We start from the raw sequence: 57,671 nt of genomic DNA, 5'->3' as shown, positions 1-57,671 counted from the left end.
TTAATTTTCTCAATTCATTGATTCGGGCACACCCTTTGCAGTAATCCGGATTAGTGCATTCTCCTTTGACCACGCTCTTTTTCTGGTACCTTATCTCCTTGTCCCGCTCTCCTCTTCGTCCTGGAATCAAAACACAGGTATGTCCGGAACCGGACATGAAAATAAAATCACTTCAGGAACGGTAAAAGAATCTCCTGACAGCTTTTCCGGATAAAACCCAATGGGATCTTGAAAAGAAATCCCGGCGGGTGAAGATCTCCCTGGAACCGGTAAAATCAAAGATCAAAACCAGGGGATCGGAGCAAGAGGATTACAAAACAGATCACTCCTGCCAATCACGGCAGGGGATAAGCATAAGGAGAAAAAGGTATGAAAGGTATCAGGTTGCGCATCCGTCTCACCCTTGTTTGTTTTTCAGTCCTCTTGTCCCTGAGTCTTTATCCGGGGGCGGCCCTGGCCGGGAAACCCATTGTCTTAGGTGCCCCTTTGTCCACGGCCTATCTATACGGATGGGATGCCGAACGGGGAATCCGTCTGGCCGTGGATGAAATCAATGCCGCCGGCGGGGTGACCGTGGGCCGGGAAAAACGCCCCTTTGCCGTGGAGGTCATCGACACCCGGGATCTGGAACCCGGGGTGCCGGTCAGCGAAGCCCTCATGGCCGTGGAGAGGCTGATTTTAAATAAGGATGCGGATTTCATCCTGGGCGGTCCCAACCGGTCCGAAGCCGCCCTGGCTGCCATGTCCCTTCTGTCCAAGCATAAAAAAATCTCCATCGTGACCTCGGGGGTGCTCACCCCCAAGTACCATAAGATGGTGGAGGCCAAGTATGACAAGTTCAAGTACTGCTTCAGGATCCACGGGGAGGCCGTGAACCTGATCGGGGAGATCATTGCCAATTTTGCAGATCTCAAGGAAAAATACGGTCTTTCCAAGGTCTTTATCATTGCCCAGGATGTCTCCCACGCCAGGGGAGCGGCCAAGGTCATGGGCAAGGTGGCCGGAAAAAAGGGTTTTGAAGTCACGGGAACGGAGATCTTTCCCACCGGCGCCACAGACTTTTCCATGGCCCTGCTCAAGGCCAAATCCTCCGGGTCCCAGATCATCAACATCTGGATGGACATGCCGGAAAGCGCCATTCTGCTTAAGCAATGGTATGATCTGAAGATTCCGGCTCTGCCCTTCGGCTCCACCCTGGCCGCGGCAGAACAGCCCGGATTCTGGAAGGCCACGGACGGCAAGGGCCAGTATACCCTGTGCAATGTGGTCAATGCCGGAAATGCCCCGTCCGATGCAACCGAGTGGACCATGAAGTTTTACAATGCCTATGCCCGGAAATGGGGAGTCGCGCCCGAAGGCCTGGGCTCTTCCTCTTCCTATATGGCGGTTTATACCCTGAAAGACGCCATAGAACGGGCCGGAACCCTGGATCCGGACCCGGTGGTAACCGCCCTGGAACAGACCGATATCATGGGGGTATACGGCAGGCTCAGGTTTGATCCCAAAACCCACCAGGTCATTCCGGCCAAAGATCCCAAGGACGGGGCCGTGGGCTCCATTCTCCAGTGGCAGAAAGGGAAAAGGGTGGTGGTCTATCCCCAAAGCATTGCCAAGGGGGAAATCCAGCTCCCGCCCTGGATGGAGAAATAGCCCATGGAGATCCTGGTTTACGGCACCATCAATTCCATATCCCTTGCCTTGATGGGGCTGGGGTTTGCCATGGTCTACGGGATTTCCAGGGTGCCCAATTTCGCCCACGGCGCCCTGTATATCATCTGCGGATTTGTTACCTGGATCCTGCTCCGGAAGGCAGGCCTGCCCTATATTCCGGCGGTTTTCCTCTCCCTCGGGATCAACGGCATCCTGGGCATGCTCATGTACCGGTTCATCCTCATCCGGGTCCGGGGCATGAATATCTCTGAAATCATCTCCTCCTACGCCATGGGCCTTGCCATCCTGGAAGGCCTGCGGTACGGGGGATTCAGGGGCATGACCTATACCCTGCCCGTATTCATGGAGGGGAGTATCTCCTTAGGGGGAGTGCCCGTGGATTTTCACCGGATTCTCATGATGGTCATCGGCCTCCTCCTCATTGCCGGGCTCTGGTTCTTCACCCACTATACCCGGCTGGGCCTGGCCCTCCAGGGCATGGCCCAGGATGAACGGGCCGCCCTGATGCTGGGCATTGATTCGGATTTCATGGCCATGCTGTCCATGGGATTCGGGGCGGTCCTGGCCGGGGTGGCGGCCGTGACCATCCTGCCCCTGGGCAATATCGTGGTGGAATCCGGGTACCATGTTCTGATCATGTCCATTGCCGTCTGCATTGTCGGCGGCCTGGGATCCTGGATGGGGGCCTTTGTCGCGGCCTTTATCATCGGGTATGCCCAGATCCTCACCGTGGTCTTTATCGGGTCCCATTTTCAGATGGTGGTGGCCATTTTGGCCATTATCCTGACCCTGATCCTGAAACCGTCCGGCCTCTTCGGCCAGCAAAAAGAACTGGAAGAAAGAGTATGAACACAGAAACATTAAGAAAAGAACGGATCGACCGGGGGATCAAGGTCCGGTCAGAGGGGCTCTATGCCCTGATGTCCTGGCGGGAGACCGCCTATCTAATCCTGCCCAGGTTTGTCCTCATCGCCGGGTTTCTGGCCCTGCCGATCCTCATGCCGGGAATGTACTGGCAGCGGGTCATTTCCATTGTCTGTATCTATGCGATTCTGGCCCTGAGTTTTGATTTTCTGGCCCATTACGCGGGACTGGTCTGCCTGGGGGGCGCCTTTTTTATTGGAACGGGGGGCTATATTGCCGGGGTACTCAATGCCCAGTTCGGGGTGGACCCGTTGTTCACCATCCCCCTGGCCGCCCTGGGAGGAGGGGTGGTCTGCACCCTGATGATCCTGCCCTGCCTGCCCCTGAAAGGGGTCTACTTTGCCATTGTCACCCTCATGTATCCCCTGTTTATGGCAAGGATCATCGAGGCCTTTGATCTTTTCGGGGGCACCGACGGGATCCTGGGAATCGACAGTTTCCCCTCGGCCTTTGTGGAGCAGTACGGGGTGGTCTGCCTGCTTCTGGTCTTTTTATTCGGCCTGCGGCGCCTGGTCACCACAGACACGGGCCTGATCTTCACGGCCATCATGGACAACGACCAGGCCGTAAGGGCATCGGGCATCAACATCACCTTTTACAAGGCCATGGCCGTGTTCATTGCATCGGCCATGGGATGCATGGCCGGGGCCTGTCTCACCCATATCTACATGTGGTCGGGCATTTCCCAGTTTGCCCTGGACTTTTCCATCCTTCCCATTGCCGCCACGGTCATCGGCGGGGCCGGCACCCTGGCGGGACCGGTCCTGGGATGTCTGATCCTGGTGCCGGTCTCGGAGCTGCTCCGGGATTTCGGCACCCTCCGCATCGTGTTCTATGCCACCCTCCTGGTGGCTTTTATCCTTTTTAAAAGCGAAGGCCTCATGGTGTTTGGCCAGCGCAAATACGAACAGATTGAAAGGTGGACCCAGATATGACGGAAGAAAAAAAACAGGCCCTGCCCATACTGGAGATGAAAGGGGTTTCCAAGGCCTTCGGCGGGGTGCAGGCCCTGGATGATGTTTCCCTCCAGGTGTTTGAAGGGGATGTCCTGGGCATTATCGGCCCCAACGGGTCGGGAAAGACCACCATTGTCAACTCCATCACCGGGTTTATCCGGCCCAGTTCCGGACAAATTTTTTTCAGGGGCCGGGAGATCACCGGAAAAAAGCCCCACAGGATCGCCGACATGGGAGTCACCCGGACCTTTCAGGTCATGCGTCCCTATTACAGCCTGCCGGCATTTAAAAACCTGGTAATCTCCCTGTGCTCCCCCAGGGCCCGGCGCACCGGCGGGTGGCGGGGGGGCGGCCGCCTGGGAGACCGGAAGACCGTTGCCATTGATATCCTGGAGGAGATCGGGTTTGAACGGGACTCCCATATCCCCTTTAAAATTACCTCCACCCTACCCACGGGATATTTAAAGCGTTTGGAACTGGCCCGGTGCCTTTCCCTGAAACCCGAGATCATCATCTGCGACGAGGTCTTTTCCGGACTCTCCATGAGCGAGATCGCCTCCATGGTTCCCCTGATCCAGCGGCTCCAGGACGACGGGATCACCATCGTCATGATTGAGCACCGGCTGCGGGAACTCTTCCAGGTGGCCAACCGGGTCATGGTCCTCAATTTCGGCAGCAAGCTCATCGAGGGGACCCCGGACCAGGTCATGGCCGACGAACGGGTAAAGGAAGCCTATTTTGGATCGGAAAAAGTAGAGGAGGTCATGACCTATGCTTAAAGCCGTTGACCTCATGGTATTTTACGAAAACATGCTGGCCTTGAACAATATTGAGATTCACTGCGGACAGAATAGCATCACAGGGGTGTTCGGGGCCAATTCCGCCGGGAAATCCACCCTCATGTACTCCCTTTCCGGGATCATGCTCGATATCCGGAAAAAGGAAAAAATGGCCGGAGGAGAACGGATCACCCTGACCGGGAAGCTCAGTTTCCAGGGCAAAGACATCATGGACTTAAAGCCGAGCCTCAGGGCCCGGGCCGGTATCATCCTCTGTCCGGAGCGGAGGCGGTTGTTCAAGGAGAGCACGGTCATGGAAAATCTGCGCATCGGCGGATACCTGGCCACCAAAACCCAGGCCCGGCAGACCCTGGAGTTTGTCATGGAGCTGTTTCCGGCCCTGAAACGTCTTAAAAACCGGCTGGGAGGTTTCTTAAGCGGGGGAGAGCAGCAGATGGTGGCCATTGGCCGGGCCCTCATGGCCCAGCCCGAGATCCTGCTCCTGGACGAACCCCTTCTGGGCCTGAGCCCCCTGATGCAGGCCACCCTGGTCAAGGCCGTCAAGGCCATCCAGAAGGAAAGCAAGATCTCCATTCTCGTGTCCGAACAATATGCCCGGCCGGTTTTCCCCATTGTGGATTACGCCTATATCCTGGAAAACGGAGCCGCCGTCATGGAAGGCACCCGGGATGAACTCATGGACAACCCGGACGTGAAGTCCGCCTATTTCGGAGTCTAAAAGGAGAATATATGCCCGATTCCATCCCCCTTGAAAAAGAATTGTCCTATTCCAGATTCGATCTGATGAGTGAGAAGTATCCCAAAAGGACCGCCGTGGTATACCTGGGAGAACATTTTTCCTATGAAAGGCTGCGGAACTTGAGTGAACGCTTTGCCGGAGGCCTGGCCGGCCTGGGAGTCCAAAAGGGGGACAAGGTCCTGCTCTACATCCCCAACTGCATCCAGTGGGTGATCGCCTATTTGGGCATCCAAAAGGCCGGGGCCGTCCTGGTGCCGGTCTCCCCCATCTACACCTCCCATGAAATTCAATATATGCTCAATGATTCCGGGGCCAAAACCATTATCTGCATGGATACCAATTTCGGATATGTGAGGGAAACCTTTGAATCCACCCCGCTTGAACGGGCCATTGTCACCAATCTCACGGACCTGCTGCCCCTATGGAAACGGACCCTGGGTCTTCTCCTGGATAAGGTGCCCTCGGGCCGGGTCACCCGGGATGAACGGGTGATTCCCTTTAAAACCCTTTTAATAAACAGACCCCTGACCCAAAAACCCGCGCTCGATCCGCTGGCTGACCTGTCCTATATCCTCTACACCGGGGGAACCACGGGATTTCCCAAGGGGGTGCCCGGCAACCATATCGGCTCCACCTCCTATATCAACAACGTCACCTTTGACGTGGCCGGGGAGCATCTCAGGGAAGGAGAGGATGTCTATATCGCCATCAATCCCCTTTTCCATATCATGGCCCTGGGCTTTTTCATGGCCATCGGCCTGAACCGGGGCAATAGGGTGGTACTCATGCCCCAGCCCCAGGTGGACGCCATCCTGGAATCCATCCAAAGATACCGGCCCCGGTGGTTCCTGGGGGTGCCGGCCCTCTACCGGATGATCCTGGAAAACGACCGGCTGGACCAGTATGACCTGTCCTCGCTCCGCTATTGCTTCTGCGGGGGAGATGTGCTGCCCGGCAAGGTCATGAACCGGTTCAGGGAAAAATACGACCTGCCCATCTACCAGGTATACGGATCCACCGAGGCCGGCCACGTCACCTACAGCCGGATCGGAACAGAGCCTTCATCGGGATCCATCGGGTATCCCCTGAAAAGCCGGGAATGCATCGTGGTGGACCCCGTCACCCTGGAATGTGTGGAAGACGGTGAAAACGGGGAGCTCTTTGTCTCCTCTCCCTATGCCCTGAAAGAGTACCACGGCAAGCCCGATGAAACCCGGAGAACCTATGTGAAGGTCAATGACAAGCTCTACTGCCGCATGGGGGATTATGTCTCCTGCAGGCCCGACGGCGAACTGGTCTATATGGAACGGTCCGCCGATGTGATCAAGCACAAGGGATACCGGGTATCGGCCTCGGAGATCGAGGCGGTTCTCCAGGATCATCCCACGGTCATCAATGCCTGCGTCATCGGCATTCCCGATGAAAGGACAGGGGAGCGGATCAAGGCCATTGTGGTGCTCAAGGAAAATGCCCGGGGTGTGGGGGGAGTGGAATTGATCCGATGGTGCCGGGAACGCCTGGCCCCCTATAAGGTGCCCGGATATGTGGAGTTCAGGGATATGCTGCCCAAATCCAAAGTGGGCAAGCTCCTCAGACGCGAGGTTAGGGACAGCGAACGGAGAAAACTCATGAAAAAAACAGGGAGTTGAACCATGGAATTCAAAATATTGGTCGAAACCAGACGGAGCTGCCGGGCATTCACAGATACCCCGGTATCCCAGGAAGAGATAGAGGCCATTGTCCGGGCCGGGCAATGGGCCCCGAGCCCCCTGAATCAGCAGCCCTTCCAGTTCATTGCAGTGACGGCCCCGGAGGTAAAAGCCGGTATCAGGCAGGCCGGCATTTCCGCAAGGCAGGCGGTTGCGGATCAGGACGGTCCGGGCTGGGCCCAAAAGTACGGCATGGATTTTCTGGAATCCTGCCCCCTGATTCTGGTGGTGGTATCCGACCCGGCCCAGGGCGGGCTGGGAGCCTATTTTAACCAGCCCCACGGCGCCCTCCAGGCCGCATCTGCCTGTATCCAGAATATGATGCTCATGGCCGAGGACCTGGGCCTTGGTTCCCTCTGGTTTACTTTTTTTGATCCCGAAGAGATTAAGATCCTCCTGGATATCCCCGGGGATCTGGAGGTGGCCGGAGCCGTGCTCATGGGCACCCCTGCCGGGCCGGCCAAGGCCCCGCCCCGGAGAACACCCAAGGTCCATGAGAACCGGTTCACCCCATGACGCCCTTTTCCTGGCAGGTCTTTCTGGATCAATACCGGGACAGGATCGTGGAGGAGTGGCAGACCCGGCTGGCCACCGAGGTTTCCGAACTCTATGCAAGAAGACCTGCCCGGGAACTGACCATGACCACGGGCAAGGCCTGTGATGCATTCTGCCAGGTGCTGACCCATGGGGATTACACAAGGATAAACCGGTTCATCAGCGAGATTACCCGGATCCGCCTGGAAGCCGGTTTCCCCCTGGCCGACGTCCAGAAGGCCTTTGAGCTCTACCGGCAGATCCTCATCCCCATCCTGGTAAAGGACTCCCCCCCGGACCGGCTCTGCCGGAATATTGAAGCCCTCAATACAGGGCTTGCCTATACCATCCACAGGTTCTCCGGCCATTTTCAGAAGATGCATGAAACCTATCTTAAGGAACACGCCCGGAGCCTGGAACAGGACGTGGCCGCCAGGACCGTGGAATTAAAAGAGTCTGAGCAGCGCTACCGCCGCCTGGTGGAGGAAATCCGGGACGGATACCTGATCCTCCGTAAAGAGCGGATTGAATTTGTCAATCCTGCCTTCTGTACCCTCCACGGGGTCAGTTCCAGGGAGGCCCTGGGCCGCTCCTTTCTCTGCTTTGTGGCGGAGGATGACCGGGAAAAGGTCAGGCAGATCATCACCGGAGATATGATCCGGGGCACAGAGCCCGAAGCCTTTGAATTCCTGAGAAAGACAAGACAGGGGGCCTGTCTTCCCACGGAAATCAATTTCAGGCCTTCCCGGTTCAGGGGCCAGGAATATCACCTTTGCATTGTCAGGGATATCACCAAACGGGTGGAAATGGAGAAAAAGAGCCGGAAAATGGAGCAGATGGCCTATATCGGACATCTTACCGCCTCCTTGTCCCACGAGATCAGGAATCCCCTGTCATCGGTTAAAATGAACCTTCAGATCCTGTCAAAAAACAGGAGATTCACAGGCAATGATGAAAGGCGCCTGGCCATTTGTGAACGGGAGATCCGGCGTCTGGAGGGGATTCTCCAGCAGCTCCTCGATTTTGCCAAGCCGGTTTCCCTGAATCCTGAAAAAGTCGACATCAGCCGCCTGCTCCACGGCTGTGTTGAACTTTTGGAAGTGAAAATCTCCAAACAGGATATCCATTGCAGCATCCGGGAAGATCCCCATCTGCCTTCCCTGACAGCGGACCGGGCCAAGCTGGAGCAACTGGTCATCAACCTTTTGCTCAACGCCATTGATTCAGTGAAAGAGCAGGGCCAAATCCGGATCACCACCCGCTCCCGGGATCTGGATAAGATCTCCCATGCCGTTATCCGGGTGGAGGATGACGGCATGGGCATCTCCAAGGAAGCCCTTCCCCGGATTTTTGAGCCTTTTTATACCACCAAGACCGTGGGAACCGGCCTGGGCCTTGCCAACGTCAAACATATTGTCCAGGCCCACGGGGGCCGGGTAAGGGTCGAATCCCCAGAGGGCCGCGGCACGGCATTTGAAGTCTGTCTTCCCTTTTCCCACTGCCCGGCCGCCACCAGGGAAACCCGGCCGGATGCATTTCCCTCTCTGGTTTTCCCGGGAAAGAATAATTGACAAACCCACAGAAAAATAAAGGGCCTGGATCTCCCAAGGTTTTATATAGCTGTTCTCAAAACAACCTTCCGATTCGTGCCGGGAGGAGCAAAGATTTTGCGCTCATTCTCGAAAATCATCCATGATTTTCTCCGGGGAGGGATCCCTTCTCCAGCGGCTTCCTGCCGCCCGAAGGAATCCAATCCGCGAAAACCTCTGCTCCTCCCTGAGTCTGGGCTCAGTCCAAATCTAAGGTAAAAATAAAGGCACCTGCTTTTGAGAACCGCCATAGAAGATCCGGGCCATCTGATCCCTGACTTAAAAGCCGGTTTTTACTTTGGCTTGGCTTTCTTTTTTGTGTAAAACCTTATACATGTCTATACAAGTTCCCTGGTTTATGTTAAAAGAAATCAAAACCATAAACCCGACATAAAGGAAACAGATATGAGAAAAATAGTCGAATGTGTTCCCAATTTTTCCGAAGGGAGAAACGCAGAAACCATTGAGGCCATTTCAGAGGCCATCAGAAAGACCCCGGGATGCAGCCTTCTGGATGTGGATCCGGGGAAATCTACCAACCGGACCGTGTACACCTTTGTGGGATCTCCCGAAGCCGTGGTGGAAGGGGCGTTGAATTCAGCCCGGGTGGCCCGGGAAAGAATCGATATGACCACCCACACCGGGGAGCACCACCGCATGGGCGCCATGGATGTCTGCCCCTTTATCCCGGTGGCCAACGTGACCATGGAAGAATGTGTGGAAATTTCCAAGGAGTTCGGCCGGCGGGCCGGTGAAGAGATCGGCATCCCCATCTACCTCTATGAAGAATCCTCCACCCGGGAGTACCGGAAAAAACTGCCCCAGATCCGGGAGGGCCAGTATGAGGCGGTAAAAGACCGCATTGTCATGCCTGAATGGAAGCCGGATTATGGACCTGCCAGGTTCATCCCGGAATGGGGGGCCACGGTCACGGGGGCCCGGTTTTTTCTCATTGCCTATAACGTGAATCTTCTGTCCACCCCCAACCAGGCCCACCGCATCGCCCTTAACCTGAGGGAAGCGGGCAGGGGACCGGATAAGCCCGGAAAGTTCAAAGAGGTCAAGGGCATGGGCTGGTACGTGGAAGATTACAATCTGTCCCAGGTCACGGTGAATCTGAACAATTACCTGGTCACCCCGCCCCACGTGCTCTTTGAGGAGGTGAAAAAAGAAGCCGCCCTCCTGAACGTGGCGGTCACGGGTTCCGAGATCGTGGGGGTCATCCCCCTGGAGGCGGTTCTCCAGGCGGCGGATTACTATATTGAAAAGGAAAACCTCTTTGTCCTGGATGAGGACCAGAAGGTGAGACTGGCCGTTGAACGGCTCGGTCTCAACTCCGTGGCCCCCTTTGATCCCAGGGAAAAGATCATCGAGTACATCATCGAAGAGGAAAAAAACGAACCCCTGGCAGGGCTGTCGGTGAGGGGGTTCATTGAAGAGGTGGCAAGGAGGAGTTCAGCCCCGGGCGGGGGATCTGCCTCTGCCGCCATTGCCGCCATGGGCGCAGGACTGGGCTCCATGGTGGCCAAGCTGACCCTGGGGGTGAGGAAGTTCGAGGATGTGGACGCCAAGATGAGAGAGCTTGTGCCCCCCCTTCACCATGCGGCCAACAGTCTGATCCCCATGATCGATGCAGACACCGATGCATTCAACGATTACGTGTCTGCTTTGGGGCTTCCCAAAAACACGGATGAGGAAAAGGCCTTCCGCAATGAACAGCTTCAGCTGGGGCTGAAAAAGGCCATTGAAATTCCGCTGACCACCATGAAGACCGGGGACCAGGCCTGGGAGGCCATGGCTCAGGTGGCCAAATACGGCAATTTCGCCTCAAGGTCTGATGTGGAAGTGGGGGCCCGGGCCCTGGAAATGGGAATCTGGGGAGCCTATAAAAACGTGGTCATCAACATGAAGGACGTCACCGACGAGACCTATAAAAAAGAGACCATGGCCCTGGCCGAATCCATAAAAGACCGGGCCGCAGATATGTGCGAAAAAGTCTTGAAGACATTGGAAGACAGAGCCTGATCCTGCCTGACAGAGCCGTCCCGGTTTCCAATGGGATCCCGGGACGGCTCCAGGGCCAACTCATAAAAAAAACGGCCCGTCTCTGACTGCCTTTGTCGCGGGCCATTAGCTGTTTGGCACGCAAACTCTTCTGTGACCTCTTCGTTCCTGCCTAAAAGCGACTACTGGTAAATCTAAGCAACGCCCAAGAAGGTCCTTGAAAAAGAGAGCCTTGATAGACATAGTCAACGGGCTCATGAATGTGGGTATTTCTTTTACTTTCCTGTACTTGGGCAAGTCATGTCCGGGACTATTTAAAATAAATATTTTTTATACAATTAATAATTTTCTTATTGGTATTTTCAAAATCATTCTCTAATTCTATTACTGGGATATTGTCTTTAAGGTTAAGGGGCAAATTGACATGACCTAATTTTAAAAAAATCATATTCGATTTGCCAGAGTAGTATCTTTCAAATGCTAAGTTTATTTCATTAATTATCCAATTGGATTTTAGAGAATCTTTCGAAAAAAGTATCATCAATATATCAGAATTTTTTAACCCAGAATTAATTTTATCAGATATACAATCTCCTGGCTTGATTTGGTCTTCAAAATGCCAAACATCATAACCATATTTTTCGAGATTGTTTGAAATTTTTTTTACATAGCCAAAATCATCCTTTGAAGATGATATGAAAATTCTTATTTTATCATATTCGTCAATAGAAAGTATTTTCTTGACTGCTGTATTAAGAATATTTAGCGAGTTGTCATCTTTAAAATATTTATATAACCGATGAACAAAATCAGATTTGGACTCATTCAAAGAATTGTATGATTTAATTGAAGGCTCTAAATAATCACACAAATCCTCTATCTCATACAAAGAAAGATTTTTTAAAACATTAAAAATATGATCTTTTTTGTCGCTTTTTATTTTTCCAGGCGCCCATGATTTTGGGAAAAGTTTTGGTCTAAATTTATTATCTTTTTCTATTGTTAAAGAAATTTTGGAACCGTGGCCTTTAGTCCATTCACCCGATTGCGAATCGTATTGACGAGTCAAAATTTGTATTACACTATTTTCTTTTATTTCTATTATCTGGTATTCACGATTTTGAAATGATGATCTCCAACGTTCTGGAGATATTGTGCCCGCAGCGACATTAATATGTTTCCCGTATGAAGTTTGGTATAGACTCCAATTAAACCCTGGGATATGACCTCCGGCATGCAAAAGTAAATTGACAGACCATTCATTCATAAAATCTTGAAAGGCATTACTGTTTCTAAGGTAATGATCACCAACTAAAGTTGTATCCAATCCATGATGCGAAACTGCAATCAAAATATAATTATCTAGATTGTATTTAGATAATTGTCGTGAAAAAAAAGAAATTTGCTTTTTATCGATATAGCCGTAACTCGATTTTTTATTTGTATTAGAAGTAGAATTGAAGCCCATAAATACGACTTTATTAGTTTTATCAATATTGAAGTACGGTATAGAAGCAGAATTTGATAGCGTGTTCGAAAGAAAATCTTTGAACTGACTTAACGTTTTATTATGGATGCAATTAGAATCAAAATCTAACCAACTATTGTCATGATTTCCAGGAACTATGATAGTGTTATTTGATTTGATATTAGTTGAAGTCCTAATAGTATTTATTATTTTAGATGCCATATAATATTCATTTGGCTTTGCTGAAAAACTTATGTCTCCTGAAATAACAAGAAATTTATTCGCTTCTTGTACATCGTTAGAACAAATCCGAATATCTTGACACAATGACTTATACCATTCGTTAAAATTGGTATGGTAATTAAGATTATCACTCTCTCCAAAATGCAAGTTTGATATATGGATGATTATATATTCATTCATAGCACTATCTCATAATCTTTGATCTTATTAAGTGTTTGTATTGCATCCTCAAAAGTGCCAGTGTCAGTCGCTTCTGAAATGAATGTTAGAATTTCAACGATAGTGATGGCCAAAATCTTAGATGATTGAATTAGCTCTTCTCTGCTTTTTGTAATATGGCTGAATTGCCGTTTTCCTATCCAAGTTGTATAATCAGGTTCAAACTCCGCTATTGAACTCAAAAAGTTTTCATCATGCAGTCTTTTTAATAATGAGTTGAACTTATGCACAACTGATAAGGATATGGCTCTAAGATAGGATATCTCTTTTGGGTCATCATGGGAAGATTTGAATACCATTCGCCCTGGGAGAGGTATTTGATCAATTTTAGGCTCGAGTATCTTTATTATCTCATCAAAAACTTCTGGGATTTGATTCCTTATCAATGCATGTATTGGATTATTTGGATCACCAAAGGATGATATTTTTAAAGTTGATGGTGATGACATTTTACGTATTGATTGACTAATTGTAAAATTATTTGCAGAAACACCAATTGCAATTTCAGAAATGGAAAAAAGTGTTGCGATATAAAAGAATTCTCGTAATGCAAAAAGTTTTAATATTTTTTTATTATTTAATTTTCGACCAGAATTAGCCAAACGACCTATAATTTCTGTACAAAACGCGTTTTTTAAATTTTCTAAAGAATTTGTTAAATTTCTAAAATCTAATTCGTTGATGTTTTGCGTGTAACCATATTTCGTTATTAAATCTTTTTTTAGTTGATCGACAACTTCATGTTGACACAAAGCCCTTCCTTCGGTTAGGAGTTGTAACGCCCTAATTTCATAATCTTCATTAAAAAGTTCGTTGGTTGATAATACTGGATAAGCGGGGGATATATCAAAGTCAAAAGTATCATTTTCAATTTCTTCTCTATGGTCAAATAGAAGAGCTTTATTCCCGATTACTATTTCTTTTATAAATTTCCGAATTATATTTACAACATCGTTGTCTTTATTTCCTTCATAGAGATAAAGAATATCATAATCTGAAAATTTTGAAGCTCCATCAAGACGTCCATAGGACCCAATAGCCACGATTAAAATATTTGGTAAGTCTAAAGACGTTGAAACCTTGGCTGAAATCAATGCATTACCGAAAAGATTGAGCATAACCTCAGATTCTTGACTCGCTTTAAGAGCATTTTCAGTAAGCATACGAAAACGATATGGTATGCTAGATAAGAAACACTGCTCGAAATTATTGCAATCGCGCATAATTCTCCTGATTTTTGTCCATCTTTTTTGGTACTCTATCTTTCACTCAATACGACAGGCACAAGTAGCTGAACTATCCCGTTACCTTCAGCGATTCGATATTGAAACGCATATCATGTCGAAACTATAGGCAATCGAAGCGGCTATCATCTGATATTTATCAAATTGCATATCAGTATGGATAGACCCTGTAAAGTAAATTCTCAGGAATTTAGATTTGCTTAATACCCCATCTTCCACTTGTGAGCAATTATGGTATCATTGTTGACCGCCACCGATTTTTGAAATGGCAGGACTGGAAGAAGCAATGTTGGATCCACGGAGTTTTGTATGATTTTCCTCACTGTGAAAATGAGTGCGATGGGGTAGGGGACTTGCTGCCTCTTCCGCGAAAGCAATACAAATGAAGTGAAGGAATGCCTTTTACCGTCTACCCATTCAGAAATTTTTCCAGGGACAGGGATTTTAGAACCCGTGCATCCAGGGAGACGGTCAAAAGCTGCAGGATCTCCAGCAGCCGGCGGACTTCTTCCCGGGTAACGGATTTTACAGAGGTTATTTTGAGGATTTCAGCAGACCCCATTTTCAGGATTTCATAGAGGTTATGATCATCCAGGGGGGATGGCGGAAAGAACGGGGATTCACAGCCCAGAAGCCTGGCCTTTCCCTGGATCTCCCAGAGCCTGATGGAGGCCCTTTCCCGGGCAAGGTCCGTAAGATCTTCCGGGGAAAGTTCTGCCAGACCGGCAATGGTTTTAATCCCGTGTTCCGCGAAAAAATCGGCCCAGTCCCGGTCGACCCCCTTGATGTCCGATACCGGGCCTGGGCCGAAAAGTTCCAGAAGGGGCCGCCCGGGTTCCACAGGCTCAATGGGGTCACCCAAAAGGCGGGCCTGGAGGGTCGGTCCCAGGTCCATCTCCACCTCCCATCCGTCGGCCAGGAAGGGGTAGCGCTCGGAAATGACCGAATCCGCTCCCTCTTCCTGGCCGAAACGGACCCTTACCCGGTCCACCCGGACCAGGGAGGCCTCATGCCGGGCCAGGGCCAGGGACTGGGAAATTTCCCGGACCAGGAGGGTGACAAAATCCCCCATGGACTGGGTTATGGGTTCCGGTTCATTCATGTGACGGTTTTAAATGTGATCTCCACTTCTCCGTATACATTGGCCTTGACCTGGGTACTCTGGGGAGAGGTGTCATCGGCCTGTTTCACCATGAGCTTGACATTGGGCAGGATCCTGGCCTTGGGCAGGGTGAATACGCTCTTGATGCCCGTTGTCCCAAGGGAGGCCCTGGACAGGGAACTCAGGTCTCGGGCCGGGGCGGCGCTCAGATCCCCGGGGGTTTGGGAGTCGGTTTCCTGGGTGGTTTCGGTCAGGTGAAAGGTCAGCTTTCCGTTGATCCTTCCCGAGTCCACCAGGACCCGGGGAAGGCCCCTGGCCATGATCTGCCGGACGATTCCCAGATGTCTGGATGCCAGGTTCAGCCGGATCCGGTCCAGGATCCGGTCGGCCCCGGTCTGGGTGAGGATCGGGCCCTTCTCCCCTTTTTCCAAATCGGCTTTTTCCAGGCTCATTCCCAGAACAGAGAGAAACGGCGGATTCTCTTCCTGATCTCCCTTGGCCGGGAAATAGGGGGACCCTGCATAAAGGCACGTCTCCTGCTCCTTGTCGATCCCGGACCGGGGAGGAAAGAGCAGGGCGGTTTCCTCGGCTGCCTCATCATCCCCGATATGGAGGTCTGCGTACTCCTCCTCGGTCAGGGCCGCAGAGGTCACCATCCGGGCATACCTCTCCTCCTGGTCAACCTGGGTGGTGATGACCGAATCAAAAACCTCGGACATCAGCCTGGCAATGAACTCGGCAAATCCGACTTGAACAGGTGTTTCCAGATCAGCCATACCTTACCCCCTATTGGTTAAGCGGCAGATAATCGGTTTTGATGTTCAGGGTGACGCCTCCGAAGATCTGGACCCGGGAGCCGGAAATGTCCCTCTGGGTTTCCTTGGTGGTCCGGATATTGATGCTGGAGTAGGCAGTGGAGGCCGAGGCCTTTGCCCATAATGAAACCAGCCCCCCGGTCCTTGCCTTTGCCTTGAACCGGAAGGAATCCCGGTGATAGTTGCTGGAGTTTTTCTGGTAGAAGCTGGATCCGTAGGTGGTGAACGTCAGCCGGGTTTCAATGCAGCCGCTTTCCACCACGATGCGGAGGATCCCCTGCTTGACCATCTCCTTGAGCAGGTCGTACTTGTTGGCGGCCAGCCGGATGGCCACGGCATCCATGATGGCGGTGACCCCGTTCTGGTCCAGGGCCCCGTCACCGGCCACTTCGTTGTTGCCGGTGACCCCTGCCTCGGCCGGAACGGACAGGGCCTCGTTCAGGGCATCGGCATCGTCACTGGTGAGATTGGTTCCCGTGACCACCTTGGTGGGGGTGTCTGCGGTTCCGGGATTTTCCGGGGGAAGAACCTGGGCCAGGAATTGCAGGATCTGCCCGCCGTCGATATCGTCCTTTGTATTGTTGATGTAATCGCTCAGGGACTCGGACACGGCCTTGAGAAGTTCCACATAGGCCTCTGTCTGCCGGATATTGGCCGACACCAGGGCGTCGAATACATCCGTGACCAGTTTGCAGGTGAATTCGGGAAATCCGATTTCATCCAGTCTTGCCGCTTCGGTGACCGCGGCGCCTGTTCCGTTTGCCATGTTTGCCTCCTTTGTTTTTTTCTCCATTTAGGCAGGATTCCCCATGGAACTGAACGGGAAAAAAGAGAGAACAAAGAATCTGGCAGAAGATCTGAACCGCTTATCGTAAGATAGATTGTAAAATGGAGTAGATTAAAATACCTGACTACCATAAAGCAGGATTCCGGGGTTTGTCAATAAAAATCCTGAAAAGACCGGGGTCGGGTACGAACACCTTCCCAGGGAAGATCGGTTAAAGATTGACAGGGGGGTGGATTTATATTACGGCTATATAAAAGCTATTTACAAGCCATAAACGGATCAGGAGGGCCCATGAGAGAGGTTGTGATCGCAAGTGCGTGCAGAACGGCCATCGGACGGTTCGGGGGGACCCTTTCCCCTTTAAGCGATATTGACTTTGGACCGGTTCCCATCCGGGAGGCGGTTCAGAGGGCCGGACTGGCCGGGGGCCAGGTCGACGAGGTGATCTATGCCTCGGGCTACCGGACCGGGGATTTGCCCATCAATTCCGCCCGGGTGGTGGCGGTCAGGGCCGGGATCCCGGAAGAAAAACCCCAGTTCACCATCAGCAAGGCCTGTGCCGGAAGCATGAAAGCCGTTGTTTTGGCCGCCCAGGTGATCCGTTCCGGGGATGGGGAGATCATGGTTGCCGGGGGCATGGAGAGCATGAGCAATGCCGCATTTATGCTGAAAAAGGCCCGGTGGGGCTACCGCCTGGGCCACGGGCAGCTTCTGGATCAGCTCATCTTGTTCGATCCCTTGAGCGGCAATACCATGGGCGAAACCGCCGAGAATGTGGCTGAACGCTACAATATTTCCAGGGAGGACCAGGACCGTTTCGGCCTGAGGAGCCAGACCCTGGCTGAAAAGGCCATCCAAAGCGGCCGGTTCAGAGAGCAGATCGTACCTGTTGAGATTCCCCAGCGAAAAGGCGATCCCAAGATTTTTGATACGGACGAGCATCCCCGGGCCAACACCACCATGGAGACCCTTGAAAAGCTAAAACCTCCCTTTAAGAAAGGGGGCAGCGTTACAGCGGGCAATTCCAGCGGCATGAACGACGGAGCCTCTGCCCTGGTGGTCATGTCCGGGGAAAAGGCCCGGGAACTGGGCATAGAACCCATGGCCGGGGTCGTCTCCTATTCCTCCGTGGGGGTGGACCCCGCCCACATGGGAATCGGACCCATCCCGGCCACCCGCATGGCCCTGGAAAAGGCCGGCCTGAGAATGGAGGATATGGGTCTTATCGAATTGAATGAGGCCTTTGCCTCCCAGTCCCTGGCCTGCATCCGGGAGCTTGAAATGGACATGGAGCGGGTCAATGTCAACGGCGGAGCCATTGCCCTGGGTCATCCGGTCTCTGCCTCGGGCGGGGTGATCCTGACCAAGCTTCTTTACGAAATGAAGGCCCGGGAGGTGAGATACGGCCTGGCCACCCTCTGCATCGGCGGGGGCCAGGGCATGGCCCTGATTCTGGAAAGAAATTGATCCGGGCCTGGAACCGGTAATCCCATTTTCTTTCTTGTTCCGTCCATGGGAATTCTGTATGGTTCCGGTCATGAAAAAATCATCCAAGAACCGGCTTACCCCGGGCCAGCAGTCCCTGTTTCCCGGGGAGAGCCTCTTTGACCGAATTGCCCGGGCCGTGTGCCGGGCCGGGACACTTCCCAGAAAAGAGCTTTACGAGACCTGGGAAATGGCCAGGAGGGTGAGAAGACAGTTCAGGGGCGGCCGGATCCTGGACCTGGCCTGCGGTCACGGGCTTCTGGCCCATGTCATGCTGCTCCTGGACAGAAGTTCAGAAACCGCCCTTGCCGTGGATCCCCATATCCCGCCCAGCGCAGAGAAATTATCCAAAAGCCTTACAGAGACCTGGCCCGGGCTGGAAAACAGGATCACCTATCTTAGGATGTCCATCCAGGAGGTGGAGATCCTGCCCGGAGACCTTGTGGTCTCGGCCCATGCCTGCGGCCCTCTAACCGACCTTGTCCTGTCCAGGGCCGTTGAAAGCCGGGCCCGGGTAGCGGTCATGCCCTGCTGCCACGACCTGAACCTTTCTTCCACGGGGGCTTTGGACGGGTGGATGGAAAAGACCCTTGCCGTGGATGTTGTCCGGGCCGTCAGACTGCGGTCAAGGGGATATCGGATCATGACAAAAAAGATTCCGGAAACGATCACCCCCAAAAACAGATTGCTCATGGGAGAATATGAAGCAGATGAAGAATAGTCCATGCCTTGGATCAAGACTCCTGAAACTTTTACCGCCGGGAATTCTGGTATGGCTGTTTTTATGGACAGGCGTTTCAGGTCCCGGCCTTTGGGCGATTGAAAATCCAATTGTCCCGGTGGCTGTATTTTCCATGGAAGAACTGGGCGGGCTGCCCCGGGGCTGGGATGAACTGGTTTTTTCGGGCATCCCGGAGCATACCCGATACAGGGTCGTTTCCCAGGATAACAGGCAGGTTCTCAAGGCAGAGAGCCGGGGAAGCGCTTCCGGGCTGATCCGGCACATCCGTATCGATCCAAGAACCCATCCTGTCGTACACTGGCGGTGGCGGGTGGACAATATCTATGCAAAGGGAGATCTTACCCAAAAAAAAGGGGATGATTATCCGGCCAGGATCTATATCAACTTTGCCTTTGACAAAGAAAACGCCTCCTTTTTTGACAGGTTTGCCTACGGCCTCGTGAAACAGAAATACGGGGAAGATGCTCCTTTTACCAGCATCAATTATATCTGGGCCAGCAAGGCGCCCAAGGGCAAAATCGCACCCAATCCCTATACCTCCCAGACCATGATGATCCCGGTGGCCTCGGGCCGGGAAAACCTGGGGCAATGGGTGGAGGAAAAACGAAATGTATTCAGGGACTACCAGGCGGCTTTCGGCCGGGAACCCACCATGATCAACAGCATTGCCGTCATGACCGACTCGGACAATACCAAAGAGTCTGCAACCGCCTTTTACGGGGAGATCTGGTTTTCAAGTGAGGAATAACCTTTTTCTTCCTGAAAGAATGATCCTAGGGGGTGTTCCCACGGATATGGCCGAACGCCGGGTCATGTTTCCTTCTCTCATCTTCGGTCCAGTCGATGCGGCTCATGAGACCCCGGATAATCCTTACGTCCCTTGATGTGAGGCCGGCCGTACCAAAGATCCGCCTGAAGGCCCGCAGCAAATGATCCGGGTTCTGGGGATCCAGATAATCAATGTCCAGCAGGGTCTTTCTCATGTGGGCGAACATGGATTCCATCTCCTGCCCGGTGGCGATTTTTTTCGGGGACGGATCTGAAAAATTTCGCACAGCATCGGTTTTCAGGGAGATTTCGTAGAGCAGCACGGACAGGGCATGGCTCAGGTTCATGGAGGAATAATCGTCATGGGTGGGAATGGTGATGAAATGCTGGCAAAGATCCAGATCTTTGGTTTCCAGACCCGTGTCTTCCGGGCCCATGACCAGGGCGCAGCGGGTCTGATCCTCTGTTTCGGCAATACGGGCGGCAGCCGTGGCCGGGGTGAAAAAATTTTTCCGGTATTTGCCGAATCTCCGGGTGGTGCCGAAGGCCGAGTTCACATCGTGGAGGGCCGATGCCAGGTCCGGGAAAATCCCGGCGGTTTCCAGGATGGGAAAGGCGCCCAGGGCCATTTTTTTGGCCTGGAGTCCTTTAAAGGATTTGCAGGGGGCCACAAGACGCAGCTCTTTGAATCCGAAGTTCATCATGGCCCGGCAACAACTTCCGATATTGATGGGCCCCTGGGGTCTCACCAGAATAACAATTAAATTTTCAGGTTTCATTTTTCTCCAGTATGATATGGATGATTACACCGCATTCCAGCCCAAAGGGCAGGTACCCGGCATATCCCAGCAAGGGCATTTCAAATAGATGAAAGGCCTGGACAAAGGGCACGCTATACTCCCACCGGGCCAGGCTGTACATGTTGAACATCTCCCAGAATCCGCCGCAGACAAGGGCGGCCAGACCATAGGCCACCACAGGAGTGAAATCGCCAGATCTCACCGGAGTCAGCACATGGGTTCGGCCCCCGAGAATCAAAAATCCCAGGATCATGCCCAGGGGGCTGATCCAGACAAAGGGAAACAGGAGATCCGGGAAAATGCCCAGAAAGATAAGGACACTGCCGGACAGAACCAGGAGACAGAGACCAATGGCCGGGGAATCCAGGCTTTTCAGGGGGAGGCCCTTCCTGAATCCCCTCTTGAACAGGTCAAAGCTCAACAGATATGCCCTGACGCTCTCCACGGCCGGCAGCACCGTTGAAAAACTCAGGGTGGCCAGCAGAAAGTATTGGAAAGCCGCGTATTGGCTGCCCGTATAAGACCAATTGCCCACAAAGCGGTTTAAATATTCAAAGGTCCACCAGAAGAGCGCGGAAACCGGAAAGAGGACAAAGAATTTTAAATTTTCCAGGGGGCAGGTCCCCTGTCTTTTGTAAACCATTCCGTTAATGACCAGGATCAGGCAGAACCACAGGGGGAAAAAGGTATGGGCCTGGAAAGGGGAAAACCAGTCCCTTCGGGTCCAGGCCAGTATCCAGAACAGAACCAGGCCGGCGGATGCCCCGGTTCCCCATCCGGGAAAGGGATAGTTCAAACGTTTTCGGCCCGGGGATTCAAAGTCCAGGGCCTTTTTAACAAAGGGATATAGAACAGACAGGATGAACAGGGCCGTGATGGTGAAAACCAAAGGGGAAAAAGGGGCATGAGAGATTACCACCGGTTTGGGCGGAAAGGCCAGATACCCGGCCCAGGAGTTCCCGGCCAGGATCATTCCGGCCAGGGGTAAGGCCAGAATCAGCATGCCGGGCAGGCAGATATGGATCAGAAACAGCTTCATGGAAATCCCCAAAAACCGTATCCAGCAATCTTACTTCTAAAATCTAAATTCAAAAATTATCTGTCCCTTGTGTCGAGGATCAAGGTAACCGGGCCGTGGTTGACCAGGGAAACCCTCATCAGGGCCTGGAATTTTCCCGGGGATGTCGGTATGCCGGTTTTTTGGGTCTGCTCCATGAAGTACTCATATAGATCTTTTGCCCGGTCCGGGGCTTCCGCCTGGGTAAAGGAGGGGCGCCGGCCTTTTCTGCAGTCGCCGAGAAGGGTGAACTGGGACACCACCAGCAGTTCACCGCCCACATCCTTGAGGGAGAGATTCATCTTTCCCCGGTCATCCTCAAAGATCCTCAGGTTGACGATCTTATCTGCCAGGAAATCGGCATCCTTTTGGGTATCTCCTTTCTGGGCGCCCAGGAGGACAAGGAGACCGTTGCCGATTTCCGAGATCTTTTCCCCGTCCACATCAACCCCGGCCCGGGTTACCCTCTGTACCACCGCCTTCACTGATCTGCTCCTCTTGTGTCATCCTTCATCCATCCACCTTCATCCTTTCAAGGGGCCAGTCCGTATCAAATCCCATGGATTCCAGCAGATCAACGGCCCTTTTCACATTTCCTCCGGCCTGGTCTGCAGAATGGGCGTCGTCCCCCGGCACCATGGGAATGCCGGCCGCCCGGATCTGCTCCATTATGGACCGGGTGGGGTAGGGTTCGTCTTCCCCCCGGGAAAGGGGCCGCAGATTCAGGTCCATGACCAGTCCCAGGCTTTTGATCAAATTCAGGTTCCGGTTGATTTTTTCCTGGATGGAGGGATCAAGGATTCTTTTTTTATAATCGGGATCAAAGATCCGGATCAGATCAAAATGGCCGACGACAAAGGGCTTCAGGGTCTGGATCATCTCAAACTGGCAGTCAAAGTAATCCCTGTACATGGCCTCGATCCCGCCGTATTCCTCTGCAAGACCATTGTAGATCTCCCGGGAAAAGTCAATGCATCGGCCCTTGAGATGGTGGACCGATCCCACAATATAATCGGGCCGGAACCTCTGGATCAGGTCCCTGACCTGGTCTGGATATCCGTGCCAGACCTCGGTTTCCATTCCTCTGAAGATCCGGATTTCAGATCCGTACTTTTCCTTTAGGCGGTCCAGGGTTTCAAAATACCGGAGAAAGCGCTGCCGGATATCCCGGGCCGTGAGACCGGCTTTGATTTCTTCGGGAAAGAGAAAATGATCTTCCAGGGGGGGGATATGCTCGCTGATCCCCACCTGCTTGAAGCCTTTTTTTATGTACGCCTGGACAATCTCTTCCAGGCGGTCCCGGGCATGGTTGCAGAACTCTCCGGAGTGCCCGCCGTGGAGGGATATGAGCTTTGTATTTTCCATGGATCGTTTTTATCATCAAACCCCGGCTGAAATCAAATGAAAGAAGTCAGAGTCTCTGGATAATGTAGAGGAACATGGGAAGCCGGCTGGCCGCCTTTATCCGGTAAAAATCGTAGAGCATCTCCCTGGAGGGGCTGCCGAATTTCAGGGGGGATAGATAGATGCTTCCCTTGGGTGTGGTCCGGGGCAGGCTTTCCCTGACCAGGTCGAGCATGGCCCGGGTATGGGATTGGGGCAGGCCGGGATCCGTGACAAAATTGCCGGTGATTTCCAGATCCGGATACTTCCGGTTGATGTCCCGGGCCCGGTGAAAAGCTTCTTTTACCTGGCGAACCAAGATCGGTTTGCCCAGCCGGTCCAGGGTTTTCTGGTCTGCGGATTCAAACCCGAGGTTGATACAGGTTTCAAAGGGCAGGCCGTTGAGTTTCTCAAAGAGGTCAGGGGAGGCGTTGAGCAGTCCGTCCACACTGCCGAACATATAGAGCCGGGGCCGGCTCATATAGGCATTCTTGAAATCAAACTCTTTGTAGGCCTTTTGGGCGGCAAAGAGGATAAGGTCTGCCGGGGCGCTCAAGGCGTCGTGCTCCCCCAGGAACAGACTGTTGAAGTTAAGAATATCCCGGCTGTAGAGGTTTCTTAGATCCCGGATCTGGTCCAGGATATCCTGTGGGGTTCGAGGGGAGAAGCTTTTCTTGTTTTTGATCCGGCAGAACCGGCACTTATACAGGCATCCGTCGGCAATGGTCAGGGGGATGACGTCATAATCGGAATGCCGGGCATCGGGCGGAAGCACACTGACCCGGGCCCCCGGGATCCGGAACAGGCTGTCGGCCTTGGCCTCCAAAGCTTCCGGGGTGACTTTTTTTATTGCGGCCATCCATTCCCGGGCCCAGCCGGGCATTCCCGGCAGCCCATGGGGAAGCCTTTCCAGAATGTCCGGCCATTCCGAGCATATCCGGTCCACTTCAGGTTCGGCAAAGGGTTTTCCCCCCAGCAGGGAATTGGTCGGGTAGCTTAGGTTGGGCAGGTAGTACTCCCCGATGGCTTCAAACACACCGGCATACCCCCCGGAGGAATAGTAGATCCAGTCGTTTCCCATGGTGCGTTTGAGCCATTCAGAGGGGTGGAGCCAGGTGTCCCGCCTGGACCGACCATGGGTGATCTCGTGGTTCAGGTTGAACTCGAACTCAACCTCCGGGGTTTGAAGCCTTGAAAACAGGCCGTATTTTACCGGATAGCTGAGTTTGGCGTACTCCCGGGTTCCCCGGCAGTAAAGCTCAATGGATAGATCATTGCTTTTAAATTTTTGGCGGGGGTATTGGGGCAGTTTGTCTGGGGTCATGGGCGGGCAGGGACTCAATCATAATATCCTTCAATGGTGATTTCATATTCATCTGTTGACGGATCTTTGATTTCCCTCAGCTTAACACCGAATATGGACTGCCTGATGATCATGGAGGCCTTTTTCCCTTTAATCACCGTATTTTTCTCGACCATGTTTTTTACTTTAATCACCGGCTCAATAAAAGGGGCTTTTTTCCTCTCATTGAGTGAAAAATAATCTTTCCGGATCAAGAGCGCCTCTAATTTTTTTCTGGCTTCGTCAATTTCAGGCTGTTTCTTCTTTATCTTTCTCAGGAGGAATTTTGATCTGGCCCTGTGTTCACTGGAAAATCTTTCTGTTGAATGGATGGCGGCCCTGTACATCTTGGAAATGTCCTTCAATTCTCCGGCCAGGTATGCCTTTGAATCTTCAGGTCCCAGGTCCCGGATCCGGTTCAATATCATTTTCATATATTCCAGGTCATCATGGGTAGGGAAAGAGACCTTATCCTCTGTTTTGGTTTGGGCCTGCAGGGCCAGGGCCTTGATTTTTTCTTCAACCTGTTCAGGCCCCTGGTCATCCCAGAGTTTGAGGAGATGGTTGATTGCCTCCTGCTGATTTAGATATTCATCCTGGATCTGGATTTTTTCCTGGAGTTTGGCTTTCAGCCCGTCCAGTTCCTCTTCACATTGGAGTTTTTTCAACAAAGCCTTTTGTTCATCGATCCGATTCTCCAGGGCCTCATTCCGGATATCCGGGATGACCCCGATCTGCAGGACGGACGGATTTCCGGGATGGGAATAGACGTTCTTAATGACAATGTCCTGGAGTGCAAAGACCTCGCATGAGGTCAGGTCTGATTTGGGTGCTGTAACCCCTTTGGCGGTGGCTATTTTAGCGTTGGTGATGTGTTTGCTTACAAGGACATTGCCCCCGCTTTGGACCTGGGTCCGGTATCCTGAGGCGCCCCTGCCTTTGCTTTCCATGCCGATGCATCCCTTGACTTCCACATGTCCCGTGGTGGTGACTTTGCCGAGAACATTCCCGGAAACAAATAGGTCATGGCAGGTAATGGTTCCGGTGTTTTCAATGTTTCCCTCAACGTTCAGATTGGCATTGTCATAGGTGTCCTTGGTATCTGATGTGATATGCCCTGAAACGGTTCTGACGGGACGGGTTTGCCCCACAGAGGTGACAAAAAGACTTCTGTTCTTAAACAGGGTCGGTCTGCCGTCCTTGTCGGCCAGAAATTCCAGGTCCTTGCGCACCACTCCTTCCCCACAGCCCAGGGAAAGAAATTTGGGCTCCACAGGGACAATGGGGTGTCCCAGGACATCCTTGCCCGGCTTTCCGAATTCATGGGGGGTGATTCTGGCCAGAACCTCGCCTTTTTTAACAGTGGGAATGCTTTCATCCCCGGTATCAAAGAAAAATTCAACAACCTCATCCCTGGACGGGCTGGGAAGGATTCCCCGGGCCAGCGTAAGACTTGCCCCGGGCTCTGAATCGTTTAAAAAGCCCTCTATCAGTTTGTCATCACACAGGCCGAATTGGATTCCGTTCAATTTCAACCAATTATGAAACAGGGTGAGATCGATTTTTTCAAATGAGACTTTTGTCCGGTGTAAAACAGCCTCCATTTTATTTTCAGACACGTTGAGCCGGAACAGTTCGTTGAGCCGTTTATTTGTTTTTACCTCGGAGGTGTACTGGGAAATGGCCTTCTCAAGGGAGAGTCTTTTGGTTTCAAGTTCTCTTTGTATTTTTAAGATGCCCAGAACTTCATCCCTGGGAATTTTAAAAAGGTCCTGAAAAATTTCACCAAGATACCTTTTTTTCTGTCCGGATCTTTCATCCTGGTTCTGGACGTTCAGGGCCTGGTTCAACTGGTCCACGGAGATCAGTCCTTTTTTTACGGCAATGGCACCAAACCTCATCTTGATGGTCATCTTCTCCATTTCCGAAGTCGCAATATCATTCATGGCCTGTTCCAGAAGGTGATCCTGGACCCGGTCCTGGGTCAGCAGTATCGCTGTTTTGTCGGCCAGGCTGATCTCTTCATTCTCCAGCAGGATATCCCCGATTTTTTTGCTTTCCCGGGTTTTTTGGAAATAGTTGTTTTGAATATCAAGGGCTTTTTCAACGGCTTCGGAATTTACAAATCGGTTGTTTACGCCGATCTCCCCGAATCGTTTATCCAGCATTTTAATCCTGAGATGATCCTTGATGGTAAACAGGAAGTCGATCTCTTCCAAAGAAAGGATCTTTTCTTCCGTGAAGATGTTGGTAACCGGGTAATCGGGGTTTTCCTGGTACTTCTCGATAAGACGGGATAAAATTTCCTGTTCCTGGTCAACAGTGATCAGCCGGCATTTAACAGCCAGTCCAATGAGGTTTTGATTCTCTTTTTTAATGTCAATCCTGGCGGTCATACTTTAGAAACTACCTTAATTATTGTTTAATCGGTTTAAGACAGATGGAATATCCCCTGCTTTCTACCGTTTAATCACAACCCCCCTGCATGCCGGATGAGTTTCACATCCAGATAAATTACGTAAAAATACATGAAAAAAATAGATAATGCAAAGAAACATTGGATGGGAAGCCGGGAACCCTCCCTGAAGTTGACAAAAAACAGGGAGAAACATATTCTTTCCCAGGAAGGATAAAGAATGTTTTTGTCGGGAAAGGCCAAAAGGGGGGAGCGATGAAGGATAAAAATCTTGACCGGATCGGGGTCCATAAGGGAGACATCACCCTGATGGAGGTGGACGCCATTGTCAATGCAGCCAATTCAAGTCTTGTGGGGGGCGGGGGCGTGGACGGGGCCATTCACCGGGCCGCCGGTCCCGGGCTCCTGGAAGAGTGCAGGGGCCTGGGGGAATGCCCCGCCGGGGAAGCCCGGATCACCAGCGGCCACAATCTCAAGGCCAGGTATGTGATCCACACGGTGGGCCCGATTTACAGCAACTCCGCCCAAGATCCTGTTCTGCTGGCCGGCTGCTATGAAAACAGCTTCAGGCTGGCCCTGGAAAAAGAGATCCAGACAATTGCGTTTCCAGCCATCTCCTGCGGGGTCTACGGATATCCCATCGGGGATGCCTGTAAAATTGCCCTGGAGACCACCAGGGATTTTCTGGAAAAGAATGAAGCCCTTGAACAGGTTATTTTTGTGCTCTTTTCCGACCCCTATCTAAAGGTATATGAAAAAGAACTACATGAACTTTATGCCAAGCAATCCTAAGGATAGGGCTGCCGTAAAACAATATGCTGAAATCGTTGAACGAAGCAAAGGATGGAACCTGTTTTGAAAATTTTGTTCCTTGAGCCGTTTTTCGGAGGGTCCCACAAAGATTTCGCCCTGGGGTTCAAGGAATCTTCCGTTCATGAAGTCGATCTTTTGACCCTGCCTCCCCGGTTCTGGAAATGGCGGATGCGGGGGGCCGCCCTCGCCCTTTTAGATCAGATCGGCAACCCTGGCGACTACGATCTGATCTTTGCCACAGATATGCTGGATCTGGCCGACTTTAAGGCCCTGGGCGGGAAAAATCTACCCCCTGTGGTGCTCTATTTCCATGAGAATCAGCTCTCCTACCCCTTGGGCCCCCATGAAAAACGGGACTTTCATCTCGGGTTTACCAATATCATTTCCGCCCATGCCGCAGACGGCCTGCTTTTTAACTCCCAATTTCACCTCAATGATTTTATGAAGGCCGCCCGGCAACTGGTCAAGCAGATGCCGGACTTCAGGCCGGTCCGGGTTCTGGATAAAATTGAGCAAAAGGCCCGGATCCTTTATCCCGGATGCCGGTTTCCGGCGCACATCGGCGGGGCTGCCTCCCTTCCTTCTGAACCGCCTTTGATCGTCTGGAACCATAGGTGGGAGTACGATAAGGATCCCGAGACATTTTTTGCAGCCATTGGAAAACTCAAGCAGGCAGAGATCCCCTTTTCCCTGGCCGTGCTGGGGGAGCAGTACGAAATTGTCCCAAAGGTCTTTGAACAGGCCCGCCAGGAATTCAAAGATGAGATCCTGGCCTGGGGATATGTTGACTCCAGGAAGGAGTATGAATCCTGGCTGGGAAAGGGACGGGTGGTGGTCAGCACGGCCATCCAGGAAAATTTCGGCATATCGGTTATGGAGGCCGTGAGGTTCGGCTGTTTTCCCCTGCTTCCCAAACGCCTCTCCTATCCGGAACTTATCCCGGAGAAATTTCATGGGAAAGTCTTTTACAGATCCGGCGACGATTTTTTTAAAAAATTAAAAGAGTTACTCTTACATCCGGAAGGGCTTGCCCGGGAAGGCCGGGAGTTATCCGATTCTGCCGGCCGGTTCTCCTGGGAAATTATGGGCAGAGAATATGATAAGGCCCTGATTCAATATGCCAATTTAACTTGACACAGCCAATTTAAATCTTTAAAGTCATTCTTTTGCCAAGGAAGTAACGGATTTTATCAGTGCCCACGTTTTGAGCTTTGCAATTCCTAGACATTCCGGACAAAAAACCAAAACCCGTAAAAATAGATCCGCAAAACCCCCAAGGGTGGATTTGCGGGGAGTTATTTTTACAAATTAGATTTTATTTGGAACGATACAATTTGGAAGTATACAATGCAGCTTTCACAACAGCAGATTGATTATTGTATGGAGTGCGGGGTCTGTACGGGGTCCTGTCCCGTGGCCATGGATCTTCCGGGGTTCTCCCCCAGGCAGATGATTAAGCGGAGCATGAAGGATCCGGAAGGAGACATCCTGGACAGCCCGGACATATGGGCCTGTCTCAGCTGCTCCCGCTGTTCGGACCGGTGTCCCGTTGAAATCGATTTTCCCGGATTTATCCGGAGCCTAAGGGCCAGGGCCCAAAAAAGAGGCAACCGCCCGGTCTTGAGTCACCACGGCATGTTCCAGACCCTTACCCGGCTCCAGACCGCCACCACCCGGCAGAACCGGATTCAATGGGCTGAAGAGGCCGGAAAGACAGGCCAGACCGGGGAGTACTTTTATTTTGCGGGCTGTATTGCCTACTATGACGTTGCCTTTCAATACCTTGATCTGAACATGATCGAGACGGCAAAGAACAATTTGAGGCTGCTCAACGCCCTGGGCATTGAACCGGTGGTCAGCAACGACGAATGCTGCTGCGGTCACGATGCCTATTGGAACGGAGACGAAAAGACCCTGGAAACCCTGGCCCGGAAAAACCTTGAAGTCATCCGGGCTTCCGGGGCCAAAACCGTTATATTCGGATGTCCCGAGGGGTATGCCATGTTCAGGGAGGTTTACCCTGACTTCCTGGGTCCCCTCGATTTTGACATCGTCCATATCACCCAATTTTTAGCGGACCGGCTGCCTGACTCCGGCCTGGAGTTCCAAGCCGGAGCCCTGGACCGGGTCACCTTCCAGGATCCCTGCCGTCTGGGCAGGAGATCCGGGATTTATGAAGCCCCGAGACAGGCGATCCAGCAGGTGAGCGGAGTGGAACTTGCCGAGATGGAACACAATAGAGAAAATGCCGTCTGCTGCGGCACCACCGGCTGGATGCAATGTTCTTCCTGTTCCAAGGCCATGCAGATCCAGCGTCTTAAAGAGGCGGAAACCGTTGGGGCCCAGGCCATAATCACGGCCTGTCCCAAATGCCAGATCCATCTGACCTGTGCCCGGAAAAACACAGACCATGACATAAAAATTATCGATCTTGCCTCCTTTTTAACGGACCACCTGGTCCAGGGGCAGGGAGTGAAGACCCATCAGGAGGTTATGAATGGGAAATAAAAAAACAATTCAGGGTTCGGTACTGGTGGTCGGCTCGGGAATTGCCGGAATGCAGGCAGCCCTGGACCTGGCGGATTCGGGATTCCAGGTCCATCTGGTGGAAAAAAAGGCTTCCATCGGCGGGGTCATGGCCCAGCTGGACAAGACCTTTCCCACCAACGACTGTGCCATGTGAGTGATCTCACCCAAACTGGTCGAGGTCGGCCGGCACCTGAACATTCATTTGCACACCCTTTCCCAGGTTGAATCCATAGAGGGTGACCCGGGAAATTTTACCGTTGTTGTCAAACAATCCCCCAGATATGTGGATATGGACAAGTGCATTGCCTGCGGGGAATGCACCAAAAAGTGTCCGGGCAAGGCAGAGGATACCTTTAACGAGGGCCTGGTCAAGCGCAAAGCCATCTATGTGGACTATCCCCAGGCCGTTCCCTTAAAGTACGCCATTGATCCGGAACGCTGCCTGAAGCTGCTCAAGGACAAATGCGGCACCTGTGCCCGGGTCTGTCCCACCGGAGCCATCAATTACGAAGACCGGGAAGAAACAGTCACCCTGAATGTAGGGTCCGTGATCATGGCTGCCGGGTTCCAGCCCTATGACCCCTCCGGCCTGGACAACTACCAGTACAAAGCCTTTCCCAATGTGGTCACCAGCATCGAGTACGAGCGGATCCTCTCGGCCGGCGGTCCCACGGGCGGCCATATCGAGTGTGCTCCGGATAAAAGAGCCCCCAAAAAAATCGCCTGGCTCCAGTGTGTGGGATCCAGGGACCAGAACAAATGCGGAAACGGATACTGCTCATCGGTCTGCTGCATGTATGCGGTCAAGGAAGCCATGATGACCCGGGACCATGTGGAAGGGGAATTCCAGGCATCTGTCTTTCTCATGGACATGAGAACCTATGGCAAGGACTTTGAGAAGTACTATGAGCGGGCCAAGAGCGAAGGGGTCAGGTTTGTGCGATCCCGGATCCATACCATCACGGAAAACGAGGACAAGAGCCTCAACTGTATCTATGTGACCGAAGACGGTCAGAACATCGAAGAGGTCTTTGACATGGTGGTCCTGTCCGTGGGCATGGAAACACCAAAGGATCTGGCCAAGGCCGTGGCAGACATGGGCATCACCCTGGATTCCAACCGGTTTGTGGAGACCAGCAGTTTCTCGCCTGTGGCCTCCAGCAGAAAAGGCATCTACGTATGCGGAGCCCTCCAGGAGCCCAAGGATATCCCCCTCTCGGTCATGGAAGCCTCTGCCGCAGCCTGTGATGCCGGCGCAAGTCTTTCCCCGGCCCGGGGAAGTCTGACCCGGACCAAGACCTATCCCGATGAAAAGGCCGTGGGGGAGGAGCTTCCCCGCATCGGGGTCTTTGTCTGCAATTGCGGCACCAATATCGGCGGGGTCGTGGACGTACCGGCCGTGGCCGAATATGCAAAGGGTCTGCCCCATGTGGCCTACGTGGAAGAGAACATGTTTACCTGTTCCCAGGATACCCAGGACAAGCTCAAGCAGGTGATCGCCGACAACAACCTCAACCGGATCGTCATTGCCGCCTGTACCCCGAGGACCCATGAACCCCTGTTCCAGGAGACCCTGAAGGATGCGGGCCTGAACAAGTATCTGGTTGAGATGGCCAATATCCGGAACCAATGTTCCTGGGTTCACTCCAAGGAGCCTGAGCTGGCCACCCAAAAGTCCAAGGACCTGGTCAGAATTGCCGCGGCCAAGGCCTCCCTCATGAGCCCCCTGGCCCAGCCCGAGGTGGGGATCACCCAGAAGGGCCTGGTCATCGGCGGGGGCGTGGCCGGAATGACCGCAGCCCTGAGCCTGGCAGATCAGGGATTTCACACCTATCTGGTGGAACAGGGGCAGGACCTGGGAGGCCATGCCCTGAACCTGGATCATACCTGGAAGGGTGAGCCCATAGCCGAAAACGTAAAACAAATGGCAGACCAGATAGAGGCCCATGACTCCATTGAGGTGCTGACCCGGTCAATGATCACCCAGACCAGCGGATTCGTGGGCAACTTCAAAACCACAGTCCAGACAGAGGATCCCGGCGGTTCCAGAGAAAAAGTCCTGGACCACGGTGCCGTGATCATTGCCACCGGCGCCAGGGCCAGCCGGCCCGATGAGTACCTCTACGGAACAGACCCCCGGGTCTATACCCACACAGACCTGGACCGGGCCCTGGCCGGCAGGGAGGTTCTTCCGGAAAAGACGGGATCCGCCGTGTTCATCCAGTGCGTGGGATCCAGGGAACCTTCCCGCCCCTATTGCTCCAAGGTCTGCTGCACCCATTCCATAAAGACGGCCATCAAATTAAAAGATGCCAACCCGGATATGGACATCTATATCCTCTACCGGGACATCCGGACATATGGCCAGCGGGAGACCCTGTACCGGGAAGCCCGGGACAAAGGGATTCTGTTCATCCGGTTTGACTTGGCAGAAAAACCCGTGGTCACGGCCGGGGAAGAGGGACTTTCCATCCGGGTCAGGGAGCCGATCCTGGGAATGGATCTGAATATTGAGGCGGATTTCCTGGTTCTGGCCTCGGCCATAGAGGCCCCGGGCAATGAGGATCTGGCCCGGCTGTTCAAGCTGACCCTCAACGATGAGGGATTTTTCATGGAAGCCCATGCCAAGCTTCGGCCCGTGGATTTTTCCACGGACGGGATCTTCCTCTGCGGCATGGCCCACTATCCCAAACCCGTGGAAGAGAGCGTGGCCCAGGCCAAGGCGGCCGCTTCCCGGGCCACCGTGGTTCTGTCCAAGCAGAGCGTCACCGTGGACGGGGTGGTCTCCAGGGTCAATGAGGCCATGTGCCGGGGATGCGGCGCCTGTGAAGAGGCCTGTCCCTTTGGTGCCGTTGAGGTGTTTGAAGATGAAAGGGGCGTGAAGCTGGCCCGGGTTCAGCAGGCCCTGTGCAAGGGATGTGCGGCCTGTTCCTCAGCCTGTCCCACCGGAGCGGCCGGTGTGTACCACTATAACAGCGAAGTCATGGCCATGATAGATGCGGCACTGCCCAATTAATAATGAATAAGTAAGGAAGTTCTGATGAGCGATAATTTTGAACCCCGGATCATCACCTTTGCCTGCAATTGGTGCTCCTACTCGGCAGCAGATCTGGCCGGAGTGAGCCGGTTTCAGTACCCGCCCAATATGAGGATCATACGGGTCATGTGCTCGGGCGGCATCACCCCCAACTATATTCTCAGTGCCTTTGAGAAGGGAGCGGACGGGATCCTGGTCTCGGGCTGACATATCGGAGACTGCCATTACCTGGACGGTAATGTGAAAGCCACCAAGACCTTTGAGATGACCCGGAAATTGATAGAGCTTCTGGGCATTGACACCCAGAGGGTGAGGCTGGAATGGATCTCATCGGCAGAGGGCAATAAATTTGCCGATGTGGCCAATGAGTTTACTCAAAAAATTAAAGAACTGGGCCCGGCAAATATCAAGGCAAGCCCTCAAGTTGCTTAAATAATAGTATAAAGAGAGAATCTGAGCTTGAACGAGAACTTACTCAACAAGGCGCAAGAAAATGTGAACCCGGAGCGTACTCTTGTGCGTGGGGCCCGATCATACGATTGGGTAAATTTTTAAAGCGATCCAGTAGATGGGTGAGTTGTCGTCCAAGCATAGTATAGGAGGTAGATTGTGACTGAAAATATCCTTGTTCTCGGCGGCGGTATTGCCGGGATCCAGTCCTCTTTGGATCTGGCGGAAATGGGATTCAAGGTTCACCTGGTGGAGCGGCTCCCCTCCATTGGCGGGAAAATGGCCCAGTTGGACAAGACCTTTCCCACCAATGACTGTGCCATCTGAATCCTGTCGCCCAAGATGCTGGATGTCGGTCGACATCCCAATATAGAGTTGATGGCTTACAGCGAGCTTGTTGAGCTCAGCGGTAAGGCCGGGGATTTTACGGCAAAGGTTCTGAAGAAGGCCAGATATGTGGATGCGGACAAGTGCACGGGCTGTGGTGCCTGCACCGAGGTCTGCCCCACCCCTGTGCCGGACCTCTACAATGAAGGCCATGCAGAAAGAAAGGCCATCTATTCCTGGTTTGCCCAGGGCATCCCCTCCACCCATGCCATTGACCCGGACCACTGCCGGATCCTGACAGGCAAGAAGTGCGGGATCTGTGCCAAGAAATGCGAGGCCAAGGCCATTAATTTTGACCAGACCGAAGAGCAGGTGGAGCTGAACGTGGCAGCGGTTGTGCTGGCAACGGGGTATGATATTTTCGACCCGGTCCGGATGCCGGAGTACAGATACGCCCAGCTGGACAATGTGATCACGGCCATGGAATTTGAGCGGTTTCTCTCTGCCTCGGGCCCCACGGAAGGGCATATCTACCGGCCTTCGGACCGGAAGCTCAAAGCGGAAAAAGCGGATATGGACAAGAAAATGGCCAAGCTGACCAAGACCCTGAACCGGTTTGAGAAAAAACACGGGATGAGTTCTGCTGATTTTTTACAGGGGCTGGCCGATAAATCCCTGGCTGAAAAGGACGACCTGGCCAAAGATTCGAAAAGCTGGGCTTCCAAAGCCCGGGATTACCAGGCCATGGACAACCAGTTCAAGGCCCTGGAGAAAAAGGTGGGCGCCGTAACCACGGCCAAGAAGCTGGCCTTTATCCAGTGCGTGGGATCCAGGGACTTACGCTTCTATCCTTTCTGCTCCGGGTATTGCTGCATGCATTCCATCAAGGAGGCCATCATTGCCCATGAGCATGATAACGACACGGAATCGGTCATCTTCGGCATGGATATCCGGGCCGTGGGCAAGGGGTTTGAGGAGTACAAGATCCGGGGGGGCAATTCCTCAAGGATCGCCTATAAACGGTCCCGGGTGGCTGAGATCACAAAAGGGGAAAATGAGTCTCCGGTCCTGATCTACGAGGACACCCATCTCCAGAAGGTGGTCAGGGAAAGCTATGACCTGGTGGTTCTGGCCACGGCCTGCGCTCCGGTCAAAAATACGGACAGGGTGGCCCAGACCCTGGGGGTTGAGCTGGACGCATTCGGATTCTTCAAGACCGATCCTGCCCAGCCCCTGGATACCACCCGGGAGGGAATCTTTGTCTGCGGCTGTGCCCACAGTCCCATGGATATCCCGGAATCCGTGGCCCAGGCAAGCTCTGCCGCTGCCCGGGCCGCCCAGACCGTGATGAAACATAAATCCCGGAAGGCGTCATAAGGGGGACCGCCGCAATGATCAAAGAGAATTTAAAATCCTATGAAGAACCCCGCATCGGGGTGTTTGTCTGTGACTGCGGATCCAATATCGCCGGCCACCTGGACTGCTCCGATGTGACCGAGTATGCCTCAACCCTGCCCCATGTGGTCTATGCCAAGGAAAACCTGTATACCTGTTCGGAATCCGGGATCGTGGAGATCAAGAAAGCCATCACGGAACAGAACCTGAACCGGGTTCTGGTGGCCTCCTGTTCTCCCAGAACCCATCATCCCCTGTTTTCCAGTTCCTGTGCAGAAGCCGGCCTTAATCCCTATCTGTTTGAAATGGTCAATATCCGGGACCAGTGTTCCTGGGTTCACATGGGCAAAAGAGAGGATGCCACTGAAAAGGCCAAATACCTGATCCGCATGGGCGTGGCCAAGGCCGCCGGTCTGGAGCCCCAGGAGGAAATCGAATCCTCCCTGATCCGGAAGATTCTGGTGATCGGAGGCGGCGTGGCAGGGCTTTCCGCGGCCCAGGCCCTGGCAGATATGGAACTGGATGTCATTCTGGTGGAAAAGAGCGGGAACTTCGGGGGACTGCTTCAATCCGTGGGGACCCTGGATACCGGGGAAACGGCCCGGGACTTCCTGGACAGGATCATTCAGGATGTAAAATCCCGTTCCAATATCACCTGCCATACCGGAGCCCGGGTAAAATCCACAGGAGGGTACATCGGCAACTATGAGGTGAAATTAGAGACAGACCAGGGCGAAATCACCGAGAAAATCGGATCCATGGTGGTGGCAACCGGGGCGGTTCCCCTGATTCCGGAAGGGATTTTCGGGTATGGTGATCCCGGCGTGATCTCTCTTATGGAACTGGAACAGAACCTGAAGAACAACTCTCTGGACCAGGCCGGATTCAAGGGAAGGCGCATGGTCTTTATTCAGTGCGCCGGGGCCAGGACCGAGAAAAAGGAGTACTGCTCCAGGATCTGCTGCATGACCGCCGTGAAAAACGCCATGGCCGTCAAGGAGAAATATCCCCTGGCCGATGTCCGGGTGCTCTATCGGGACATGCAGATGTACGGCACCCATAAGGAGCAGATGCTCTGGGATGCCCGGGGAAAGGGAGTGAGATTTGATGTCTATTCCCCTGAGAATCCACCCAGGGTTGAAAACGGGAAGGTCTCTTTTTTCCAGGCTGTGACCGGGGAAACCCTTGAGCTGGATACGGATCTGGTGGTTTTGTCCACACCGCTGGTGCCCCGGAAAGATGCCGGGCAGCTGGCCAATATGCTTAGGGTGCCCACGGACCAGAACGGATTTTTTCTGGAAGCCCATGCCAAGCTCAGACCCCTGGATTTTGCAGCAGACGGCATCTTTGTCGCCGGCTCGGGCCGGTATCCGGCCACGTCCACGGAGGCCCGGACCCAGGGAATCGGTGTGGCGGCAAGGGTGGCGGCCATCCTGTTCAAGGAAAAACTGGTCAAAAGCGCCATCGTGGCCCAGATCAACCCGGACTCCTGTGTCGGCTGTCTTGCCTGCCTGCCCATGTGTCCCTACGGGGCCATTTCCTTTAACCGGGAAAAACGGATCTGTGAGGTCAATGAGATCCTGTGCAAGGGCTGCGGCAACTGTGCTGCCACCTGTCCCTCCCACTCGGCCCAGCTGAGGGGGTATAAGCCGGAGCAACTGCTGGCACAGATAGGGGCCGCCTAGGATGTTTGGACGAGAATACACCCATCTGCGGCGTTGCTGCAGAATTTTAAGATCCTCACGTACTTTTCGTAAGCTCCGGTCTTAAAATTCTTTGCGCCTTGCACCCGGGCAAATTCTCATCCAAACTGGGAGAACCAGATATATAGTTGAAGAAAAGTGTAAGGAGAACAGTATTTGAGGGAGAGAGGGATGATGAAAGAGGCCGGGACAAAAACTGTTCCCGCCGTTCCCGCGGATAGCTGTTTTGCTTTTTTAACAAAGGAATAAAATAAATGAGTAACGAAAATTTCGAACCCAATATCATCTGCTTTCTTTGCACCTGGTGAGCGTACGCCGCTGCTGACCTGGCTGGGGTTAGTCGTATGCAGTACCCGTCAAATATCCGCATCATCCGGGTGATGTGTTCGGGAAGCGTGTCTCCCCACCATGTGCTCCGGGCCTTCCAGCAGGGGGTCGACGGGGTGTTTGTGGGTGGCTGACATCTAAGCGAATGCAATTACCTGTACGGTAATTATTCTACGGAAAAGCGGGTCAAGGTTCTGTCCCAGATGCTGGACTTTACCGGAATTGAAAAAGAGCGCCTCAGGGCACGGTGGGTCTCTTCGGCCGAAGCACCGGAGTTCGTGGAAGAGGTAAACTCCTTTATCGATACTTTGAAAAAATTGGGTCCGTCGCCTTTGAAATCAGGAGCGGCAAAGACAGAGAGAACAGCATGATGGAAACCATAAAAGAGCGTGTGGCTCAGCTTTTGAGCGAAAAAAAGATTGCCGGTTTTGTGGGACTGATCGAGAAGAACGGCCATGTGGCTCCCCATCTGTTCCGGGATCCGGACGACCTTACCGGTTTCAGCCTGGGAGACCGGGAAAAGGCCGGGGATGCCCGCTACCCTCTGAACCGGGTTCTGGTGACCCTGGCCAGGGCCTATCCCGATGAAGTGTTCGGGGTCCTGGTCCGGGGGTGTGACGAGCGGGGGCTTTTCGGGCTTTTTCGTCTGAATCAGCTTGAGGAAGACAAGGTGACGGCCGTGGGCCTGGGATGCCCCCCGGATCTGGCCAAGGCCTGTGAATGCAGAAAACCCTTTCCCGAGGTCCTGGTGGCAGGCGGTGAAACCTCTGCCATTGAGCCTGCAAAACTGGATGAGATGGAAGGCATGGATCTGGATAAACGATTTGATTTCTGGACCGCCCAGTTTGGCAAATGTATAAAGTGCTACGGGTGCAGGGATGTCTGCCCCATGTGCTTCTGCAAAGAGTGCAGCCTGGAATGTGAGGACCTGGTATCCAAGGGGGACCTGCCCGTGGATATCCCGGTATTCCACCTGACCCGGGCCATGCACATGGCAGACCGGTGTGTGGATTGCGGCCTCTGCGATGAAGCCTGTCCTTCGGATATCCCGTTGCGGCTCCTGTACAAGAAAACCGCCAGGATCATGAATGCCGAGTTCGGGTTTACCTCGGGGCTGAAAAAAGGTGAAAAATCTCCCCTGTCCATCATGGGACCCGATAATTGATAATTGAGAATGGATAATTGAGAATTATGGAATATCAAACGACCCTGACCACCTGCACCTATTGCGGCTGCGGGTGTAATCTATTCCTGGAGAGCCTGGACGGAAAACTCACAGGCACCATCCCCTGCAAGACCAGTCCGGTGAACGAGGGCAGGCTCTGTATCAAGGGCTGGAACGTCCACCAATTTGTCCAGAGTGAAAAACGCCTTAAACGTCCCATGATCCGAAAAGACGGGGAACTTACGGAAGTGGACTGGGAAGAGGCCCTGAACTACACGGCCGACCGGTTCAAGGCCATCCATAAGGAAGGGGGCGGTGACGCCTTTGGATTTTTCGCCTCTGCCAAGGTGACCAACGAAGAGAACTTTCTCATGCAGAAGCTGGCCCGGGCAGGGCTTGGAACCAACAACGTCGATCACTGCGCCCGGCTGTGACATTCTTCCACTGTGGCAGGTCTTGCCGCAGCATTTGGAAGCGGTGCCATGACAAACGGCGTGGCCGAGCTTGAAAACACCGACGCCATCTTCATCATCGGATCCAACACGGCCACGGCCCATCCCCTGGTGGCCACCCGGATCTTCCGGGCCCTGGAAAACGGGGCGAAACTTGTGGTGGCCGATCCCCGGAAAAATCAGATAGCCGGATTTGCAGACCTCTATGTCCGCCACAAACCCGGGACCGACGTGGCCCTGCTCAACGGGATCATGAAGAAGATCCTGGACAAGGGACTGGAAGACAAGGCCTTTATTGAGTCCAATACCGAGGGATTCGGTGATTTTCAGAAATTGATTCAATCCGTTGACCTGGAAGCATGCTCCGCCATCACCGGGGTATCTGTTGCCGATATGGAAAGAGTCGCTGAAATTTACGGCCAGGCCGGAACCGCATCCATCATCTACTGCATGGGTATCACCCAGCACACCAACGGGGTGGACAATGTAAAATCTCTGGCCAACCTGGCCATGCTCACGGGCAACCTGGGCAAGCCCGGGTCCGGTGTGAACCCTTTGCGGGGTCAGAACAATGTCCAGGGCGCCTGCGACATGGGCGGCCTGCCCAATGTATTCACCGGATACCAGCCCGTGACCCTGGGGGAGGCATCCAAAAAGTTTGCCCGGGCCTGGGGCGTGGATGAACTGCCCACCAACATCGGACTGACCATCCCGGAGATGCTGACCGCCATAGAAGAGGAAAAGCTCAAGGCCCTGTGGATCATGGGGGAAAACCCCGTGGTTTCCGATCCCGATGCCGGCCATGTGGTCAAGGCCCTTGAAAAGGTGGATTTCCTGGTGGTCCAGGATATCTTCCTCACCCCCACGGCCAGGCTGGCCGATGTGGTCCTGCCCGGTGCATCCTTTGCGGAAAAGGACGGAACCTTCGTGAATACGGAGCGGCGGGTGACCCGGGTGAGAAAGGCTGTGGAGCCGGTGGGGGATTCCCGGCCCGACTGGGTGATCATCCAGGAGATCTCCAACCGCCTGGGCCTTGCCATGGAGTACGGATCCCCGGAAGAGATCTTCAATGAAATCGCTTCCCTGACTCCCTCCTATGCCGGCATCCGCTATGACCGCCTGGAGGGGGAGGGCATCCAATGGCCCTGTCCGGCTCCGGGCCATCCGGGCACCCCGTTCCTGCACAAGGACGGGAAGTTCACCCGGGGCAAGGGACTCTTCCATGCCGTTTCCCACAAGGGACCGGCCGAACAGGTGGATGAAGAATATCCCTTCTGGATGACCACGGGACGGGTCTATGCCCACTACCATACCGGTACCATGACCCGGAACTCGGCGGCCCTGGATTTCGAGATTTCCGAAGGATCCCTTGAAATTCATCCCGATGATGCGGCGGCCATGGATGTCTGTGACGGCCAACCGGTAAAGGTGGCCTCAAGAAGAGGGGAGATTACCACCCGGATCATGGTTACGGAGCGGGTGGAAAAAGGCGTGGTATTCATGCCCTTTCATTTTGAGGAGGCCAATGTGAACAAACTCACCAATCCGGCCTTTGATCCCATTGCCAAGATTCCCGAATTCAAGGTCTGTGCAGTGAGAATTGAAAAAGCCTGACCCGTTTAAAAAATGAACTTAGAGGCGGCCCGGAATTTTTCCGGGCCGTTTTTTTTGGAATCCTGGGCCATCCCCATGGAAAAAAGCCGGCTTCACCCCCCCCTTTGTTTGGAAAGCTCATCTCTTTATTGAAATCAGCTTCATCAAACTTTTTCTTCCCCGAAGAGTTGTATTTTAGCATAAAGTATGAAAATAGTTTCCCAGAACTGACTGAAATCCTTTCTTGGGAGCCCGGCCGAACCGGTCTGGGCTTTTGGGAAGGACGGGCTGTAAAGCTTGACGGTCAAGTGTTTTGGAGGATCAATTCTTTACATTGATCCAATTTGGTGCTAATTTATACTTTCTTAGCACGAGTATACATCATCAAAGGAGTATGATTTAATGGGTGCGGCACCAGACTACATTGATGACGGCAGCTCTTTTTTTCCCATCGATCCCCTGTCCATTAATCCGGAATCCCTGGCAGATTTCATGCTGTATGAGAGGTTTGACCTGGACAAGGGGAACTTTCGGTTCCGCTGCCTCCTGAAGGACACCGCAGACGTTCCCAAGGAAAGACTGATCCGGCTTCTTCAGTCCTGGGATGTGGTCTATGTCCACCGCAGACAACGGGCAAACTATATCAAATATGCCGAGGACAATCTGGAGTTCATCCTCAAACATGAAGATATTGATGAGAAGAAAAAGAGTCTCACCCTGATCAACCTGTCCGCCGAAGTGGTCAAGGAAACCCTTTCAGTCAATTTTGCCGTGGCAGGAGACATCGGCCGGGTGGTTGAGAATATAAAAATTCTGATTACAAGGGCGGTTGATTTTATCTCCGGCATTGAATCCTTAAAGGGAATTGCCGAGCTGGTGGGCCATGATTATGAGACCCATACCCATTCCATCAAGGTGGGGTGGCTCACCGCGACCTTTATCAATGCCAACCAGGATCTGTTTCATGTCGAAACAAAGAGTGAACTGCGGGATCTCATGATCCAGGGGGCTGTGGCCGGATTTCTCCATGATATCGGCAAGGTCAAGATTCCCAGGAACGTGATCAACAAAAAGGGAAGGCTGGACAATCTGGAGTATTCCCTGATCCAGGCCCATACCGCCTATTCCGCCAGCCTTCTCTTTGAAAGCGATCTGCCCCATTCCTGTATGCAGACCATTCTCTACCACCATGAAAATGAGGACGGATCCGGCTATCCCTGCGGCCTGTCCAGGGACGCGATTCCGCTCATTGCCAAAATCTGCCATATCGCCGATGTGTTTGACGCCCTGACCTCCAAGCGTTCTTATAAGGAGGCCAAGACCCCTTTTGAGGCATTGACAATCATGACCGGAGAGAACCCCAATTTGGAAATTCTTAAAAAATTCGAGGCCGAAGCCAGAGAGATCCGAAGGTCCCCGGTAACGGCAACGGTCCGGGACGATTATGATAAAAAACTCAAACGCCTCCGGGAAAGGGAGATCATGGAGGAAGAGGCCCGGAAGAGGGTGGAAGCCCGGGTTAAACTCAGGGACAGGGGCATGGCCCACTGTTTTGATAAAGACCTGCTCAGAAGGTTCATCCTCACCATCAATCAGTCTGAAAGCTTTGATCTGTCCGGACTGCTCTGAATCTATTCCGGTTTTAAAAGGTCACTCCCCTCGATTTTGTCATTGGTTCAAGCCGGCTAAAAACTTCATTACCCCGGATAAAGACCAGGCTTGACCCGGGCCTTTATATTTTCTATTGTGGAGAGAGGCTCTTTGCTCTGAAAACCAATACCCCTGACCCATAGGGAGGAGATAACGGATCATGACGGAAAAAGCGTTCCAGGACCATTACGAGAAGACATTTCAGCATTGCTACGGATGCGGCAGCTTAAATCCCCACGGCCATCAGATCAAATCCCATTGGGACGGCGAAGAGAGTGTGGCAAAATTTCTTCCCAAGGAATACCATATTGCGGTCCCCGGTTTCGTATACGGCGGCCTGCTGGCCTCCCTCATTGACTGCCACGGAACCGGCACGGCCGCGGCTGCCTCCTATCGGGCCGAAAACCGGGAAATGGGCACCCAGCCGCCCCTCCGTTTTGTCACGGCCTCATTAAAAGTGGATTATCTTGCCCCCACACCCCTGGGAACGGAACTGGAAATCCGGGGGAAAGTCCTGGAGATTAAAGGAAAAAAAGTGGTGGTCGAGGCAAGGGTTCTGGCAGACGGCAAAGTCTGCGCAAAGGGCAATGTGGTAGCTGTCCGCATGCCGGATTCCATGCTCTTGGAATAACAACATTCTTTTTTCAGGCGGTTTCTTTATCCAGATATAGGGTCTATAACATGGCTTTCTGACCGCCCCCGGATGGGATAATAAAATTTTCTTGACCCTCTCGGGAAAGATTGCCTGGAAACACATTTTCCACAAAAAATGGGTAATTTTTTACATTTATTGTGTAGTTTATGTGTGAATGGTTAAAATCCCTCTTTTCGTATAAAAAAAACAAAGCTGGAGAATCCCTGTCGACAAGGGGTTGTGTCGTTAAAGATATTTCACATTAGAGTTGGAACGTTTTTTGCTAAGTAAGTTTCTTATTTTGCCTGCAATACCTTGAAAATATAAATCAGGATAAAAATGAAAAAGCTTACCTATATTTTTACGATTGTTTTATTCGTTTTCGTTACCCCTATAAATCTTTTCGCCTCAACAATTTATCTCGGCACTTATTCGGGAAATGACCCCGCCAGTCCAAGCGCTGATCTTAGTGCGCTGGAAAATATCGTTTCCCAATTTCTGGGATATACCACCGATACCATTGACCTTGAATTCTATGCAAAAGTCGAATTTCAAGAGACAGAAACCACTGATGGATCCGGAGGGCTTATTCTCTCATATAATATGGATGACGGCGAAAGCAAGTCCGGTACATGGAGCACTGAGGACCTCATAAACCTGTTTAGTGTCAAAGCGGGTAATATGTATGCTCTCTATTGGATAGAGGATGGCGCAAGGTCAGGTGTTTGGGATACTGCTGACGTCGCTGACAAAGGAATTTCTCACTTATCCACCTGGAAAATCACAGAGAATAATCCGCCTGCTATTTATTCAAACCCGGAACCGACGACAATGCTTCTTTTGGGTTTCGGTCTCCTGGGCCTTGCCGGAATCAGTAGAAGAAAAAAATAGACCAGGAACAATCTTGAAAGAAGAGAGAGCCTTGGGCCTCGTTTCAATTTTACCTGGTCTGTGGCAATCCCGGCGCTTCTGTTTTGCCGTGACTTTTATCCCATCCAAGATATATGATACGGCCTATTTCCAGCCCAAACAAATCTTTTATATTTTTTGCAAAGCCCGACTTTTTGATGTACCCTTAATGCCTGGGACCTCTATAATCACAATTTGACCGATTAGATACGGGGACGATCAATTTTTGGATTGTTGCCCTCTGAAACCATAGAAAGGCGAGCCGGGGAATTTACCTTTACGGCTCCAGAGTGACGATTTTTCTTGCCCTCTATCAATGCTTTTTGCTTTGGGGAGGAATTGGGTCAACACTATTTGGGAATTCTATGAAGTTAAGATGAAAATTGCCCCTTTCCAGAGAAAAAAATCAAAGGGACATGCCTCTTATCCTTTTCCCGGCAATCTCCCGTTAAAAGGCAGAATCCTGTTATGGATAATGCCCATAATCCTCCTTGGTTTGCTTTCTTTGTGTTTTGTGGCCTATAAATCTATTGATATCGTTATTGAAAGGGAACTTTCAAACAGCATGTTGATGTCGGTGGGCAAGAGTGCTGAAAGTATTAATCGATGGCTCACCACGATCATGCTTGAGCCTGAGACCATAGCCTCGACTCCAGCGGCGAAATTGATCAATGAAAATTTTCGCGTTTTTGACCTTCAAAATATAAACCGGCATAAGCTTCTCCATGAAAAATATCCAGATATTTTTCAGGATATATATGCTGCCAACAGGAAAGGGGAGTATCACACGGTCCAGCAGAAGGGAACCGAGTTCTCCTTGTTCGTAGGAAACATAGCAAATCGTCCTTATTTTAAATCGATCATGGCCGGCGGCCCGACACAGATTACTCCCCCGCTGATATCAAGAACCACCGGCATCCCGACCATATTTATGGTGGCGCCAATTCTGGATGATGAAAACCGGCCCCAGGGCCTGGTCGGTGCTGGAATTTCTCTAAAGTATATTCAAGAAATAGCACAGGAGTTGAAAGCCGGGAAAACCGGTTATGGTTTTATTATTACCCGGGATGGGACATATATTTATCATCCGGATTCCTCTTATATCATGAAGAAAAAAATTACTGAATTAAAAGCTCCATCAGAGAGGGATTTAGGAAAAAATATGATTTCAGGGGGTTCCGGCATGTACCGGTACGCTCAAAATAAACGGAAAATGGTTGCATTTTATCAGCCCATACCCATCACAAACTGGTCTGTTGCAACGGTTCTTCCGGAGGCTGAATTGTTTGCGCCTGCGATCAAGATGATGAGGCTGTTGATTATAATAACAATCGCTTTTGTGTGTCTGATCGGATCGGCAATTTTCTATGCTATGTACCGGCTGACCGATCCTTTGCAAAGACTTGCCGCCAGAACCCAGCAAATTGCTGCAGGCAATTTCAAAGAAGCCCACCTGGAGGTTGTGTCCGATGATGAGATCGGGATTTTGTCAAAATCCTTCAATGATATGGTGGACAGTCTTAAAAATGAAAAGGAAGAGGTGAAAAACCTCATAGATCAGTTAAAAGAAAGTGAGGCTTTGTTTCGATCTCAATTCGAATTCGGCAATATCGGGATCGCAATTGCACAAAACAATGAATGGATACGCATCAATAAACGCATGTGCACTATGCTGGGATGCAGTCAAAAAGAGCTGATGGGAAAGACCTGGCCCAGGACAAGCGGCTCCGGAGACCGGGCAGATACCCTGGTCAGCTATAAAAGGATGCTGGACGGCGAGATCGAAAGTTATGAAACAGAAGAACGATACCACCATAAGAACGGTCATGCCGTTTTTACCCATGTCAATGTTTCCTGTTTCCGAAATCCCGACAGATCGGTCCGATTTGTCATTGCTTCCTTTTTAGATATCACCGAACGGAAGGCGGCTGAAAAGGATTTGATAAAAGCCAAAACATATATAAACAGCATCATCGATTCAATGCCCTCCATTCTTATCGGTGTGGACCATGATTTAAAGATAACCCAATGGAACAAGGCTGCGGCAGAAGCCACCGGGGTCCATGCGGTTGAAGCCAAGGGGAGGATGATAACCGATGTTTTTTTAAATCCAAATTTAAATACTAAAACCATTGTTCAAAGCATTGACAACCGGATAACCAGGCATCTTCCTAAAGTACCCCATAAATCGGGCAATGAAATGTTTTATTCCGATATAGCCATATATCCGCTGATTATGGATGACATTGAAGATGCCGTAATCCGGATCGATGACGTTACGGAAAAAGTTAAAATGGAAGAGGTCCTGGTCCAAAACGAAAAGATGCTCTCCGTGGGCGGACTGGCAGCAGGCATGGCCCACGAAATCAACAATCCCCTGGCAGGCATGATCCAAAGCGCCAGTGTTATGAAATCACGGCTTCAAGACCTTGACATACCGGCAAACCAACGGGCTGCTCAAGAGATCGGTATTTCAATGGAAGATGTCCGGGCCTTTATGGAGAAAAGAGATATCCCCCGTATGGTGGATGCCATCAGTGAGTCCGGCAGACGGGCTGCTGAAATAGTCGACAGTATGCTCAGTTTTGCAAGAAAAACCGAGGCCGATGTTTCCTCCTATCCTCCTGATCTGCTAATGGATCAAATCCTGGAACTGGCATCTACTGATTACGATCTAAAAAAACGATATGATTTTAAAACCATTGAAATCATAAAACAATACGATGAGAATCTGCCCCTGCTGATTTGTGAAGGGGCGAAAATTCAGCAGGTTATTCTGAACATTCTCCGGAATGGTGCCCAGGCCATGCAGATGGCGGGAACGCAATCTCCCCGGTTCATCCTTCGAATCTACGTGGAAAAAGATTCTGAAATGGTCTGTATGGAGATGGAAGATAATGGTCCCGGGATGGATGAAAAAACCAGGTCAATGGTTTTTGATCCTTTTTTCACAACAAAATCGGTGGGAGTGGGTACGGGTCTGGGACTCTCGGTTTCTTATTTTATCATTACCGAAAATCATGGCGGTACCCTGGACGTGGTTTCTGAACCGGGCAAAGGAGCGAATTTTATTATCCGTCTGCCTCTTCATTCAGAAAAAAACTGATTCGGGGTTGCTGTTTGTCAAGTTTAAAAGTTTAATTGTATCACTATAATTGGCGGAGCGTGGGAATGGCATGCCCCTGAACCCATGCCCCTGAACCCATGCCCCTGAACCCATGCCATTGACAATCCCCTTGCCCGGCCTTAATTTAATCTATCCTGTTTCACCATTTCTCAGCGGCTTTATCGGGTGGCAGGGCTGTTCTTAGCGAATGATAAAATTCCAATATAAAGATTAAAGGAGATTCACGATGACCTCTTCTCTGTTTTCCCCCTTTTCCATCAAGAAGATTCAATTTAAAAACCGCATGGGCGTGGCACCCATGACCCGGATGTCCGGGGCAGGGGACAGCATCCCGAGAAAGGATGTGCTTGAGTTCCTGGTGACCCGGGCCCGGAACGGGGCCGGGCTGGTCTATACCGAGGCCATTGTCACGGATTATGAAAGCGCCCAGGGGTATCCTGGCCAGGCAAGGATCCTCAACCAGGTCCAGGTGGATACCTGGAAAGGAATAACCGACCGGATCCGGAAGCACGGAGCCGTATCCATCTGCCAGGTGTTTCACTGCGGCCGCATGGCCTATGAGGGGATCAACCCGGCCAATCGGACCATCGCCCCCAGCCCGGTTGCCCCCAGCCAGGACAACCCCATGACCGGCAAACCATATCCGGTGCCCGAAGAGATGAGCCGCTTTGACATGGACCATGTGATCAACGGGTTCGTGGAAACAGCCAAAGGAGCCATGGCAGCAGGATTTGACGGCCTGGAAATCCATTGTGCCCACGGGTACCTGCTCAATCAGTTTTTGTCATCCTATTCCAACAAGAGAAGGGATGAATACGGAGGGGCAATGGAGAACCGGTTCCGCTTTATCCGGGAGGTGATAGATGCGGTCCGTCCCGTGGTTCCTGATGACCGCCTCCTGGTGGTGCGGATATCCAATTGGGGCATTGCCGACATGGAGGTTTCCCTGTTTGAAAACAGAGAAGAATGGCTCGAAATGGTCCGTCTTTTTTCCCAAACCCCCATTGACGCCATTTCCGTTTCCACCTACGACTACAGTGAAAAGGCCTTTGGAACGGATCAGACCATGGCCGCCATTACCCGGGAAGCCACAGACCTTCCCCTGATGATCTGCGGAAAAATTTATGACAGGAAAAGTGCGGACCAGGCCCTGGACCATGCGGATCTGGTATTGTCCGGAAAGTCCATGCTTTTGAATCCGGACTGGGTGACGGATCTTGAGGCCTCCAGGGAACTGAAGGTTTACAGCTCTGAAGAGGCAGGGATCGCCTATACCGAGACTCCGCTTCCCTGAATCAAAGGCAAGGAGAAAAAAGGAGTCTAATCACTTTGGCTGATCATGTTTTTCCAAATTATGAGGGGAAGATTTCCCGGGTCGGACTGGGCGGGGAGGGGGTGCTGAGGACAACCGGGAAGAACGGCCCGGCCCGTGAGGTCGTTGAAACGGCTGTGGACATGGGCATTGCCTATTTTGATTCGGCCCGGGTCTACATGGACAGTGAACTCTACTACGGCCAATACTGGAAAGAGCATCCCGGGAAAAGGGAAAAGGTCTTTCACACCTCCAAATCGGCCCAACGGACCCGGGAGGGTGCCTTTTCCGAGCTTTCCCAGACCCTGGACAGGCTCAACACCGATTATTTGGATCTGTGGCAGATCCATGATATCCGGGACCCCGGGGATATAGAGGCCGTATCCCAAAAAGGAGGCGCCCTGGAGGCCTTTACCGAGGCCCGGGAAATGGGCCTGGTCCGGCATATCGGGGTAACCGGTCACCATGACCCGGCTGTCCTGACCCGGGCCGTGGAAGCCTGGCCCGTGGACGCAGTTCTCATGCCTGTGAACCCGGTGGAGGAGATCCTGGGCGGATTTCTAACCCAGACCCTTGCAGCAGCCCGGAAAAAGGGCATCGCCGTTATCGGCATGAAGGTCCTGGGGGGAAAACATTATATTTCAGAGGATCTGGGAATTACACCGGAACTACTGGTCCGGTTTGCCCTGTCCCAGGATATTGATGTGGCCCTGGTGGGTTGCAGTTCGGGCGACGAGGTCAGGAGTCTGGTCCGGGCGGGCCAGGAATCCGGACCTGCCATGTCACCGGATGAGCGTCAAGAAATCATGAAGCCCTTTTTCCCCATGGCCCGGAAACTTGCCTTTTACCGGGGCAGCCTGTTCAATAAACCCTGATCCGGAGATTTCATGTAATATCCAACATCTCCGGGTCTGATGGACGATCCATTCCTTTATTCGAAAAACTTGCCTTTCCTCACCCGACAGGATAGGCCCGGCTGTTCTCGCTGTTCTCGCTGTTCTCGCTATCCATGAAACGGCCAGATCCAGGGAATCATCAGAGAGGATAAAAGAACCACGAGAAGGTTCAAAGGCAGCCCCAGTTTGATGAAATCAGAGAACCGGTATCCTCCCGGTCCGTAGACCAGAAGATTGGTCTGGTAGCCGATGGGGGTGGCAAAACAGGCACTGGCTCCGAAACAGATGCCAACGACAAAGGGCCGGGGATCGACTCCCAGGGAAACCGCTGTGGAAACGGCTATGGGCAGAAGAAGAACCGCCGTGGCATTGTTGCTTAAAATATGGGTGGAGATGCTGGACAAAAGGATGATTCCGGACAGGACCCAGCCCGGTCCCATACCCTTGAACAGGCCCAGGAAAAGATCGGCATAGGCCTGGGTAGCCCCGGTTTTCTGCATGGCCAGCCCAAGGGCAATGGTGCCGATGATCAGAAGGAGCACCTCGGATTCCAGGGAGCGGTAGGCATCCTTAAGGCTCAGGCAGTGGCTCAGGGTCATGAGCAGTACACCGGCCAGGGCACAGACCATGATATCGGCCACTCCCAGGGTGGCGCAGACCACAACCCCGGCAAATATGGCCGAGGCAAATCCTGCTTTTTCCTTATCTATGATGGCGTGGTGGATGTCCTCAACGATGATGAAGTCTGTATCGTTGCGTATTCTCGACAATCTGTTCCTGGGACATCGGACCAGGATGGTGTCCCCGATTTTCAGTTTGACCCTGTGGATTTTTCGGTAGGAATAATGGCTTCTCCGGCTGCGGATGGCAATGATCCGGATATCCGGATCATTTTTGAGCTGGGTGGACAGCAGGGGCTCCCGGAGCATTTCAGACAGGGGCGGGACAATGAGCTCGACAATAAGATCGTCCTTGATTCCTGATCCAAAGGAGATGTCCTCTTCTCCATGGGCCAGCTCCAGTACCTGCTTTTTCAGGCAGGAGACCAGATCTTCGGCCGATCCCTTGACCAGAAGAATATCATCGGGTTCTAAGGCAACCCGGGTTCTTGAGGGGTCCAGTATCCGGCTATCCCGGAAGATTTCAATCACATTCAGTCCCAGGTTGGACTCCCCGTATTCAACGATATTCTCCAGCCCGATCAGGGGGCTTTGAACCGGCACAGCCAGTTCGGCCAGGTATCTTTTCTCCTTTCCCTCATCCAGTTCACATACCGGACCCACCCGCCCGGGCATGAGCCTGGGGGCCGCAACCAGGAGGAAACCCAGTCCCAGGATTGCAATGGGCACTCCGAGCCGGGCCAGTTCAAACATGGCCAGGGGTTTAAATCCATAGGCGGTTGTCAGATCGGATACGATGATGTTGGTGGAGGTCCCGATCAGGGTGCATGTCCCGGCCAGGATGGATACATAGGAGAGGGGAATGAGCAGTTTTGACGGAGAAAAATTGCATTCACAGCTCATTCCCATGACAATGGGGATGAACAGAACCACCACCGGGGTGTTGTTGATAAAGGCCGAAGCCAGGGCTGCGGCGGCCAGAATCAGGATATGGGCGTAGGCCTGACTTCCCTTTGAAAATTTAAGCACCATCCGGGTGATGAACCCCACTGCCCCGGTCCGGATCAGGCCCCGGCTCAAAAGAAACATGGCCCCCACGGTGATTACCGCAGGATTGCCGAAACCGGCCACGGCCTGGGCCGGTGTGAGAATCCCGGTCAGGGTAAGGGTCACCATGATGCCCAGGGAAGTCTTGTCCACGGAGATTGTTTCCGTGACCAAAAGGAGCAGGGCGGAAAAGAGAATCAAGGAAACCAGGATGATCTGCATATCAAATGGTGGTGCCATATGAACTTCTCCATGGGAAAGGAAACGATTCTCATCAATATAATCATTATTTCCCACTTACAAAGCATGAAATCCAAAAAGACGGTTCCCTTTTCAGATCCCGGTTCTTGATTCCATTCGATTTTCAGAGGGAAAAAGAGCCTACGGAAGGGAAAAACTTCCGGAGGTGGAATCCTAACTGAGCTTAAAGTGTGACATCATCTCCTTGAGCTGATCGGCAAGCCGGGATAATTCCACGGCCGTTTCCTTGACCGCCTTGCTTTCCCCGGAGATCTCCGAGGAGGACTGGCTGACCGAGGCGATGTTCTGGGCGACTTCTTCGGCCACCAGGGAACTTTGGGAGACATTTTCAGTGACCTCGGAAATCCCCAGGGAGGCCTGGGAAACGTTTTCGGCAATCTCACGGGTCACTGCGGATTGCTCATCCACGGCAAGGGCAATGGTGGAGACAATTTGATTGACATCGTTGATGACCCGGATGATTTCGGCAATCTCCCTTGTCGTGTCCTTGGTGGTCATCTGCATTTTATCGATTTTTCCCTTTATCTCCTGAGTGGCCTCCGCGGTCTGGTTGGCCAGTTCCTTGATCTCATTTGCAACAACGGCAAAGCCCTTCCCGGCGTCCCCGGCCCGGGCCGCCTCAATGGTGGCGTTCAGGGCCAGCAGGTTGGTCTGCTCGGATATGTCCGTGATGGTTCCCGTGACCTTGCCGATCTCTGATGCGGCATCTCCCAGTTCCTTGACCTGTTTTGAGGCATTGTCGGCCTGGTTCACCGCATCGGTGGTGATGGCCTTTGATTTTTCCGAGTTCTTGGCAATATCGGTAATGGTGGCACTCATCTGCTCGGCTGCCGCGGAAACGGAATTGACATTGGTTGAGGTCTCTTCAACGGCCGCAGCCACATTGTTCATATTGCTGGACATCTCTTCGGCGGCCGCAGCCACGGAAATGGCTGTCTCAGATGTGTTTTCCAGGGATTTGTACATGGATTCCGAGGCACCGGAAAGATCGTTGGAGGACAGGGACAGGGTGGATACGCTCTGGTTGATCTTTCCGATCATCTGTCTCAGATTTCCGCTCATCTCGTTCATGGCCTGGGCCAGCTTCCCGATTTCATCCCCTTGATCAATCTCAAGATCCTGGCTTAGATTTCCCTTGGACATGTTCTGGGCAAAATCAAGGCCCTTTTGAATGGGACGGGTGATGGACCGGGTGAGGGTAAAAAATATGATCCCGGCCAGACCGATTCCAAACAGGACGATGAGGCCGGCTCGGGTCACCCTGGCGGCCAGGGCGGCGTCTGACGCGTCAAGGGACTGGATCACCTCAAAGGCCCCGTGAATTTCCCCGGCCTTCCAGTTTTCAAAGGTCCCGCCCGTGGGATCTTTCCCGTCATCTCTTCCCCACAGGGTTTTGGACTGGGCCGGATCCCCGTGGCAGACCAGGCATACCTTTGACAGACGGACCGGCAAAAAATAGCGGACCGAATTGGTTGCCGGATCGATTACATAGTACTCGTCCAGGTTCTCCTGTTTGATCTTCTTTAAAGCAGGCCCCTCTATTTTTTCAGAAAGGCCGTAATCGGGCTGGTTTTTCGGATTTCTGGGATTGAATTTGGGCACCCTGAATGTGTAACCGGCTTTTTGGGCTTTTCTCATGGAGGCTTGCCATGCAGAGACTACAGGGATGACGGCCAACAGTTTTTCCCGTTCACCGGCCAGGGCCAGGGTCTTTATCTGGTCGGTTGAGAAGAGTCCAAGCCGCCATTTCTCTTCCATTTCATCCTTGACGGATTCCGATATCAGACAGATGGCCCTGGCCTTTTCCACTACGGCCTGGATGGATTGTTCATTATCACTTTGACGGTAGAGGATCAGCAAAACACCCACCAGCACAACGGTCGTTCCGATACCGACGATAAGAAATTTGACCAAAAGTGGTAAATCAAAGAAGCGTTTCATCTTTTCCCCCGTTTCAGTCGTCGTCAAAGACGCTGGAAAGATAATTTGTAAGCTGGACCGTTGAACATCCTGCCGGCCTGATCGCCGGCGATGCCAAGACGTGATTAAATGCAATGAGGCATTCTACCAGCCCGGCGATATTTTTGTCAATATTCCCGGTTTTTATCGATGGCCATCCTCAGGTTTTGTATTTAATTGTCTCCGGCTTTATGGTATAGAATTTTTCCATCATAAGGAGATTTTAGGCTATAAGGCGATTTTCAGGTGCAGGAGAGGGATGCGGTAGTGAAGTTTAATATAGCCATCAACGGGTATGGAAGAATCGGGCGCTGTGTGGCAAGGGCCCTGTATGAATCCCGGTACTTTTATGACCGGTTCAATCTTGTGGCCATTAATGAGATCGCCTGTACCCGGACCATTTATCACCTGACCCGGTTTGACTCCACCCATGGCCGGTTCCCGGTTGAAATCAAACAGACAAACGGAGGAATCGTTTTTGGCAAGGATGTAATTGCCCTGTTCAAGGAAAAAAAACTTGAGCGGCTGCCCTGGGGGGATCTTAGGGTGGATGCCGTACTGGACTGCACCGGGATCTACAATGACAGAGAGGATGCCCTAAAACACATCAGGGCGGGGGCGGGCAAGGTGATCTTTTCCCATCCGGCCAAGGATGAAATGGATGCCACCGTGGTCTACGGGGTAAACCATCATACCCTGAAGAAATCCGACACCATTATATCCAATGCCTCCTGCACCACCAATTGTCTGATTCCCATTCTGGATATTATTGAGAATCATCTGGGTATTGAGCTCGGCTCCATTACCACCATTCATTCGGCCATGAACGACCAGCCCGTGATTGACGCATACAATCAGGATCTGAGAAAGACAAGGTCGGCCCTGCAGTCGATCATTCCGGTTTCCACCTCCCTGGAAAAGGGGATTTCAAGGATTTTTCCGGCCATGGAAGGAAAATTTGAAACCCTGGCCATCCGGGTGCCCACCACCAATGTTTCCCTCATGGACATCGGACTTGTGGTGAAAACAGAGACCACGGCCCGGGAGGTGAACGCTCTTCTGGAACAGGGGGCTGAAAACGGCCTCAGGGGAATCCTGGGGGTGAGCGATGAGCAGCTGGTCTCCTGCGATTTTAACCATGACCCAAGATCTGCTGTCATTGACCTTCCCCAGACCCGGGTTTCAGGCCGGCGCCTGGTCAAGATCCAGGCCTGGTTTGATAATGAATGGGGATACTCCAACCGGATGCTGGACACCACCCTGGCGGCCTTGTCTCTGAGCTGAAAGCCAAAAAGCCAAAGTCAAAAACCTCGATAATATAGGCTTTGGGGTTTGGCCTTTTGACTTATTTTTTTGACATCTCCATAAGCTTTTGGGCGATCTCTTTCAATTCCTTCGGGATGGTGGAGATATCATCAAAGGGCCTTTCACCCTCCCGGTCAGACTGAACAATTTCTTCCATTTCCGGAAGAAATCCAAGGATCTCGTAATCGGGCATGCTCTCCCGGATCAACTGCCGGTCCTCTTCAGACCTGACCCGGTTTCCCAGGATTACGATGTTCTTGATGCCGATGTCCCGGCCCAGTTTCCGGATTTTGTCTGCTGCCACCCGGCTCCTTTTGCCGGGGTTCACCACCACGACCAGAGCATCCACGGAACCCGATGTGGCCCTTCCCAAATGCTCGACCCCGGCTTCCATGTCCATGACCACCACCTCGTTGCGGGCCAGGACCAGATGGTTCATGAGGGCCTTCAGGATGGTGGATTCCGGGCAGATGCAGCCCGATCCCCCCTGCTGGACCGTTCCCATGACCAGGAGTTTGACTCCGTCCTTTTCAATGGAAAACCGGTCTGGGATATCATCCACCTTGGGGTTGAGGGTAAAAAAGCCGCCCATGGTGCCGGGCTGGGCCCCGGTTCGTTCGGCGATCAGGTCTGAAAGCTCGGCCACCGGGGTGATGGGCCGGGTCTCGTCAATGCCCAGGCCGGCGGCCAGATTGGATACAGGATCGGCATCAATGGCGATTACACTGGTTTCTTTATCCAGGGCGGCAAGGGTCCTGGCGATAAGAGAGGTGATGGTGGTCTTGCCCACCCCGCCTTTGCCCCCGAATGCTAATTTTAGGCTCAAAATATTTCTCCGGTATATGAGAATCAGAAGCCCCAAAGGCCTCTTGATCGGTACTTTTTCTTAAGATGGGGATAAAAAGAGAGCTATTCTTCCATAATTATCCGTTGGTTTATACTATTTTTTCCAATACCTTTCCCCGGTCATCCAGAAGAAGCACTTCATGGCCGGTTTTTCGGGCATGGGTTATGAGGTCTTCGGCTATGATGGCCTGGGCTTCATATTTTTCCTTGATGACGTCCTTGGGCATGGCCATAAAGCACTGCTGGGCGATTTCCTTGGACTTGAATGCAGGGATAAAAACGGCCTTGGTCTTTTCATCCGTGTATCCCAGGATTTCTGAACGAGGGGTTTCCGGGTTCTGGACAATCACGTAGTACCAGATGTCTTTTATTTTATCGTTCAACGAAGCGTCTCCATACAATTTCTCCCCAATGGGGATGAAATTCGAGTAATTTATCCTTCAAAGATAAAACAGATTCACATAAAATAAAGGTCTGAACAAAAAAAGCCCCTTTCCCCGTTCCCGGGTCAGGGGCTTTTCATGGTTAAAGGGGGGACGATTAAATCTCAAGCCATGAGTCTGAGTAAAGCGTCTCGCCCATGATGACTTTATAGGTCTTGGCATAATCCTGCAGTTCTTTGCTCAGGCTGCCCATATCGGGTTCGGTCCCGTCCATCATGCCCCAGATCAGGTCCACGATGTCCTGGCGCTGACCCTTGGCAATGGATGTCTGCTGTTTGTCCAGGGGATCGGCAATCACGGATTTCATTCCGTATTTCCAGAGCATGACCATATAGGTCTGGTTCAGGATGCCGCGAAGATGTTCCGGAGGTCCGTTTGAGATATTGGAGAGACCGCAGGTGGACTTGGCGCCCGGAGCGATCTCTTCGATCATCATCTGGAAGTTGAGCAGGCTCATGAGCTGCTGCTGCTGGATGTTGACCGGGGTGACGATCCCGTCCACCCAGATTCTCTCATTGGGAATGCCGGCTTCATTGGCAAAGTAAAGAAGCTCAACGGCCAGGGCAGCCCTTTCGTTCTCATCCCTGGGAAGGCCGTCGGGCCCCCACATCAGGGCGACAAAGTCTGCGTCGTATTCCGCTGCCAGGGGAACCATTTTTTCATATCTCTCCGGCCTGGCCATGATAGAGTTGATGATATGGGGCTGGTCTGCAGGCTTGCAGACTTTGAGTCCGGCTTCAATGGCGTCAATGTTGGACGTATCCAGAAGCAGGGGCATTCCGGGAACCGCTTCCTGGACCACATTGATGACCCAGGGCATGAGTTCGGTACCGAATTTTTTGGCCGGTCCCAGGTTGATATCAATATAATCCATGCCCAGTTCTTTCTGGCGGACCACTTCTTCCTGGATGGGCTCCGGGTTCCGTTTGGCAGGATCGGCTTCCTTGAACTCTTTTCCGATGATCCTGGAAATTACGTTCAGGCTTTCACCAAATAGAATCATGTTCTCCATGTCTTATCCTTTTGCTGTTTAAAGGGTTTTACTCGGGCCGCCGGAACAGGATTCCATGCCGGTTCCGGCGGCAGATGCTTTCACTATTTTGATTTCAGGAAGGCCGGCAGATGGGCCGCTTCCCTGGGTCCCACCGTGATGGTCCATCCGGGAAGTTCTTCCTCAATATCACCGGCAATGGCAGCTGCATAACCCGGGATGATCAATTCGGTATGCTTAACCTTATCCATGATGCCGCTCTTTTTAACGAACATGCCCACATCATCACCGCCGAATTTACCGGCAGCCCAAGCCGTAAGAACAGACAGTCCTTCCGAATCCTTGATCAGCAGCCAGGCCGGAACCTTGCTGGCCTCAATCTCACCAGAAACAATAAAATAAGTCAAGGCAAAGTTGGTGGTCACCAGGACCGGTGAATTTTCATCCGGGTTCCCGATCTCAAATATGCCTTCGGTGACGGTCATGGGCCTCTGGGGATCGGTAAATATATTGAGTCTTTCCAGCAGAAGCGGGAAGAGAGATTCCGCGCTGAAGTCGGACATGACAACGATTCCGCCGTATTTGGCAACGAACATGCCTGCGATCAGGGTTTCCATGTCCATGTTGGATGCCATTTCACAGGGGAAGGTGATGGTGGGGAAGCCCAGGGCCTTGTTGGAGGCCTTGAGGGCGGCCCGCCGGATGGCGACCTGATCTTCCAGGGCCTGTTTGATTTCCCGTGATCCCGGATCAATCACCAGGTCCTTTAAACCCATGCCGGTCAGTTTCTCCGTCAGGGGCTGGAGCGCATCCACGGAATCGGCCTTGACGGCCAGGGGCAGATCATTCTCTTTGGCAAGGGCCCCCATGTCGTCTGCGTTGGCCTCGGTGGCGGCATAGAGCAGGGGGCGTTTGAACCCTGCCTTTTCCACCCCGGCTTTCATGACCTCAAGGTCTTCGGTCATGAGCACCAGGTTGAATTCAGACTCTTTGGCGATTTTTTCAGCAACCCCTGCAAAGGCGTCGGCCCCGGCCCCGGCATCCTTGACAACCAGGAGTTCGGGTCTCAGGTTGAGTCCAACC

Annotated in this window: 47 protein-coding genes (1 of these 47 cut by a window edge); 30 read left to right on the top strand and 17 right to left on the bottom strand. The window is 52.4% G+C overall.

Annotation, left to right across the window (positions count from 1 at the left end; all coding sequences use genetic code 11):
* Window positions 1-369: 369 nt before the first annotated feature.
* The 9 genes from F608_RS0104880 to ftcD all read left to right on the top strand — a co-directional run bounded on the left by F608_RS0104880 (window position 370) and on the right by ftcD (window position 10,947).
* Entirely contained in the window at window positions 370-1,650 is a 1,281-nt protein-coding gene (locus F608_RS0104880; protein ID WP_022664499.1) for an ABC transporter substrate-binding protein, read from the top strand.
* A 3-nt stretch (window positions 1,651-1,653) separates the two neighbouring features.
* A complete protein-coding gene (locus F608_RS0104875) occupies window positions 1,654-2,520 on the top strand; it encodes a branched-chain amino acid ABC transporter permease (protein WP_022664498.1) in 867 nt (288 codons plus the stop codon).
* Window positions 2,517-3,530: a branched-chain amino acid ABC transporter permease gene (locus F608_RS0104870; protein WP_022664497.1), complete on the top strand. Its 1,014-nt coding sequence runs from the start codon at window positions 2,517-2,519 to the stop codon at window positions 3,528-3,530. The genes F608_RS0104875 and F608_RS0104870 overlap by 4 nt, the downstream gene beginning before the upstream one ends.
* A complete protein-coding gene (locus tag F608_RS0104865; protein ID WP_022664496.1) occupies window positions 3,527-4,330 on the top strand; it encodes an ABC transporter ATP-binding protein in 804 nt (267 codons plus the stop codon). Before F608_RS0104870 ends, F608_RS0104865 begins: the two co-directional genes overlap by 4 nt.
* Window positions 4,323-5,069, top strand: a complete 747-nt coding sequence (locus F608_RS0104860; protein ID WP_022664495.1) for an ABC transporter ATP-binding protein — start codon at window positions 4,323-4,325, stop codon at window positions 5,067-5,069. Before F608_RS0104865 ends, F608_RS0104860 begins: the two co-directional genes overlap by 8 nt.
* Window positions 5,070-5,080: 11 nt before the next feature.
* Entirely contained in the window at window positions 5,081-6,739 is a 1,659-nt protein-coding gene (locus tag F608_RS0104855; protein WP_022664494.1) for a class I adenylate-forming enzyme family protein, read from the top strand.
* Window positions 6,740-6,742: 3 nt separating this feature from the next.
* Window positions 6,743-7,315 carry a nitroreductase family protein gene (locus F608_RS0104850; RefSeq protein ID WP_022664493.1) on the top strand — a complete coding sequence of 191 codons (573 nt, stop codon included), beginning with the start codon at window positions 6,743-6,745 and terminating at the stop codon, window positions 7,313-7,315.
* Window positions 7,312-8,904 carry an ATP-binding protein gene (locus F608_RS0104845; RefSeq protein ID WP_022664492.1) on the top strand — a complete coding sequence of 531 codons (1,593 nt, stop codon included), beginning with the start codon at window positions 7,312-7,314 and terminating at the stop codon, window positions 8,902-8,904. Before F608_RS0104850 ends, F608_RS0104845 begins: the two co-directional genes overlap by 4 nt.
* Before the next feature lie 423 nt (window positions 8,905-9,327).
* The gene (ftcD, locus tag F608_RS0104835) at window positions 9,328-10,947 is read left to right on the top strand and encodes a glutamate formimidoyltransferase (protein WP_022664489.1); all 1,620 of its coding nucleotides are present in this window, start codon (window positions 9,328-9,330) and stop codon (window positions 10,945-10,947) included.
* A 289-nt stretch (window positions 10,948-11,236) separates the two neighbouring features.
* Here the strand turns inward: ftcD and F608_RS0104830 are convergent, their stop codons facing one another.
* The 5 genes from F608_RS0104830 to F608_RS0104810 form a co-directional block, all read right to left on the bottom strand.
* Window positions 11,237-12,817, bottom strand: a complete 1,581-nt coding sequence (locus F608_RS0104830) for a TIR domain-containing protein (RefSeq protein WP_022664488.1) — start codon at window positions 12,815-12,817, stop codon at window positions 11,237-11,239.
* Window positions 12,814-14,079, bottom strand: coding sequence for a hypothetical protein (locus tag F608_RS0104825; RefSeq protein ID WP_022664487.1), 1,266 nt, complete (start codon window positions 14,077-14,079; stop codon window positions 12,814-12,816). The genes F608_RS0104830 and F608_RS0104825 overlap by 4 nt, the downstream gene beginning before the upstream one ends.
* A 430-nt stretch (window positions 14,080-14,509) precedes the next feature.
* Window positions 14,510-15,202 (bottom strand): hypothetical protein, encoded by a 693-nt coding sequence (locus F608_RS0104820; protein ID WP_022664486.1) that lies wholly within the window; start codon window positions 15,200-15,202, stop codon window positions 14,510-14,512.
* Window positions 15,199-15,978: a hypothetical protein gene (locus tag F608_RS0104815; RefSeq protein ID WP_022664485.1), complete on the bottom strand. Its 780-nt coding sequence runs from the start codon at window positions 15,976-15,978 to the stop codon at window positions 15,199-15,201. The genes F608_RS0104820 and F608_RS0104815 overlap by 4 nt, the downstream gene beginning before the upstream one ends.
* Before the next feature lie 10 nt (window positions 15,979-15,988).
* Complete coding sequence (locus tag F608_RS0104810; RefSeq protein WP_027362487.1) at window positions 15,989-16,783, bottom strand: hypothetical protein; 795 nt, start codon at window positions 16,781-16,783, stop codon at window positions 15,989-15,991.
* 312 nt (window positions 16,784-17,095) lie between these two features.
* Between F608_RS0104810 and F608_RS0104805 the strand changes: the two genes are divergently transcribed.
* Genes F608_RS0104805 through F608_RS0104795 form a run of 3 tightly spaced genes read left to right on the top strand, consistent with a single transcriptional unit; the run spans window position 17,096 to window position 19,779 of the window.
* Window positions 17,096-18,271, top strand: a complete 1,176-nt coding sequence (locus tag F608_RS0104805) for a thiolase family protein (protein WP_022664483.1) — start codon at window positions 17,096-17,098, stop codon at window positions 18,269-18,271.
* 58 nt (window positions 18,272-18,329) lie between these two features.
* The gene (locus F608_RS0104800) at window positions 18,330-19,010 is read left to right on the top strand and encodes a methyltransferase (protein WP_022664482.1); all 681 of its coding nucleotides are present in this window, start codon (window positions 18,330-18,332) and stop codon (window positions 19,008-19,010) included.
* Window positions 19,000-19,779, top strand: a complete 780-nt coding sequence (locus tag F608_RS0104795; protein WP_027362485.1) for a DUF3047 domain-containing protein — start codon at window positions 19,000-19,002, stop codon at window positions 19,777-19,779. Before F608_RS0104800 ends, F608_RS0104795 begins: the two co-directional genes overlap by 11 nt.
* A gap of 25 nt (window positions 19,780-19,804) precedes the next feature.
* Here the strand turns inward: F608_RS0104795 and F608_RS30755 are convergent, their stop codons facing one another.
* Genes F608_RS30755 through F608_RS0104765 form a run of 6 tightly spaced genes read right to left on the bottom strand, consistent with a single transcriptional unit; the run spans window position 19,805 to window position 26,777 of the window.
* On the bottom strand, window positions 19,805-20,578 hold the full coding sequence (locus tag F608_RS30755; protein WP_022664480.1) for an RNA methyltransferase: 774 nt from the start codon (window positions 20,576-20,578) through the stop codon (window positions 19,805-19,807).
* Complete coding sequence (locus tag F608_RS0104785; RefSeq protein WP_027362484.1) at window positions 20,568-21,638, bottom strand: hypothetical protein; 1,071 nt, start codon at window positions 21,636-21,638, stop codon at window positions 20,568-20,570. The genes F608_RS30755 and F608_RS0104785 overlap by 11 nt, the downstream gene beginning before the upstream one ends.
* A gap of 56 nt (window positions 21,639-21,694) precedes the next feature.
* Complete coding sequence (gene dtd / locus F608_RS0104780) at window positions 21,695-22,141, bottom strand: D-aminoacyl-tRNA deacylase (protein ID WP_022664478.1); 447 nt, start codon at window positions 22,139-22,141, stop codon at window positions 21,695-21,697.
* A gap of 25 nt (window positions 22,142-22,166) precedes the next feature.
* Window positions 22,167-23,021, bottom strand: coding sequence for a histidinol-phosphatase HisJ (locus tag F608_RS0104775; protein ID WP_022664477.1), 855 nt, complete (start codon window positions 23,019-23,021; stop codon window positions 22,167-22,169).
* 46 nt (window positions 23,022-23,067) lie between these two features.
* Window positions 23,068-24,381 carry a radical SAM protein gene (locus F608_RS0104770; RefSeq protein WP_022664476.1) on the bottom strand — a complete coding sequence of 438 codons (1,314 nt, stop codon included), beginning with the start codon at window positions 24,379-24,381 and terminating at the stop codon, window positions 23,068-23,070.
* Window positions 24,378-26,777: a flagellar assembly protein A gene (locus tag F608_RS0104765; RefSeq protein ID WP_022664475.1), complete on the bottom strand. Its 2,400-nt coding sequence runs from the start codon at window positions 26,775-26,777 to the stop codon at window positions 24,378-24,380. The genes F608_RS0104770 and F608_RS0104765 overlap by 4 nt, the downstream gene beginning before the upstream one ends.
* A gap of 275 nt (window positions 26,778-27,052) precedes the next feature.
* Here F608_RS0104765 and F608_RS0104755 point away from each other — a divergent pair, with 275 nt between their 5' ends.
* The 17 genes from F608_RS0104755 to F608_RS30730 all read left to right on the top strand — a co-directional run bounded on the left by F608_RS0104755 (window position 27,053) and on the right by F608_RS30730 (window position 49,095).
* The gene (locus F608_RS0104755) at window positions 27,053-27,589 is read left to right on the top strand and encodes an O-acetyl-ADP-ribose deacetylase (protein ID WP_022664473.1); all 537 of its coding nucleotides are present in this window, start codon (window positions 27,053-27,055) and stop codon (window positions 27,587-27,589) included.
* A 63-nt stretch (window positions 27,590-27,652) separates the two neighbouring features.
* Window positions 27,653-28,744: a tRNA-queuosine alpha-mannosyltransferase domain-containing protein gene (locus tag F608_RS0104750; RefSeq protein ID WP_022664472.1), complete on the top strand. Its 1,092-nt coding sequence runs from the start codon at window positions 27,653-27,655 to the stop codon at window positions 28,742-28,744.
* Between the two features lie 213 nt (window positions 28,745-28,957).
* On the top strand, window positions 28,958-30,118 hold the full coding sequence (locus F608_RS30750; protein ID WP_022664471.1) for a (Fe-S)-binding protein: 1,161 nt from the start codon (window positions 28,958-28,960) through the stop codon (window positions 30,116-30,118).
* Window positions 30,108-33,155, top strand: a complete 3,048-nt coding sequence (locus F608_RS0104735; RefSeq protein ID WP_153307447.1) for an FAD-dependent oxidoreductase — start codon at window positions 30,108-30,110, stop codon at window positions 33,153-33,155. Before F608_RS30750 ends, F608_RS0104735 begins: the two co-directional genes overlap by 11 nt.
* 24 nt (window positions 33,156-33,179) lie before the next feature.
* A complete protein-coding gene (locus F608_RS36455) occupies window positions 33,180-33,608 on the top strand; it encodes a hydrogenase iron-sulfur subunit (protein ID WP_161626818.1) in 429 nt (142 codons plus the stop codon).
* 177 nt (window positions 33,609-33,785) lie between these two features.
* A complete protein-coding gene (locus tag F608_RS0104725) occupies window positions 33,786-33,953 on the top strand; it encodes an FAD-dependent oxidoreductase (protein WP_022664468.1) in 168 nt (55 codons plus the stop codon).
* 51 nt (window positions 33,954-34,004) lie between these two features.
* On the top strand, window positions 34,005-35,330 hold the full coding sequence (locus F608_RS0104720; RefSeq protein ID WP_161626817.1) for a 4Fe-4S binding protein: 1,326 nt from the start codon (window positions 34,005-34,007) through the stop codon (window positions 35,328-35,330).
* Between the two features lie 14 nt (window positions 35,331-35,344).
* The gene (locus F608_RS0104715; protein ID WP_051148493.1) at window positions 35,345-37,033 is read left to right on the top strand and encodes a CoB--CoM heterodisulfide reductase iron-sulfur subunit A family protein; all 1,689 of its coding nucleotides are present in this window, start codon (window positions 35,345-35,347) and stop codon (window positions 37,031-37,033) included.
* Window positions 37,034-37,305: 272 nt separating this feature from the next.
* Window positions 37,306-37,749, top strand: a complete 444-nt coding sequence (locus F608_RS34115) for a hydrogenase iron-sulfur subunit (RefSeq protein WP_153307443.1) — start codon at window positions 37,306-37,308, stop codon at window positions 37,747-37,749.
* Entirely contained in the window at window positions 37,746-38,543 is a 798-nt protein-coding gene (locus F608_RS0104695; RefSeq protein ID WP_022664466.1) for a ferredoxin family protein, read from the top strand. The genes F608_RS34115 and F608_RS0104695 overlap by 4 nt, the downstream gene beginning before the upstream one ends.
* Window positions 38,544-38,569: 26 nt before the next feature.
* Window positions 38,570-40,609 (top strand): formate dehydrogenase subunit alpha, encoded by a 2,040-nt coding sequence (fdhF, locus tag F608_RS0104685; RefSeq protein WP_084680983.1) that lies wholly within the window; start codon window positions 38,570-38,572, stop codon window positions 40,607-40,609.
* A 381-nt stretch (window positions 40,610-40,990) separates the two neighbouring features.
* Window positions 40,991-42,217 carry an HD-GYP domain-containing protein gene (locus tag F608_RS0104675; protein WP_022664464.1) on the top strand — a complete coding sequence of 409 codons (1,227 nt, stop codon included), beginning with the start codon at window positions 40,991-40,993 and terminating at the stop codon, window positions 42,215-42,217.
* Between the two features lie 181 nt (window positions 42,218-42,398).
* Window positions 42,399-42,869 (top strand): PaaI family thioesterase, encoded by a 471-nt coding sequence (locus tag F608_RS0104670; protein WP_022664463.1) that lies wholly within the window; start codon window positions 42,399-42,401, stop codon window positions 42,867-42,869.
* A 342-nt stretch (window positions 42,870-43,211) separates the two neighbouring features.
* A complete protein-coding gene (locus tag F608_RS0104660; protein ID WP_022664461.1) occupies window positions 43,212-43,763 on the top strand; it encodes a PEP-CTERM sorting domain-containing protein in 552 nt (183 codons plus the stop codon).
* A 334-nt stretch (window positions 43,764-44,097) separates the two neighbouring features.
* A complete protein-coding gene (locus F608_RS34400; protein ID WP_084680982.1) occupies window positions 44,098-46,887 on the top strand; it encodes a PAS domain S-box protein in 2,790 nt (929 codons plus the stop codon).
* A 247-nt stretch (window positions 46,888-47,134) separates the two neighbouring features.
* Window positions 47,135-48,202 carry an oxidoreductase gene (locus tag F608_RS0104650; RefSeq protein ID WP_022664459.1) on the top strand — a complete coding sequence of 356 codons (1,068 nt, stop codon included), beginning with the start codon at window positions 47,135-47,137 and terminating at the stop codon, window positions 48,200-48,202.
* Between the two features lie 35 nt (window positions 48,203-48,237).
* Window positions 48,238-49,095, top strand: a complete 858-nt coding sequence (locus F608_RS30730; protein ID WP_022664458.1) for an aldo/keto reductase — start codon at window positions 48,238-48,240, stop codon at window positions 49,093-49,095.
* A 128-nt stretch (window positions 49,096-49,223) separates the two neighbouring features.
* On the opposite strand, the gene F608_RS0104640 is transcribed toward F608_RS30730, so the two are convergent.
* Together F608_RS0104640 and F608_RS0104630 are read right to left on the bottom strand one after the other, a co-directional pair.
* Window positions 49,224-51,023 carry an SLC13 family permease gene (locus F608_RS0104640; RefSeq protein ID WP_027362477.1) on the bottom strand — a complete coding sequence of 600 codons (1,800 nt, stop codon included), beginning with the start codon at window positions 51,021-51,023 and terminating at the stop codon, window positions 49,224-49,226.
* Window positions 51,024-51,197: 174 nt separating this feature from the next.
* Entirely contained in the window at window positions 51,198-52,985 is a 1,788-nt protein-coding gene (locus F608_RS0104630; protein ID WP_022664455.1) for a methyl-accepting chemotaxis protein, read from the bottom strand.
* Between the two features lie 285 nt (window positions 52,986-53,270).
* Here F608_RS0104630 and F608_RS0104625 point away from each other — a divergent pair, with 285 nt between their 5' ends.
* Window positions 53,271-54,287 carry a type I glyceraldehyde-3-phosphate dehydrogenase gene (locus F608_RS0104625; protein ID WP_027362476.1) on the top strand — a complete coding sequence of 339 codons (1,017 nt, stop codon included), beginning with the start codon at window positions 53,271-53,273 and terminating at the stop codon, window positions 54,285-54,287.
* Window positions 54,288-54,348: 61 nt separating this feature from the next.
* Here F608_RS0104625 and F608_RS0104620 read toward each other — a convergent pair whose 3' ends face one another.
* From F608_RS0104620 to acsC, 4 genes are all read right to left on the bottom strand, one after another.
* Window positions 54,349-55,134 carry an ATP-binding protein gene (locus F608_RS0104620; protein WP_033398253.1) on the bottom strand — a complete coding sequence of 262 codons (786 nt, stop codon included), beginning with the start codon at window positions 55,132-55,134 and terminating at the stop codon, window positions 54,349-54,351.
* A 109-nt stretch (window positions 55,135-55,243) separates the two neighbouring features.
* The gene (locus F608_RS0104615; RefSeq protein WP_022664452.1) at window positions 55,244-55,537 is read right to left on the bottom strand and encodes a hypothetical protein; all 294 of its coding nucleotides are present in this window, start codon (window positions 55,535-55,537) and stop codon (window positions 55,244-55,246) included.
* 157 nt (window positions 55,538-55,694) lie between these two features.
* Window positions 55,695-56,600, bottom strand: coding sequence for a dihydropteroate synthase (locus tag F608_RS0104610; protein WP_027362474.1), 906 nt, complete (start codon window positions 56,598-56,600; stop codon window positions 55,695-55,697).
* 92 nt (window positions 56,601-56,692) lie between these two features.
* Window positions 56,693-57,671 carry the 3' portion of an acetyl-CoA decarbonylase/synthase complex subunit gamma gene (acsC, locus tag F608_RS0104605; protein ID WP_022664448.1) on the bottom strand. Its footprint extends 362 nt past the window's final position, so the window shows 979 of its 1,341 coding nt (coding positions 363-1,341); its start codon lies beyond the right edge, outside the window; the stop codon is at window positions 56,693-56,695.

Origin of the sequence: Desulfospira joergensenii DSM 10085, from assembly GCF_000420085.1 — a bacterium.
GTDB classification, from domain to species: domain Bacteria; phylum Desulfobacterota; class Desulfobacteria; order Desulfobacterales; family Desulfobacteraceae; genus Desulfospira; species Desulfospira joergensenii.
Note: the sequence above shows the minus strand (reverse complement) of the source record. Positions and strands in the feature narration are given on the sequence as shown.

What these genes read in the sequence shown, in the direction of transcription:
- F608_RS0104880 (WP_022664499.1), top strand. Translation starts at nt 370, where the DNA reads ATGAAAGGTATCAGGTTGCGCATCCGTCTCACCCTTGTTTGTTTTTCA.
- F608_RS0104875 (WP_022664498.1), top strand. Translation starts at nt 1,654, where the DNA reads ATGGAGATCCTGGTTTACGGCACCATCAATTCCATATCCCTTGCCTTG.
- F608_RS0104870 (WP_022664497.1), top strand. Translation starts at nt 2,517, where the DNA reads ATGAACACAGAAACATTAAGAAAAGAACGGATCGACCGGGGGATCAAG.
- F608_RS0104865 (WP_022664496.1), top strand. Translation starts at nt 3,527, where the DNA reads ATGACGGAAGAAAAAAAACAGGCCCTGCCCATACTGGAGATGAAAGGG.
- F608_RS0104860 (WP_022664495.1), top strand. Translation starts at nt 4,323, where the DNA reads ATGCTTAAAGCCGTTGACCTCATGGTATTTTACGAAAACATGCTGGCC.
- F608_RS0104855 (WP_022664494.1), top strand. Translation starts at nt 5,081, where the DNA reads ATGCCCGATTCCATCCCCCTTGAAAAAGAATTGTCCTATTCCAGATTC.
- F608_RS0104850 (WP_022664493.1), top strand. Translation starts at nt 6,743, where the DNA reads ATGGAATTCAAAATATTGGTCGAAACCAGACGGAGCTGCCGGGCATTC.
- F608_RS0104845 (WP_022664492.1), top strand. Translation starts at nt 7,312, where the DNA reads ATGACGCCCTTTTCCTGGCAGGTCTTTCTGGATCAATACCGGGACAGG.
- ftcD (WP_022664489.1), top strand. Translation starts at nt 9,328, where the DNA reads ATGAGAAAAATAGTCGAATGTGTTCCCAATTTTTCCGAAGGGAGAAAC.
- F608_RS0104830 (WP_022664488.1), bottom strand. Translation starts at nt 12,817, where the DNA reads ATGAATGAATATATAATCATCCATATATCAAACTTGCATTTTGGAGAG.
- F608_RS0104825 (WP_022664487.1), bottom strand. Translation starts at nt 14,079, where the DNA reads ATGCGCGATTGCAATAATTTCGAGCAGTGTTTCTTATCTAGCATACCA.
- F608_RS0104820 (WP_022664486.1), bottom strand. Translation starts at nt 15,202, where the DNA reads ATGAATGAACCGGAACCCATAACCCAGTCCATGGGGGATTTTGTCACC.
- F608_RS0104815 (WP_022664485.1), bottom strand. Translation starts at nt 15,978, where the DNA reads ATGGCTGATCTGGAAACACCTGTTCAAGTCGGATTTGCCGAGTTCATT.
- F608_RS0104810 (WP_027362487.1), bottom strand. Translation starts at nt 16,783, where the DNA reads ATGGCAAACGGAACAGGCGCCGCGGTCACCGAAGCGGCAAGACTGGAT.
- F608_RS0104805 (WP_022664483.1), top strand. Translation starts at nt 17,096, where the DNA reads ATGAGAGAGGTTGTGATCGCAAGTGCGTGCAGAACGGCCATCGGACGG.
- F608_RS0104800 (WP_022664482.1), top strand. Translation starts at nt 18,330, where the DNA reads ATGGTTCCGGTCATGAAAAAATCATCCAAGAACCGGCTTACCCCGGGC.
- F608_RS0104795 (WP_027362485.1), top strand. Translation starts at nt 19,000, where the DNA reads ATGAAGAATAGTCCATGCCTTGGATCAAGACTCCTGAAACTTTTACCG.
- F608_RS30755 (WP_022664480.1), bottom strand. Translation starts at nt 20,578, where the DNA reads ATGAAACCTGAAAATTTAATTGTTATTCTGGTGAGACCCCAGGGGCCC.
- F608_RS0104785 (WP_027362484.1), bottom strand. Translation starts at nt 21,638, where the DNA reads ATGAAGCTGTTTCTGATCCATATCTGCCTGCCCGGCATGCTGATTCTG.
- F608_RS0104775 (WP_022664477.1), bottom strand. Translation starts at nt 23,021, where the DNA reads ATGGAAAATACAAAGCTCATATCCCTCCACGGCGGGCACTCCGGAGAG.
- F608_RS0104765 (WP_022664475.1), bottom strand. Translation starts at nt 26,777, where the DNA reads ATGACCGCCAGGATTGACATTAAAAAAGAGAATCAAAACCTCATTGGA.
- F608_RS0104755 (WP_022664473.1), top strand. Translation starts at nt 27,053, where the DNA reads ATGAAGGATAAAAATCTTGACCGGATCGGGGTCCATAAGGGAGACATC.
- F608_RS30750 (WP_022664471.1), top strand. Translation starts at nt 28,958, where the DNA reads ATGCAGCTTTCACAACAGCAGATTGATTATTGTATGGAGTGCGGGGTC.
- F608_RS0104720 (WP_161626817.1), top strand. Translation starts at nt 34,005, where the DNA reads ATGGCTTACAGCGAGCTTGTTGAGCTCAGCGGTAAGGCCGGGGATTTT.
- F608_RS0104715 (WP_051148493.1), top strand. Translation starts at nt 35,345, where the DNA reads ATGATCAAAGAGAATTTAAAATCCTATGAAGAACCCCGCATCGGGGTG.
- F608_RS0104695 (WP_022664466.1), top strand. Translation starts at nt 37,746, where the DNA reads ATGATGGAAACCATAAAAGAGCGTGTGGCTCAGCTTTTGAGCGAAAAA.
- F608_RS0104675 (WP_022664464.1), top strand. Translation starts at nt 40,991, where the DNA reads ATGGGTGCGGCACCAGACTACATTGATGACGGCAGCTCTTTTTTTCCC.
- F608_RS0104670 (WP_022664463.1), top strand. Translation starts at nt 42,399, where the DNA reads ATGACGGAAAAAGCGTTCCAGGACCATTACGAGAAGACATTTCAGCAT.
- F608_RS0104660 (WP_022664461.1), top strand. Translation starts at nt 43,212, where the DNA reads ATGAAAAAGCTTACCTATATTTTTACGATTGTTTTATTCGTTTTCGTT.
- F608_RS34400 (WP_084680982.1), top strand. Translation starts at nt 44,098, where the DNA reads ATGCTTTTTGCTTTGGGGAGGAATTGGGTCAACACTATTTGGGAATTC.
- F608_RS0104650 (WP_022664459.1), top strand. Translation starts at nt 47,135, where the DNA reads ATGACCTCTTCTCTGTTTTCCCCCTTTTCCATCAAGAAGATTCAATTT.
- F608_RS0104640 (WP_027362477.1), bottom strand. Translation starts at nt 51,023, where the DNA reads ATGGCACCACCATTTGATATGCAGATCATCCTGGTTTCCTTGATTCTC.
- F608_RS0104630 (WP_022664455.1), bottom strand. Translation starts at nt 52,985, where the DNA reads ATGAAACGCTTCTTTGATTTACCACTTTTGGTCAAATTTCTTATCGTC.
- F608_RS0104610 (WP_027362474.1), bottom strand. Translation starts at nt 56,600, where the DNA reads ATGATTCTATTTGGTGAAAGCCTGAACGTAATTTCCAGGATCATCGGA.